This window comes from Enterobacter cloacae complex sp. P17RS, assembly GCF_014895885.1.
GTDB classification, from domain to species: domain Bacteria; phylum Pseudomonadota; class Gammaproteobacteria; order Enterobacterales; family Enterobacteriaceae; genus Enterobacter; species Enterobacter bugandensis.
Genome location: NZ_JADBQK010000015.1, coordinates 392 through 57,423 on the forward strand (window position 1 = coordinate 392; position 57,032 = coordinate 57,423).

Below are 57,032 nucleotides of genomic sequence, written 5' to 3' on the forward strand. Positions count from 1 at the left end.
GCCAAGCGGTAAGGCACCGGATTCTGATTCCGGCATTCCGAGGTTCGAATCCTCGTACCCCAGCCAATTTAAAAGTCGTTAAGCAGTCTGTTTAACGCAATTGGGGTGTCGCCAAGCGGTAAGGCTCTGGTTTCTGATACCAGCATTCCGGGGTTCGAATCCCTGCACCCCAGCCACTTAAAACAAACAAGCCCGCTCTGCGGGCTTTTTTGTTTTTGTTGCTCAGAATAGTGCGGCCTGATGCCCTCACCCTACCCCTCTCCCACGGGAGAGGGAATTAAGATTAGAGTCCGAGGGCGTATTTCAGCGCCTGACGCTTCAGCCCACCGGCACGCTCTGCCGCCATTAAGCCAATGTTACGCAGAATGCGCACCGGGGCCAGGTCATTGCTGAAACCGGCATAGAACAGATCCATCCCTGACTGCATGATGAAGTTATCCGCCATACGGCGCGTCTGGTAGCGCTTCAGTACCTGATGGCTGGCCCAGGCTTCCGCGTGAGCGCGTGCGTTGCCCAGCACGTCCAGTAACGCATCGACGTCACGGTATCCAAGATTGACTCCCTGCCCCGCCAGCGGGTGGATAGTGTGTGCCGCATCGCCCACCAGCGCCAGCCCTTCTCGGGCATACTGTAAAGCATGACGGCGCGTGAGCGGGAATGCACCTGCGGTGACTGGCGTCACGTTGCCAAGGCGGCTCGGGAAGTGAAGCAGGATCTCGCGCTGCAGCTGCTCCATCGACAGCCCCTGCAGCTGGCGAATGCGCGCCGGTTTGTCGTACCACACCAGCGAAGCCCAGTTATCAAACAGCGGCAAGAATGCATGCGGGCCGTTCGGCGTAAAGTGCTGCCAGGTGCTTTCGCCCGGCGCATTCTCACACTGAACGGTGATTAACATGCAGGATTGCTGATATTGCCAGGCATGAACCCCAATACCCGCCATCTCCCTGACCTGCGAGTTAGCGCCATCGGCCCCGACGACCAGCTTCACGGCCAGTTCATCGCCGCTGTCGAGCGTCAGCAAATAGCCGCTTTCATGAGGATGCAGTGCCTTAAGTGACGCAGGCATACGCAGCGTCACCTTCGGATGTGCCTCCAGCGCCTGCCAGAGCGCCAGCTGGAGCACGTTGTTTTCCACCATATAGCCCAGGCGCGGCAGCTTCAGCTCGGCGGCGTCAAACGACACATGGGCATTTTCCCACTCCCAGGTTTCAAGGCGGCTGTAAGGGTGCGCGCGCATCGCCTGCACCGCCTCCCAGACGCCCAGGCCGCGCAGCAGATCTACGGACGCCGCGCTGATGGCGGAAATGCGCACGTCCGGTTTGCTGGCGGGATCGAATGCCGGGGGAGCCGCCTGTTCAATAATGGTTACATCAAATCCCTGCTGCGCCAGCCCCAGCGCCAGCGCGCCGCCGACCATACCGCCGCCGACAACGGCAACTTCGGTGTGTTGGAGTGTCATGGTCAATTTTCCTTATTGGAGAATCCCTTAAGTTTACCGGATTTTTGCGGTCCTGAGACACACAACCTTCATACTGGTCACAACCCCACCAAAGCATTACAATACGCGGCTTGCAATCCTGAGCTGAGCAAGTCGATGACTAAAAAACTCCATATAAAAACCTGGGGCTGTCAGATGAACGAATACGATTCATCCAAGATGGCCGATCTGCTGGATACCACCCACGGATACCAGCTGACTGAAAATGCGAAAGAAGCCGATGTGCTGCTGCTGAACACCTGTTCAATTCGTGAAAAAGCACAGGAAAAAGTCTTTCATGTGTTAGGCCGCTGGAAGCTTCTTAAACGGAAAAATCCGGACCTGATCATTGGCGTCGGTGGCTGCGTCGCCTCGCAGGAAGGTAAGCTGATCCGCCAGAGAGCCCCGTATGTGGATATCGTCTTTGGTCCTCAGACCCTGCACCGCCTGCCGGAGATGATCAATCAGGTTCGCGGTAACCGTAGCCCGGTCGTTGACGTCAGCTTCCCGGAGATCGAGAAATTTGACCGTCTGCCAGAGCCGCGCGCCGATGGCCCGACCGCCTTCGTCTCGATCATGGAAGGCTGCAACAAATACTGTACCTACTGCGTGGTGCCTTACACCCGCGGTGAAGAGGTCAGCCGCCCGGCGGACGACATTCTGTTTGAAATTGCCCAGCTTGCCGCGCAGGGCGTTCGCGAAGTGAACCTGCTGGGCCAGAACGTTAACGCCTGGCGCGGCGAGAACTACGACGGCACCACCGGCAGCTTTGCCGAACTGCTGCGCCTGGTAGCCGCGATTGACGGCATTGACCGTATTCGCTTTACCACCAGCCATCCGATGGAGTTTACCGACGACATCATTGACGTGTATCGCGATACGCCAGAGCTGGTGAGCTTCCTGCACCTGCCGATTCAGTGCGGCTCTGACCGCGTGCTGAACCTGATGGGCCGCCCGCATACGGTGCTGGAGTACAAATCCACCATCCGCAAGCTGCGCGAAGCGCGCCCGGATATCCAGATTAGCTCTGACTTTATCGTCGGCTTCCCAGGCGAAACCGCTGATGACTTCGAGCGCACCATGAAGCTCATCGGTGAAGTGAACTTTGACGTCAGCTACAGCTTCATCTTCTCAGCGCGTCCTGGCACGCCTGCGGCCGACATGGTTGACGACGTGCCGGAAGAAGAGAAAAAGCAGCGTCTGTATATTCTTCAGGAACGCATCAACCAGCAGGCCAACGCCTGGAGCCGCCGTATGCTCGGCACCGTCCAGCGCATTCTGGTGGAAGGTACTTCCCGCAAGAGCATCATGGAGCTGTCCGGTCGTACCGAGAACAACCGCGTGGTGAACTTCGAAGGCACCCCGGACATGATCGGTAAGTTTGTGGACGTCGAAATTGTCGAAGTGCTGACCAACTCGCTGCGCGCGAAGGTGGTACGCACCGAGGACGAAATGGGCCTGCGTATTGCCGAGTCACCGGAATCCGTAATTTCTCGTACCCGCAAAGAAAACGATTCTGGCGTTGGGATTTACCAGCCTTGATCCTTCAGGCCTGCCTCTTCGGCAGGCCTTGTATTTCCTCTCATCACCCCCAATATCTACCGCAACGCTTGCGCCTTTATTCTGTGGCGTGAATAATTTCGGTAATGACCGTTCTATTGCGCCGTGTGGCAGCGGGTCAGTTAACCATTTAAAGAGGAACAGTTTGAACATAGATACGCGTGAAATTAGCCTTGAGCCCGCAGACAACGCTCGCCTGCTGAGCCTGTGCGGGCCGTTTGATGACAACATCAAACAACTGGAGCGACGTCTGGGTATCGAAATCAATCGTCGCGATAACCATTTCAAACTCACCGGACGCCCTATCTGCGTCAACGCGGCAGCAGATATTCTACGCAGCCTGTATGTCGATACCGCCCCGATGCGCGGCGAAATTCAGGATATCGAGCCGGAACAGATCCACCTCGCCATTAAAGAGGCGCGCGTGCTTGAGCAGAGCGCGGAAAGCGTGCCGGACTACGGCAAGGCGATCAATATCAAGACCAAGCGTGGCGTCATCAAGCCGCGTACGCCGAACCAGGCGCAGTACATCGCCAACATTCTTGACCATGACATCACCTTCGGCGTGGGTCCCGCGGGTACAGGTAAAACCTATCTGGCGGTTGCCGCTGCGGTGGATGCGCTGGAGCGTCAGGAGATCCGTCGTATCCTGCTGACCCGTCCTGCCGTTGAAGCGGGTGAAAAACTCGGCTTCCTGCCGGGCGATTTGAGTCAGAAAGTGGACCCCTATTTGCGCCCGCTGTACGACGCGCTGTTTGAAATGCTCGGCTTCGAGAAAGTGGAGAAGCTGATCGAACGTAACGTGATCGAAGTGGCCCCGCTCGCCTACATGCGCGGCCGCACGCTCAACGACGCGTTCATCATTCTCGATGAAAGCCAGAACACCACCATCGAACAGATGAAAATGTTCCTGACGCGTATCGGCTTCAACTCGAAAGCGGTGATCACCGGTGACGTCACCCAGATCGACCTGCCGCGCAGCACTAAATCAGGCCTGCGCCACGCCATTGAGGTGCTGTCAGAGGTAGACGAAATTAGCTTTAACTTCTTCCACAGTGAAGACGTCGTTCGCCACCCGGTGGTCGCGCGCATCGTTAACGCCTATGAAGCCTGGGAAGAGGCGGATCAAAAACGCAGGGCCGAACAGGCCGCGGAACGTAAGCGCGAAGCGCAGGAGCAAGAACAGAAATGAGTCAGGTGATCCTCGATTTACAGCTGGCATGTGAAGACAATTCCGGCATGCCAGAAGAGGCACAGTTTCAGAAATGGCTGGATGCGGTAATCCCCCAGTTTCAGGAAGAATCAGAAGTCACGATTCGCCTGGTGGATGAAGCGGAAAGCCATGAGCTTAACCTGACCTACCGCGGGAAAGATAAGCCAACCAACGTGCTCTCTTTCCCGTTCGAAGCGCCGCCGGGTATTGAGATGCCGCTGCTGGGCGATCTGATCATCTGCCGTCAGGTGGTTGAGCAGGAAGCCAAAGAGCAGCAGAAACCGCTGGAAGCCCACTGGGCGCATATGGTGGTACACGGCAGCCTGCACCTGCTGGGCTACGACCACATTGAAGATGACGAAGCGGAAGAGATGGAGTCCCTTGAGACAGAGATAATGCTTGCTCTGGGCTATGAGGATCCGTACATTGCCGAGAAAGAATAGTCAGTTACTGACTACCATGCCGCCGCGCAGGGACATAGCGCGGCGGTTAACATTGAACTAACAAGAGAACCCTTAACAAACGCCATGAGCGACGACAATTCACACAGTAGCGACACGACAACCAGTAAAAAGGGATTTTTCTCCCTCATTCTGAACCAGCTTTTCCACGGCGAGCCGAAAAACCGTGATGAACTGCTGGAGCTGATTCGTGATTCCGGGCAGAACGACCTTATCGACGAAGATACGCGCGAAATGCTCGAAGGGGTCATGGACATTGCCGACCAGCGCGTCCGCGACATCATGATCCCCCGCTCGCAGATGATCACCCTGAAACGTAACCAGACGCTGGACGAGTGCCTTGATGTGATCATCGAATCCGCCCACTCGCGTTTCCCGGTCATCAGCGAAGATAAAGATCACATCGAAGGGATTTTGATGGCCAAAGATCTGCTGCCGTTTATGCGCAGCGATGCCGAAGCCTTCAGCATGGAAAAAGTGTTACGCCAGGCCGTGGTCGTGCCGGAAAGTAAACGTGTGGATCGAATGCTGAAAGAGTTTCGCTCTCAGCGTTACCACATGGCGATTGTTATTGATGAATTCGGCGGTGTCTCAGGTCTTGTCACGATCGAAGATATTCTTGAGCTGATCGTGGGCGAAATCGAAGACGAGTACGACGAAGAAGAAGATATCGACTTCCGTCAGCTTAGCCGCCACACCTGGACCGTGCGCGCGCTGGCCTCGATTGAAGATTTCAACGACGCCTTCGGTACCCACTTCAGCGATGAAGAGGTCGATACCATTGGCGGGCTGGTGATGCAGGCCTTTGGCCATCTTCCGGCGCGCGGTGAGACCGTTGACATCGACGGTTACCAGTTCAAAGTGGCAATGGCCGACAGCCGACGTATTATACAGGTTCACGTCAGAACGCCGGACGATTCACCGGTGCCAAAACTGGAAGATTAATGTAAATGGCATTTGCCCCATTGCTTGAACGCCAGCGCGTCCGTTTGCTGCTGGCGCTGTTACTCGGAGCCAGCGGTACGCTGGCTTTTTCTCCTTACGATATCTGGCCCGCGGCCATTCTCTCCCTGATGGGGCTTCAGGGGTTAACCCTGAATCGTCGTCCGATACAGGCCGCTGCGATCGGCTACTTCTGGGGGCTGGGGCTATTTGGCTCCGGCATTAACTGGGTCTACGTCAGCATCGCACAGTTTGGCGGGATGCCGGGGCCGGTTAACGTCTTCCTGGTCGTCCTGCTCGCCGCCTATCTCTCGCTCTATACCGGTCTGTTCGCCGGAATTCTCTCTCGCCTGTGGCCTAAAACCACCTGGCTGCGTGTCGCCATTGCCGCGCCGGTGGTCTGGCAGATTACCGAGTTCCTCCGCGGCTGGGTGCTGACCGGCTTCCCGTGGCTGCAGTTCGGCTACAGCCAGATTGACGGCCCGCTGAAAGGTCTGGCACCGGTAATGGGCGTTGAAGCCATTAACTTCCTGCTGATGGTGGTAAGCGGCCTGCTGGTACTGGCGCTGGTCACGCGCGGCTGGAAGCCGCTGGCTGTAGCGCTGGTGCTGTTCGCCCTGCCCTTCCCGCTGCGCTATATCCAGTGGTTCACGCCCGAGCCCGAGCGCGCCATGCAGGTTTCCATGGTGCAGGGGAATATCCCGCAGTCCATGAAGTGGGACGAAAAAGAGTTGCTGAACACGCTGAAGATCTACGCCAACGCCACCGAAGAGGTGATGGGCAAATCGCAGCTGATTATCTGGCCAGAATCCGCTATTCCCGATCTGGAAATTAACCAGCAGCCGTTCCTCAACATGATGAACGATCTGCTGGTGGCGCGCGGCAGCACCCTGATTACCGGCATTGTTGATGCGCGTCTGAATCAGCAGAACCGCTACGACACCTACAACACCATTATTACGCTCGGCAAAGACAGCGAATACAGCTACCACTCCACCGACCGGTACAACAAGAACCACCTCGTGCCGTTCGGTGAATTTGTGCCGCTGGAGTCTATTTTGCGTCCGCTGGCACCGTTCTTTGACCTGCCGATGTCCTCCTTCAGCCGCGGTCCGTACGTTCAGCCCCAGCTCCACGCGCACGGTCTGGCCCTGACGGCCGCCATCTGCTACGAAATCATCCTCGGCGAGCAGGTGCGCGATAACTTCCGCCCGGACACCGACTATCTGCTGACCATCTCCAACGATGCGTGGTTCGGTAAATCAATCGGCCCGTGGCAGCACTTCCAGATGGCGCGCATGCGTTCTCTGGAGCTGGCGCGTCCACTGCTGCGTAGCACCAATAACGGCATCACCGCCGTGATTGGCCCGCAGGGCGAAATCCAGGCCATGATCCCGCAGTTCACCCGTGAAGTGCTGACAACCAAAGTCACGCCAACCACGGGCCTGACGCCGTACGCCCGCACCGGCAACTGGCCGCTGTGGATCCTGACCGCGCTGTTCGGCTTTGGCGCCGTGCTGATGAGCCTGCGTCAGCGTCATAAATAATCTTGCCTTCTGATGCCGGGTGGCGGCTGCGCCTTACCCGGCAATTTCCTCCCAATCTTCAATTCTGGCACGCCTGTTGCTTTATTTATTCACGTAAACGCTGTCTGGCTTAACGTGCAACCTTGTCGCACCAGTGTAGATCGTCGCTAGCACCGAAACGGTGCAACGGGAGATTATTGCCTCTGAATGGTGCGGCGCGCTTCGCAAAAATAAACAATAACGCAGCAAAATCTTTACATTAAGCCAGACTAAATGTTAACAAGCTTGCATAACACTGCCCTCGCATTGCGCGAGATATAACAACATCACAATGGGTATCTATGCGTCACTGGCGCTGATAAGAAAGGAGTTGGGTATGCAATTACGTAAACTGGCCACAGCAATGCTGGTTATGGGAATGTCCGCAGGCGTGGTTCACGCTGAAGACGCTCCGGCAGCAGGTAGCACTCTCGACAAGATTGCCAAAAACGGCGTCATCGTGGTCGGCCACCGTGAATCTTCCGTCCCGTTCTCTTACTACGACAACACGCAAAAAGTCGTGGGCTATTCACAGGATTACTCCAACGCTATCGTTGAAGCTGTGAAGAAAAAGCTGAACAAACCTGACCTGCAGGTGAAGCTGATCCCAATCACTTCACAGAACCGTATTCCACTGCTGCAAAACGGCACCTTTGACTTCGAGTGTGGTTCCACCACCAACAACCTCGAGCGTCAAAAACAGGCGGCCTTCTCTGACACCATCTTTGTCGTGGGCACCCGTCTGCTGACCAAGAAGGGCGGCGCGATCAAAGATTTTGCGGACCTGAAAGGCAAGGCGGTCGTTGTGACCTCCGGTACCACTTCTGAAGTCCTGCTGCACAAGCTGAACGACGAGAAGAAAATGGATATGCGCATCATCAGCGCGAAAGACCATGGCGACTCCTTCCGTACGCTGGAAAGCGGTCGTGCCGTCGCGTTTATGATGGATGACGCCCTGCTGGCGGGCGAACGTGCGAAGGCGAAGAAACCAGACAACTGGGATATCGTCGGTACCGCGCAGTCCAAAGAAGCCTACGGCTGCATGCTGCGTAAAGACGATCCGCAGTTCAAAAAGCTGATCGATGACACTATCGCCCAGGTGCAGACCTCCGGCGAAGCGGAAAAATGGTTCGACAAGTGGTTTAAGAACCCGATTCCACCAAAAAATCTCAATATGAACTTTGAACTGTCTGACGACATGAAAGCGCTGTTCAAATCTCCAAATGACAAGGCTCTTAACTAATTAGAACAACAGGGGCGGGATCTCCTGCCCTCTCGATTGTCGGGAAGCATGGACAGACATATACGCTGATTGGTCGTTCCCCACTCAGCGCGAAAAAAGAGCTTCTCACCAATCTTCGAGGGTAGCGCTGCTACCCTCTTTTTTCTGGAGTTTATTATGTCAATAGACTGGAACTGGGGCATCTTCCTGCAACAAGCCCCGTTCGGCAACACCACCTATCTTGGCTGGCTGTGGAGCGGCTTTCAGGTTACCGTGGCATTATCGATAACGGCGTGGATCATCGCGTTTCTTGTCGGTTCGCTGTTCGGTATTCTGCGCACCGTCCCTAACCGTTTTCTTTCAACAATTGGCACCCTGTATGTGGAACTGTTCCGTAACGTTCCGCTCATCGTGCAGTTCTTTACCTGGTATCTGGTCATCCCGGAACTGCTGCCGGAAAATATTGGCATGTGGTTCAAGTCGGAGCTGGATCCGAACGTGCAGTTCTTTGTCTCCTCCATGATGTGTCTGGGGCTGTTTACCGCTGCGCGCGTTTGCGAGCAGGTGCGTGCCGCCATTCAGTCATTGCCACGCGGACAAAAAAATGCGGGCCTGGCGATGGGCCTGACCCTGCCACAAACCTACCGCTACGTGCTGCTGCCTAACGCCTACCGCGTTATCGTTCCACCGATGACCTCTGAGATGATGAACCTGGTGAAAAACTCGGCCATCGCCTCAACCATCGGCCTGGTGGATATGGCTGCACAGGCGGGCAAGCTGCTGGATTACTCCGCTCACGCGTGGGAATCCTTCACCGCGATCACGCTCGCGTATGTTCTGATTAACGCTTTCATCATGCTGGTGATGAACCTGGTTGAACGCAAAGTACGCCTGCCGGGCAATCTGGGAGGCAAATAATGTACGAATTTGACTGGAGTTCTATCGTTCCATCCATGCCTTACCTGCTCGATGGCCTGGTGATTACCCTAAAGATCACCGCGATCGCTATCGTCGTGGGTATCGTCTGGGGCACCCTGCTGGCCGTCATGCGCCTGTCGAGCTTTAAGCCGCTCGCCTGGTTTGCGACTGCCTACGTTAACGTCTTCCGCTCCATCCCGCTGGTGATGGTGCTGCTGTGGTTTTACCTGATTGTTCCAGGCTTCTTACAGAATGTGCTGGGACTGTCGCCGAAAACCGACATCCGCCTGATCTCTGCGATGGTGGCGTTCTCGATGTTTGAGGCCGCTTACTATTCAGAGATTATCCGTGCGGGTATCCAGAGTATCTCCCGTGGGCAGTCCAGCGCCGCGCTGGCGCTGGGAATGACGCACTGGCAGTCCATGCAGCTCATCATTCTGCCTCAGGCGTTTCGCGCGATGGTTCCGCTCCTGCTGACCCAGGGTATCGTGCTGTTCCAGGATACCTCTCTGGTTTACGTTCTGAGTCTGGCGGACTTCTTCCGTACCGCGTCGACCATAGGTGAACGTGATGGTACGCAGGTCGAGATGGTGCTCTTCGCGGGTGCGGTCTATTTTGTGATTAGTTTAAGCGCGTCGCTGTTGGTCAGCTGGCTGAAGAAAAGGACGGTATAATGATTTCCCTGAAAAATGTTTCTAAATGGTATGGGCACTTTCAGGTGCTGACCGACTGCTCCACCGAAGTCAAAAAAGGCGATGTGGTGGTGGTGTGCGGGCCGTCCGGTTCCGGTAAGTCTACGCTGATCAAAACGGTTAATGGTCTGGAGCCTGTGCAGCAGGGAGAAATTGTTGTTAACGGCACGAAAGTGAACGACAAGAAAACCAACCTGGCCCAGCTTCGCTCTCACGTCGGCATGGTGTTCCAGCATTTTGAGCTGTTCCCTCATCTGTCCATTATTGAGAACCTGACGCTAGCTCAGGTCAAAGTGCTCAAGCGTGATAAAAAAGCGTCGCGCGAAAAGGGGCTCAAGCTTCTGGAGCGCGTGGGGCTTTCTGCACATGCCGATAAGTTTCCGGCACAGCTTTCCGGCGGCCAGCAGCAGCGTGTGGCGATTGCGCGCGCGCTGTGCATGGATCCGGTGGCGATGCTGTTCGATGAGCCCACGTCAGCACTCGATCCTGAAATGATCAACGAAGTGCTGGACGTGATGGTCGAGCTGGCGCACGAAGGGATGACCATGATGGTGGTGACGCACGAAATGGGCTTCGCCCGTAAAGTGGCCAACCGCGTGATCTTCATGGACGAAGGGAAAATTGTCGAAGACTCACCGAAAGAAGAGTTCTTCGCCAACCCGAAATCCGAACGCGCCAAAGATTTCCTCGCGAAAATCCTGCACTAATCTTCTCGGTGCGCAATCTGCGGATTGCGCACTGCTTCACGCTTTAGATCTCTTTTTCTATTCGGCGTCACATCGCAGCGTTAACCTTGTCACAAAATAATGCTAAGAATGGAGAACGCTATGGCACACCCTATAATTCTCGACTGCGATCCGGGTCATGATGACGCGATCGCGCTCGTCCTCGCGCTTGCCTCCCCTGAACTGGACGTGAAAGCGGTCACCTCGTCCGCCGGAAATCAGACGCCGGACAAAACCCTGCGCAACGTTTTACGAATGCTGACGCTGCTGAAACGCACCGATATTCCTGTCGCAGGCGGCGCCGTTAAGCCGCTGATGCGCGAGCTGATCATTGCCGACAACGTTCATGGTGAAAGCGGGCTGGATGGCCCGGCGCTGCCGGAGCCAGGTTTCACACCGCAAGACTGCACCGCCGTCGAGCTAATGGCGAAGGTGCTGCGTGAAAGCGCAGAGCCCGTGACGCTGGTGGCTACCGGCCCGCAGACCAACGTTGCGCTTCTGCTGAACAGCCATCCTGAACTGCACAGCAACATCGCCCGTATCGTCATCATGGGCGGATCAATGGGGCTGGGGAACTGGACGCCTGCGGCCGAATTCAACATCTTTGTTGATCCTGAAGCTGCGGAGATCGTCTTCCAGTCGGGCCTGCCGATTGTGATGGCGGGGCTGGACGTGACGCATCGGGCACAGATTATGGCGGACGATATTGAGCGCTTCCGCGCCGTGGGCAACCCGGTTGCGACAACCGTAGCCGAGCTGCTCGACTTCTTTATGGAGTATCACAAAGCCGAGAAATGGGGCTTTCACGGCGCGCCGCTGCATGACCCGTGCACCATCGCCTGGCTGCTGAAGCCTGAAATGTTTACTACGGTGGACAGATGGGTTGGCGTGGAGACGCAGGGGAAATATACCCAGGGGATGACGGTGGTGGATTACTATTCGCTGACGGGGAATAAACCGAATACGACGCTGATGGTGGATATCGACCGGGAGGCGTTTGTGGATTTGCTGGCGGAAAGACTTGCTTACTATTGTGCGGCCTGATGCCCTCACCCTGGCCCTCTCCCGGTGGGAGAGGGAACTAAACTGCGCTTTTACTTATGGCTCAAACGGGCGACGCTGGAACTGATCGTGCCCGCACTTCGGGCACAGCGGCAACACATCCGGCGTATATACCGCAATATGGTGATGGCACTTCTCGCACACCAGATTCCCCAGCCCCACCACTTCACCGCTCTGGTACACGCCGTGATGATTTAAATCCTGGAACACCTCGCGCCACTCCAGCTGGGTTTTATCGGTAATATCCGCCAGCTCCTGCCACAGGCTCTCTTTGATCACCCGCATAAAGACGCTGTCGGCGATCTCATCCTGGCTCTCTTCGTAGCTGCGCGCGAACTCTTCCAGATCGCGGCGTACGGCGCGCGTCACCTCTTCCACTTCGGTTCGCGTTAACTCACCCGTTTGCGTCACCCGTTCACGCGCCTGTTCGACCAGCGCATCAATATCGCGCTCGCCGTTACGAAGCCGTTCCGTCAGTGTCGCCACCAGTTCGCGGTAAAATTGAGCAACCTTGTTCATCATTTTGCCTCCCGGGTAAGTAACTATTTCTAATAATAGACCTTATTTCGCCGCCGCTTTGTCAGGTGAAGCACAGACCCGGTAAATTCCTGCAAAGTGCAATTGCGCGAAAGGCTGTTTTGACGCGGGCGTTTGGGCTATGCTATGCGGATCTGAATTACCACATCCATTGGCTACATTTTTGTAGCTGTATTGAACACAGGACCACTGGCTGCCATGCAAGAGCAATACCGCCCGGAAGAGATAGAATCAAAAGTCCAGCAACACTGGGACGAGAAGCGCACCTTTGAAGTAACCGAAGACGAGAGCAAAGAGAAGTATTACTGCCTGTCGATGCTTCCCTATCCTTCTGGTCGACTACACATGGGCCACGTGCGTAACTACACCATCGGTGATGTGATCGCCCGTTACCAGCGCATGCTGGGCAAAAACGTTCTGCAGCCAATCGGCTGGGATGCGTTCGGCCTGCCTGCAGAAGGCGCAGCGGTAAAAAACAATACCGCTCCGGCACCGTGGACGTACGACAACATCGCGTACATGAAAAACCAGCTCAAAATGCTGGGCTTCGGCTATGACTGGAGCCGCGAGCTGGCGACCTGTACCCCGGAATACTACCGCTGGGAGCAGAAGTTCTTCACCGAGCTGTACAAAAAAGGCCTGGTGTACAAGAAGACCTCTGCCGTTAACTGGTGCCCGAATGACCAGACCGTTCTGGCGAACGAGCAGGTTATCGACGGCTGCTGCTGGCGCTGCGACACCAAAGTTGAGCGTAAAGAGATCCCGCAGTGGTTTATCAAAATCACCGCTTACGCTGACGAACTGCTGAACGATCTGGATACGCTGGATCACTGGCCTGACACCGTTAAGACCATGCAGCGCAACTGGATCGGCCGTTCTGAAGGCGTGGAAATTACCTTCAACGTTGAGAACTACGACCAGACCCTGACCGTCTACACCACCCGTCCGGACACCTTCATGGGTGCGACCTATCTGGCCGTGGCCGCAGGTCACCCGCTGGCGCAGAAAGCGGCAGAGAACAACCCGGAACTGGCGACCTTCATCGACGAATGCCGCAACACGAAAGTGGCCGAAGCCGACATGGCGACGATGGAGAAAAAAGGCGTTGCGACGGGCTTCTATGCTAAGCACCCGCTGACGGGCGAAGCGATCCCGGTCTGGGCAGCAAACTTCGTTCTGATGGAGTACGGTACAGGTGCAGTCATGGCCGTTCCGGGTCACGATCAGCGTGACTACGAGTTTGCCACCAAATACAACCTGCCGATTAAAGCCGTTATTCTGGCCGCCGATGGTTCTGAACCTGACCTGTCCGAGCAGGCGTTGACTGAAAAAGGCACCCTGTTTAACTCCGGTGAGTTCAGCGGCCTCAGCTTCGAAGAGGGCTTCAACGCCATCGCCGATAAGCTGGCCTCACTGGGCGTGGGCGAGCGTAAAGTGAACTTCCGTCTGCGCGACTGGGGCGTGTCCCGTCAGCGTTACTGGGGTGCGCCAATTCCAATGGTGACCCTGGAAGACGGCACCGTCATGCCAACGCCTGAAGATCAGCTGCCCGTGATCCTGCCGGAAGACGTGGTTATGGACGGCATCACCAGCCCGATCAAAGCCGATCCTGAGTGGGCCAAAACCACCGTCAACGGCCAGCCTGCGCTGCGTGAAACCGACACCTTCGATACCTTTATGGAGTCCTCCTGGTACTACGCGCGCTACACCTGCCCGCAGTACAAAGAAGGCATGCTGGATTCTGACGCCGCCAACTACTGGCTGCCGGTAGATATCTATATTGGTGGTATCGAACACGCCATCATGCACCTGCTCTACTTCCGCTTTTTCCATAAGCTGATGCGCGATGCCGGCATGGTGAACTCTGACGAGCCCGCTAAACAGCTGCTGTGCCAGGGTATGGTGCTGGCAGACGCCTTCTACTACGTTGGCGCGAATGGAGAGCGTAACTGGGTTTCTCCGGTTGATGCGATCGTTGAGCGCGACGAGAAAGGCCGTATCGTGAAGGCGACAGACGCTGAAGGCCATGAACTGGTTTATACCGGCATGAGCAAGATGTCCAAGTCTAAAAACAACGGCATCGACCCGCAGGTGATGGTTGAGCGTTACGGCGCGGACACCGTACGTCTGTTCATGATGTTTGCTTCTCCGGCTGATATGACCCTTGAGTGGCAGGAATCGGGCGTAGAAGGCGCGAACCGCTTCCTGAAACGCGTCTGGAAGCTGGTGTACGAACATACCGCACAGGGTCATGCTCCGGCACTGAACGCCGCTGCGCTGAGCGAAGATCAGCAGGCGCTGCGTCGTGATGTTCATAAAACGATCGCGAAAGTGACCGATGATATTGGCCGTCGTCAGACCTTCAATACCGCAATTGCGGCTATTATGGAACTGATGAACAAGCTGGCGAAAGCCCCGCAGGACGGCGAGCAGGATCGTGCCATCATGCGTGAAGCGCTGCTGGCCGTGGTTCGCATGCTTAACCCGTTCACGCCACACGTCAGCTTCACCCTGTGGCAGGAGCTGAAAGGCGAAGGCGATATCGACAACGCGCCGTGGCCGGTGGCTGACGAAGCAGCGATGGTGGAAAACACCACGCTGGTGGTGGTCCAGGTCAACGGCAAAGTCCGTGGTAAAATTACCGTGGCGGTCGATGCAACTGAAGATCAGGTTCGCGAGCGCGCGGGCCAGGAACCTCTGGTTGCGAAATATCTTGAGGGCGTTACCTTACGTAAAGCGATCTACGTACCGGGTAAACTGCTCAATCTGGTCGTTGGCTAAGCGCGGGAGGAAACGTGCGACAACTGGCAACAATACTCTTATCTCTGGCGGTGCTTGTCACCGCTGGCTGTGGCTGGCACCTGCGCAATACCACGGCGGTGCCTGCTGAGATGAAAACAATGATCTTTGATTCCGGGGATCCAAACGGACCGCTCAGCCGGGCCATTCGTAATCAGCTGCGCCTGAACGGCGTTGAGCTTATTGAGAAAGGTACGCTGCGCCAGGATGTACCGTCTCTGCGCGTACTGGGAATGACGCTGGGCCAGGATACGGCGTCCATCTTCCAGGACGGCCGCACGGCTGAATATCAGATGGTGCTGTCGGTCAACGCGGCTGTACTGATCCCGGGTAAAGACATCTATCCGATCAGCGCAAAAGTGTATCGTTCGTTCTTTGATAACCCGCAAACCGCGCTGGCAAAAGATGCCGAACAGCAGATTATCATCAACGAAATGTACGACAAGGCGGCGGAACAGCTGATCCGCAAACTGCCGGGTATTGCAGCGTCTAACCGAGAAGGCTCTGACATTATTGAAAAACCGGATGCCAGTACGCCTCCTGTTTCTACCTCTCTGGGTAAATGATGATCAGGCTGTATCCTGAACAACTCCGCGCGCAGCTCAATGAAGGGCTGCGCGCGGCGTATCTGCTGCTCGGAAACGACCCGTTACTACTTCAGGAAAGCCTGGATGCCGTGCGGCATGCGGCCGCGGCTCAGGGCTTTGATGAACACCATACCGTTCAGGTGGATAACGCCACCGACTGGAACGCCCTCTTCTCACTCTGTCAGGCGATGAGCCTTTTTGCGTCGCGCCAGACAATCCAGATCCTGCTGCCGGAGAACGGCCCTAACGCGGCCATCAATGAGCAACTCGCCACGCTGGTCAGCCTGTTACACAGCGATCTGCTGTTGATTGTGCGCGGCAGCAAGCTCACCAAAGCGCAGGAAAACGCGGCATGGTTCACCCAGCTCGCGACCCACGCGGTGCTGGTCACCTGCCAGACGCCTGAGCAGGCGCACCTGCCTAAATGGGTCGCCGCGAGAGCGAAGCAGCACAACCTTCAACTGGACGATGCGGCGAACCAACTGCTCTGCTACTGCTATGAAGGCAACCTGCTGGCACTGGCACAGGCGCTGGACAGGCTCTCCCTGCTCTGGCCGGACGGCAAGCTGACTTTACCGCGCGTTGAGCAGGCGGTTAACGATGCCGCACACTTCACGCCGTTCCACTGGGTGGATGCTCTGTTGTCGGCGAAAAGCAAACGCGCCCTGCATATTCTCCAGCAGCTGCGCCTGGAGGGCAGTGAACCCGTCATTCTGCTGCGCACGCTGCAGCGCGAGCTGTTGCTGCTGATAACGCTCAAGCGCCAGTCGGCCCATACGCCGTTACGCTCCCTGTTTGATAAACACCGGGTGTGGCAAAACCGGCGGGCAATGACCACCGAGGCCATCAACCGCCTGAGCCATGAACAGCTGCGCCAGGCGGTGCAGCTTCTGATGCGCGCCGAGCTCACCCTAAAACAAGATTACGGCCAGTCGGTGTGGGCGGAGCTGGAAAGCCTTTCCTTGCTGCTCTGCCACAAGGCGCTGGCTGACGTATTTATTGATGGATAGTATGCACTCTTTACAGGCCCTGTATGGCGGCACCTTTGACCCGGTACACTACGGGCATCTGAAGCCGGTAGAAATTCTGGCAAATCTGATCGGCCTGCAGCGCGTTACCATCATGCCCAATAATGTTCCGCCGCACCGCCCCCAGCCTGAAGCAACCAGCGAGCAGCGCAAAGAGATGCTCGCTCTGGCTATCGCGGATAAGCCGCTCTTCAGGCTGGATGAACGGGAATTGCGTCGCGACACCCCCTCGTGGACGTCGCAAACGCTGCAGGAGTGGCGGGCCGAGCAAGGGCCTGACCAGCCGCTCGCCTTTATCATCGGTCAGGACTCCCTGCTCAACTTCCCCACGTGGCACAAGTATGAAACCATTCTGGGGAACAGCCACCTGCTCGTCTGCCGCCGTCCGGGCTACCCGCTGACCATGCGCGAAGCGCAATATCAGCAGTGGCTTGAAGACCATCTCACCGATAACGTTGAAGATCTTCACAACCAGCCCGCCGGGAAGATTTATCTGGCGGAGACGCCGTGGTTCGACATCTCTGCGACCGTTATTCGCGAACGTTTACAGCAGGGTTTAGCCTGTGACGATCTGCTGCCTGCCCCGGTGCTGGCGTATATTCATACGCACGGGTTGTATCAGAAAACCGCAGATAAATAGCCGGAGGGCATAAAAAGCAGCATATTGATTATCCTGCCTTGACAGGTTAAGCCATACTGTTATCCTCCGCTGCCAGACTTTCCCGCCGATCGTTGCTTTACAGAAATTGTTTTACAAAAATGGCGATGCAATCTCAGGCGGAGGGTGGGATGATACCCGCCTTCAAAAGCCCGGACGGTGACATTTGTCCCGACAGGGGCGTCAGTTCAGGTATACTGTCTGGCCACGAATTCATAGTTGTACAATCTCATTCACCCAGGGGGAAAACTTGCAGGGTAAAGCACTCCAGGATTTTGTTATCGACAAAATTGATGACCTGAAAGGTCAGGACATCATCGCTATCGACGTTAAGGGTAAATCCAGTATTACCGACTGCATGATTATCTGCACCGGTACCTCTACGCGTCATGTTGTTTCGATTGCCGACCATGTGGTTCAGGAATCGCGCGCAGCAGGACTCTTACCGCTTGGTGTTGAAGGTGAAGCGACCGCTGACTGGGTGGTTGTTGACCTCGGCGATGTGATTGTCCACGTCATGCAGGAAGAGAGCCGTCGCCTGTATGAGCTGGAAAAACTCTGGGGTTAATGCGTGAAGTTGCAGCTGGTCGCCGTCGGCACCAAAATGCCGGACTGGGTACAAACCGGTTTTACTGAATATCTGCGTCGTTTTCCCAAAGATATGCCGTTCGAACTGGTGGAGATCCCCGCCGGTAAGCGCGGTAAGAACGCGGATATCAAACGTATTCTCGACAAAGAGGGTGAACTGATGCTTGCTGCCGCAGGCAAGAACCGCATCGTCACCCTTGATATTCCAGGTAAACCCTGGGATACGCCGCAGCTGGCGCATGAACTGGAGCGCTGGAAGCAGGATGGCCGCGACGTCAGTCTGTTGATTGGCGGACCTGAAGGGTTATCCCCCGCCTGCAAAGCGGCAGCAGAACAAAGTTGGTCTCTCTCTGCGCTGACGCTGCCCCACCCGCTCGTGCGGGTCCTGGTGGCGGAAAGCTTGTATCGCGCGTGGAGCATTACTACCAACCACCCCTATCACCGCGAGTAATGACTGACCAGGGTAGATTAAGCAGCGGATGAAACTACAGAATTCTTTTCGCGACTATACGGCTGAGTCCGCGCTGTTTGTGCGCCGGGCGCTGGTCGCCTTTACGGGGATTTTGCTGCTTACCGGCGTGCTGATCGCCAACCTTTATAATCTGCAAATTGTCCGCTTTACCGATTACCAGACGCGTTCTAACGAAAACCGTATCAAGCTGGTGCCTATCGCCCCCAGCCGCGGCATTATCTACGACCGTAACGGCACCCCTCTGGCGTTAAACCGCACCATCTATCAAGTCGAGATGATGCCGGAGAAGGTCGATAACGTGCAGAATACGCTGGAAGCGCTAAGGAGCGTTGTCGATCTTAACGATGATGATATCGCGGCCTTCAAAAAAGAGCGCGCCCGCTCTCACCGTTTCACCTCCATTCCGGTTAAAACCAATCTGACGGAAGTCCAGGTCGCACGTTTTGCGGTGAACCAGTACCGCTTCCCCGGTGTGGAAGTGAAGGGTTACAAGCGTCGCTACTATCCTTACGGATCCGCGCTGACGCATGTGATTGGCTACGTTTCCAAGATTAACGATAAAGACGTCGAGCGCCTCGATAAAGACGGCAAGCTGGCGAACTACGCCGCGACGCACGATATCGGCAAGCTGGGGATTGAACGCTACTACGAAGATGTCCTGCACGGGCAGACCGGCTATGAAGAAGTTGAGGTCAACAACCGTGGTCGCGTCATTCGCCAGCTTAAGGAAGTGCCGCCTCAGGCGGGGCACGACGTCTATCTGACGCTCGATCTCAAACTGCAGCAGTATATTGAAACCCTGCTGGCGGGCAGCCGCGCCGCCGTGGTGGTCACCGACCCGCGCACCGGCGGCATTCTGGCGATGGTTTCTATGCCAAGCTATGACCCGAACCTCTTTGTTGACGGCATCTCCAGCAAAGACTATTCCGGCCTGCTGAATGACCCTAACACCCCGCTGGTGAACCGCGCCACGCAAGGCGTTTACCCGCCGGCATCAACGGTTAAACCGTACGTGGCGGTCTCAGCGCTGAGCGCGGGCGTCATCAACCGCAATACCAGCCTGTTTGACCCGGGCTGGTGGCAGCTACCGGGCTCTGAAAAACGCTATCGCGACTGGAAGAAATGGGGCCACGGCCATCTGAACGTTACGAAATCTCTGGAAGAATCTGCGGATACCTTCTTCTATCAGGTGGCGTATGACATGGGCATTGACCGCCTGTCTGAGTGGATGAGCAAATTCGGCTACGGACATTACACCGGCGTGGATCTGGCTGAAGAGCGCTCCGGCAACATGCCAACCCGTGAGTGGAAGCTGAAGCGCTTTAAGAAGCCGTGGTATCAGGGTGATACCATACCGGTGGGTATCGGCCAGGGTTACTGGACGGCCACCCCGCTTCAGATGAACAAAGCGATGATGATACTCATTAACGACGGCGTGGTGAAAGTTCCGCATCTGCTGCAAAGCACCGTTGAAGATGGCAAAAAAGTGCCGTGGGTGCAGCCCCATGAAGCGCCGGTAGGCGACATCCATTCCGGCTTCTGGGAAATAGCGAAAGACGGTATGTACGGTGTGGCAAACCGTCCAAACGGAACCGCGCACAAGTATTTCGCCGGTACGCCATATAAAGTGGCCGCGAAATCCGGTACGGCGCAGGTCTTTGGTCTGAAAGCCAATGAAACCTATAACGCACACCGCATTGCCGAACGTCTGCGTGACCATAAGCTGATGACGGCGTTTGCCCCTTATGATAACCCGCAGGTGGCGGTGGCAATGATTCTGGAGAACGGCGGCGCTGGCCCGGCGGTAGGGACCATCATGCGCCAGATCCTGGACCACATTATGCTGGGTGATAACAACACCGAACTCCCGGCTGAAAATCCGGCCGCCGCTGCGGCGGAGGACCAATAATCATGACGGATAATCCAAATAAAAAATCGCTGTGGGATAAAATTCACATCGACCCAGCCATGCTGCTGATCCTGCTGGCCCTGCTGGTTTACAGCGCCCTGGTTATCTGGAGCGCCAGCGGCCAGGACATCGGCATGATGGAACGCAAGATCGGCCAGATCGCGATGGGTCTGGTCATTATGGTGGTAATGGCGCAGATCCCGCCGCGCGTCTATGAAGGCTGGGCGCCCTATCTCTACATCTTCTGTATTATTTTGCTGGTGGCGGTAGATGCGTTCGGTGCCATCTCAAAAGGGGCACAGCGCTGGCTGGATCTGGGCGTTGTTCGTTTCCAGCCCTCGGAGATTGCCAAAATCGCAGTCCCGCTGATGGTGGCGCGCTTTATCAACCGCGACGTCTGTCCGCCGTCGCTGAAAAATACCGCTATCGCCCTGGTGCTGATATTCCTGCCGACACTGCTGGTTGCGGCGCAGCCTGACCTCGGCACCTCGATCCTTATCGCCCTCTCCGGCCTGTTTGTCCTGTTCCTGTCGGGCTTAAGCTGGCGTCTGATTGGTATCGCGGTGGTGCTGGTTGCAGCGTTTATCCCTATCCTGTGGTTCTTCCTGATGCATGACTACCAGCGCCAGCGCGTCATGATGCTTCTCGATCCGGAAACCGATCCGCTCGGTGCGGGCTATCATATTATTCAGTCCAAGATTGCGATTGGCTCCGGCGGCCTGCGCGGTAAAGGCTGGCTGCACGGTACCCAGTCGCAGCTGGAGTTTTTACCGGAGCGCCACACCGACTTTATCTTTGCGGTACTGGCGGAAGAGCTGGGACTGGTTGGCATCCTGATCCTGCTGGCGCTCTATGTGCTGCTCATCATGCGAGGTTTGTGGATTGCGGCCCGCGCGCAGACCACCTTCGGCCGCGTCATGGCAGGCGGACTGATGTTGATTTTATTCGTTTATGTCTTCGTAAATATTGGTATGGTGAGTGGTATTCTGCCGGTGGTAGGCGTACCGCTGCCGCTGGTGAGTTACGGAGGCTCGGCACTGATCGTGTTGATGGCCGGGTTTGGTATCGTGATGTCGATCCACACCCACAGAAAAATGTTGTCAAAAAGCGTATAAAAATAAGGGGATCGGAATGCGTAAGCAGTGGCTGGGTATCTGCATTGCGGCAAGTTTACTTGCGGCCTGTACAAGTGATGATGGTCAGCAACAGGCAACCGTCGCGCCGCCGCAGCCTGCGGTGTGTAATGGCCCAATCGTTGAAATTAGCGGTGCCGATCCCGTTTATGAACCGCTGAATGCCAGCGCGAATCAGGATTACGAGCGCGACGGCAAAAGCTACAAAATTGTGCAGGATCCGTCCCGCTTTAGCCAGGCTGGCTTTGCCGCCATTTATGATGCTGAGCCGGGCAGTAACCTGACGGCATCGGGTGAAACATTTGACCCAATGCAGCTGACTGCGGCGCACCCGACGCTACCTATCCCTAGCTACGCCCGTATCACCAACCTGGCGAACGGCCGTATGATCGTCGTGCGTATTAACGACCGCGGCCCGTACGGTAATGACCGGGTGATTTCCCTGTCCCGCGCGTCTGCCGATCGCCTGAATACCTCGAACAACACCAAAGTTCGCATTGACCCAATTATCGTGGCGCAGGATGGTTCGCTCTCCGGGCCGGGAACCGCGTGTACCACGGTGGCGAAACAGACCTATGCCCTCCCCGACCGCCCAAATCTGGACGGCGGCATGGGAAGCGTCTCCTCGCCGGCAGAGCCTTCTCAGCCGGCGGGAGAAATACGCCCGATCAGCAATGACACCCTGCAAAGCGATGATGCCACTGGCGCACCGGTAAAAAGCAGCGGCTTCCTTGGCGCACCAACGAACTTAGCCTCGGGCGTGCTGGAGAGCAGTGAGCCGACGCCAGCCCCTGTTGCCGCTCCCGTCGTGCAGCAGCCTGCCCCGGTAACGGCTCCGGTCACGACCCAGAGCGCAGCCGTTGCCGCTCCCGCAGCAGCCAGCGGCGGCTTTGTCGTCCAGGTGGGCGCAGTGAGCGATCGGGCCCGTGCCCAGCAGTATCAGCAGCGTCTAAGCCAGCAGTTTGGCGTGCCTGGACGCGTTGAGCAAAACGGCGCGGTCTGGCGTATTCAGATGGGGCCGTTTGCCAGCAAGTCGCAGGCGGCATCCCTGCAGCAGCGTTTGCAGAGCGAGGCACAGCTGCAGTCCTTTATCGCTGTTACGAAGTAATTAATCGGCGGTATCCGAAATGTCAGTTTGTGTAAAACACATTCACAAACTCATGCTTAAAGTCGGATGCCTGCCTGAATAGCATTTGCTATAGTAAGGCACTTTTTTTAATTCCATCACGGATGTCGTAGTTCTGACCATGAAGACCACTTTTTCTGCTCGTTTTGTGCAGCGCATGGCGCTGACCACGGCCCTTTGCGCGGCTGCACTCTCTGCAGCTCATGCTGATGACCTGAATATCAAGACCATGATCCCTGGCGTTCCGCAAATCGACGCGGAATCCTACATCCTGATCGATTACAACTCTGGCAAAGTGCTGGCAGAACAGAATGCCGATGCCCGCCGTGACCCGGCCAGCCTGACTAAAATGATGACCAGCTACGTCATCGGCCAGGCAATGAAAGCCGGTAAGTTCAAAGAGACGGATCTGGTCACCATCGGCAACGATGCGTGGGCTACCGGGAACCCTGTTTTCAAAGGTTCCTCGCTGATGTTCCTGAAACCAGGAATGCAGGTTCCGGTTTCTCAGTTAATTCGTGGCATTAACCTGCAGTCCGGTAACGATGCCTGCGTGGCCATGGCCGATTTCGCCGCCGGTAGTCAGGATGCGTTCGTGGGCCTGATGAACAGCTACGTAAATGCCCTGGGTCTGAAGAACAGCCACTTCCAGACCGTACACGGTCTCGATGCAGACGGTCAGTACAGCTCCGCGCGTGATATGGCGCTGATTGGTCAGGCGCTGATCCGCGACGTACCTAACGAGTACTCTATCTACAAAGAGAAAGAGTTCACCTTCAACGGCATTCGTCAGACCAACCGTAACGGCCTGCTGTGGGATAACAGCCTGAACGTTGACGGCATCAAAACCGGCCACACCGACAAAGCCGGTTACAACCTGGTAGCCTCTGCCACTGAAGGCCAGATGCGCCTGATCTCTGCCGTGATGGGCGGTCGCACCTTTAAAGGTCGCGAAACCGAGAGTAAGAAGCTGCTGACCTGGGGCTTCCGTTTCTTCGAAACCGTGAACCCGCTGAAAGCAGGCAAAGAATTTGCTTCTGAACCCGTCTGGTTCGGCGATAACGATCGTGCTTCTCTGGGCGTGGATAAAGACCTCTACCTGACCATTCCACGCGGTCGTATGAAGGATCTGAAAGCAAGCTATGTGCTCAACACCACCGAACTGCATGCCCCGCTGCATAAAAACCAGGTGGTGGGTACCATCAACTTCCAGCTGGACGGTAAAACGATCGACCAGCGTCCACTCGTGGTATTGGAAGAAATTCCTGAAGGCAATTTCTTCGGCAAAATCATTGATTACATTAAACTGATGTTCCATCACTGGTTTGGCTAAAAATCGAACACTTGAAAGTGTGATTTTGATCCCCATATACTAAGTATCCTGATAACTCCCACCTGACGTGGGAGTTATTCTTTTTGACGTTACGCCGGAGCTGACATGAAAACCAAACTTAACGAACTGCTTGAATTCCCTACCCCGTTTACCTACAAAGTAATGGGTCTGGCGAAACCTGAGCTGGTTGATCAGGTGGTTGAAGTGGTACAGCGCCATGCGCCGGGTGACTACTCTCCGTCAGTAAAACCAAGCAGCAAGGGCAACTACCACTCGGTTTCTATTACCATCACTGCCACACATATCGAGCAGGTTGAGACGCTGTACGAAGAGCTCGGCAATATCGAAATCGTTCGTATGGTGCTGTAGTCCCTTTGCGGTTACCCGGTTTACCGGGTAACCCCTCTTCCCCGCTGTGATATACTCCCCCTCATCTTTTGTTTCTCGTCTTCGGAGACGCGTTTTGTATCAGGATAAAATTCTGGTCCGTCATCTCGGGCTGCAACCTTATGAGCCTGTCTCTCAGGCTATGCACGAGTTCACCGATTCACGCGATGACACAACCCCTGATGAGATTTGGCTGGTCGAACATCTGCCGGTATTTACGCAGGGCCAGGCGGGAAAAGCGGAACACTTATTAATGACGGGCGATATCCCGGTGATCCAGAGCGATCGTGGCGGACAGGTGACTTACCACGGTCCGGGTCAGCAGGTCATGTACGTCCTGCTTAATCTGAAGCGCAGAAAGCTTGGCGTACGTGAGCTGGTGACGTTACTGGAACAGACCGTCGTCAACACGCTGGCGGAGTATGGGATTGACGCGCATCCGCGTGCCGATGCGCCGGGCGTCTACGTTGGCGAAATGAAGATCTGCTCTCTGGGGCTACGTATTCGTAAAGGTTGTTCCTTCCACGGTCTGGCATTGAATATTAATATGGATCTTACGCCTTTCCAGCGCATAAACCCCTGCGGCTACGCCGGCATGGAAATGACGCAAATGCGCCAGTGGGTCGATACCGCTACGCCAGAAAATATACGTCCCGTGCTTCTGAAGAATGTGTTAGCACTACTTAACAATCCCCCGCACGAATATATCCCTGCTTAATATATCATCCAGAATGGCTCGATAATTTGACGGGCCACTGTTTATTTACCGCTTTTACGCTTTACAATAATCCGCAGATTCTATATTTTCGAAGCGCCCGAATATTGCCCTTACATATTATTTAGCCTCCGGACAGCACGGCATACACAGGCTAAGTAACTTGAGTGATAATCACACAACTGTTTGTTTTTGATAAACAAGTGGAACAAAAGCAACACTTTACGAATCTCTACAAGCATAATAAATAAATTGAACTATCATTCATGTTGTGAATGTATACGGAGTGAAAGCGTGGAGTATAATAATTTACCAGCCAAACGCCTGAATGACCCTGGTGGCGAAGATAAGCCGCAAATTTTTCGGACTTTACGTAATATTGATCTCAATTTACTGACTATTTTTGAGGCAGTATATGTCCATAAGGGTATCGTTAATGCTGCGAAAATTCTTAATCTCACGCCATCGGCAATAAGTCAGTCAATTCAAAAGCTACGGGCTATATTTCCCGACCCCTTATTTATCCGTAAGGGCCAGGGCGTCACGCCAACGGCCTATGCGACACATCTCCACGAATACATCAGCCAGGGGCTGGAGTCGATTCTGGGTGCGCTGGATTTAACCGGAAGCTATGACAAACAGAGAACCATCACCATCGGCTGCTCCCCTTCTGTCGGCGTGCTGGTGATGCCCGCGATCTTCCAGGCCGTGAAAGAGCATGCGCCTCAGCTTCTGCTTCGCAATGTGCCTCTTAACGAACCTGACGTTCAGCTTGCTCAGTTCCAGACGGACCTGGTCATCGATAGCGGCAGCTTTAGCGCCCGAGCGCTGGGGCAAAATGTGCTTTACGCCGATAACCTGGTGCTGGTTTGCCGCAGGCAGCACCCCGTCCTCAGCGAGCCGTTATCCATTGAAAACCTGCGCAACTACGACCACTCGTCTTTCATGACCGAAGGACAGTCTAACCACGCTCTGCGTCAGCGTATTGACGAAATTTTCCCGGAACGTCAGATCAGTTTCAGCAGTTACAATATGTTCACCACCGCATCCCTGATTGGCAGCAGCGATATGCTGTGCATCATGCCTTCACGCCTGTATAACCTGCTGCGGAAATGCTGGCCGCTGGAGAGTATTCCGCTTAGCCAGCTCAATGCAGAATCTATCGAGATTTCACTGCATTACAACAAGCTCAGCTTGCGCGATCCGGTACTGGAAAACGTCATCCACATTATCCGTCAGGCCTTCTGACAGAGCGTACCCGTACACGTCCCTGCCGCTCGCAGGGCAAAAGGCACAAAACAACAACTATTTTACAAATTGGCGACCTGGCAGGCTGCTTTAACGCCCCTATAAATGATATACTGCCTGTCGTTCGTTCAAAAATAGTTGATAAATACAACATTCCCTTGAATTGAAACGCTTTCCTTCGATATTCGCAACTGGAACACGCACGCTATGAGTAAACCCATTGTGATGGAACGCGGTGTTAAATACCGCGATGCCGATAAAATGGCCCTTATCCCGGTTAAAAACGTGGCTACAGAGCGCGAGGCGCTGTTAAGAAAACCGGAATGGATGAAAATCAAACTTCCGGCAGACTCTTCGCGTATCCAGGGGATCAAAGCGGCGATGCGTAAGAATGGCCTTCACTCTGTTTGTGAAGAAGCCTCTTGCCCGAACCTTGCTGAATGTTTCAATCACGGCACCGCGACGTTTATGATTCTGGGTGCCATCTGTACCCGCCGCTGCCCATTCTGCGACGTGGCGCATGGCCGCCCGGTGGCCCCCGATGCCAACGAGCCGCAAAAACTGGCGCAAACCATCGCCGACATGGCGCTGCGTTATGTGGTTATCACCTCCGTTGACCGCGACGATCTGCGTGATGGCGGGGCTCAGCACTTCGCTGACTGCATTACTGCCATTCGCGAAAAAAGCCCTAACATCAAAATCGAAACGCTGGTTCCTGACTTCCGCGGCCGTATGGACCGCGCGCTGGATATCCTGACCGCGACGCCGCCAGATGTGTTTAACCACAACCTGGAGAACGTTCCGCGTCTTTACCGTCAGGTGCGTCCGGGAGCCGACTATAACTGGTCTCTGAAGCTGCTGGAGCGCTTTAAAGAAGCACATCCGCATATCCCGACCAAGTCAGGTCTGATGGTTGGTCTGGGTGAAACCAATGACGAAATCATCGACGTCATGCGCGATCTGCGCCGCCACGGTGTGACCATGTTGACGCTCGGCCAGTATCTGCAGCCAAGCCGTCACCACCTGCCGGTACAGCGCTACGTGAGCCCGGATGAATTTGACGAGATGAAAGCCGAAGCGCTGGCGATGGGCTTTACCCACGCGGCTTGTGGTCCGTTTGTTCGTTCTTCTTACCATGCGGATATGCAGGCGAAAGGCGAAGAAGTCAAATAACACCGTAATATTCATTTACAGTAATGCAAAAAAACCGGCCTCATGAGCCGGTTTTTTTTCGCAAGCCCTCAGGCATTGCCGTTACTCTTTGTGGGAAAGCTTCTCTGCCGGGATGTCGTCAGCGCTTTTCTTCGCGGCTGCGTCATCGTCGTTCATCGCTTTCTTGAAGCCTTTAATGGCAGCCCCCAGGTCACCACCCAGCGTGCGTAACTTCTTGGTACCAAACAGCAGGACGACCAGTGCGGCAACCACCAGCAGTTTGGTAATACTAATCTCACCCATAGATACCTTCTTTACTTAAAACAGGCTGCATTCAGCGCCAAAACCCGATCGTATTAACGGTCATTTGGCGCGTGCACACAATAGCAATCTGTAACAAGGTGAATCAAGCATTGTTGAAAAAAACATCACAATAATTGCGGTGGCGCAAAGCGACGGTTGCGAAGAACAGGTAATTGCTGACGCGCAAGCGCAACTCTTTCTAAAATTATCTCCGCCATCAGCAGAACCGGCGCTTCCGCTGCGGCGGCAATCGTCACTCCCAGGGGATCAACCACCCTGCTCTGCCCGATGTTTTTATTGCCGCACTCCCCGGCGGCAACAACATAACAGGTCGTGTCCAGCGCGCGTGCCGCAAGCAGCGTAGCCCAGTGTTGCTCTTTTAGCGGCCCCTTAACCCATGCGGCAGGCAATACCAGCACCTCCGCCCCCTGCAGCGCCAGATGCACCGCCAGCTCCGGGAAACGCAGGTCATAGCAGGTCATCAACCCCACCTTAAACCCATCGATATCAATCAGCGGTGGGACGACATCTCCCGGATCAACGCGTCGCGACTCCTGGATGCTGAACGCATCATAGAGATGAAGCTTGGCGTAGCGCGCAACAATGGCACCGTCACGGATAGCCACCAGCGTATTCACTGCGCGACCCGGCGTTGAGGGAACGTGCACGGTTAATACGGTGGTCATCGTACTGCCTACGCTCTGGGCGAGCAGCTGTTGTAAAAATTCGCCGTCAAGGGCCTGTGCGGACTTCACGGACAAATCCGGGTCGTTATCATCCCTTGCCAGCAACGCCTCAGGAAGCACCAGCAGCGACGCGCCTTTCTGTCGGGCCTGTATCATCAGGTTAACGCACTGCACTGCGTTAACCCGCCAGTCAGGCGTGACCGCAAACTGCCCTACCGCAACATACATATTTGTCCCCTCATTATAAACAGCGTTAAACTCGCTACTCTTACACATCAAATAGCAGGTATTTAGCGTGTTACAACTCCTTTTAGCTGTTTTTATTGGTGGAGGCACGGGGAGCGTTGCGAGGTGGTTACTGAGTATGCGGTTTAATCCCCTGCACCAGGCGATTCCATTAGGAACGCTGGCCGCCAACCTGATTGGTGCTTTTATTATTGGTATGGGGCTGGCCTGGTTTAACCGGATGACGCACATCGATCCTATGTGGAAAGTCTTGATTACCACCGGCTTCTGCGGCGGTTTGACGACCTTTTCAACCTTTTCCGCGGAAACGGTTTTTCTCTTTCAGGAAGGTCGTATCGGCTGGGCGCTGGTGAATATCGCGATCAACATGATCGGATCTTTCGCGATGACGGGGATCGCATTTTGGCTTTTTTCCTCTGTAAGCACGCATTAACTGCCGGAGCGTTAATGTTGGCTTAATTTTTCTCTGTCACTCTGAAGGCAATACTGAACGAGGGTGACAAATGAAACAGAGTCTGATGAGCGCAGGCATGGTGTTGTTGAGCGTACTGATCGTGGCCAGCTTCCTGAAAATTTACCTGCTTGGCTGATTCATAACGAAAAAAACCCGCTCAATGAGCGGGTTTTGAAATTCTTGCTGACGCGTCTGAATTACAGAGCGATTACGTTAGCAGCAGAAGGGCCTTTGGCACCGTTAGTGATTTCGAACTCTACACGCTGACCTTCAGCCAGAGTTTTGAAACCATTAGACTGGATTGCAGAGAAGTGTACGAACACGTCTTTGCTGCCATCTTCAGGAGTAATGAAACCGAATCCTTTGGACTCATTAAACCACTTAACGTTACCTTTAATCTTAGACATCAAAATTACCTTTACATTAAAAAACGACACAAATGCTGTGTCGGTTACCAGTACATCAATTGTGGGACCTTTTGTCCAGCGGATCTTTGACAAAAAGTGACTAAAGTCGCGTTAATTTTCACTGACAGATTTTTATCGCTTACGAATCAACGGCTGCACGTTTTTTCACCACCAGGTAATGTTTTGTCAGTTAAAACTGAAAACGCATCCAGGCGAAGTAAACGTTACCGTTGTTATACGTTCCCGGAATGTAGGTCATCTGGAACGTTGCAGGGCCGTAACCAACAGAGGCCAGAGGCAGCAATACGGGGATCGGAATGTACTTCCAGTTGTCGCGCGCGGTCACCCCGGCGGTATAGCCCAGACCAACGTGGAAGTTCTCATCCGCCAGCGGGCGCCAGGTTTTTTCCCAGCCGTAGCCGCCAATCGGTTCCCACTTGTTAAAGGAGTCTTTGAAGGCCATCAGATAGATGCCATGCCAGTTTCCTTTTTCATCCCAGCGCGACTGACCAAAACCCGCTCCCCAGGGACGCTCGTTGTATTTATCCGTTTTCTCTTTGTCGTAAGCAAAGCGCGCATGCCACGTTATTGCCGGGACATAGAGATCATAATGTTCAGGCGCTGACCAGGTCTGCGAAACATTATCCGTAAAAGTAGAGAACCAACCTTTATCCGTCGCGTTGTTCTCTGCCTGTGCAACAGAAGAAAACGTTAACTGGCCAATAATAAACAATAAAATAGAGAAAAAAGTATTACGTACAATCACAATGCAATTACCATTCTTGATATTCGAGGCAAAGTTTAACATAGAATAATTGAACCAAGCCTTAACGGCATCACCCCTACTCTTAAATATCAGGGCGCTTTTCGGGAATATTCTTAAAGCGGCGTTCTGCTTAACCCGAATAAACCCACATCATGTACGCCTAATGTCTGTTAACCGTCTCCAGTACTAACAGGCCAGACCACACAAAATTTTAACATTTTGTTATCATTACATAGACATGTTACGCTGTCTTTGCCGGTCAAGATCCTTATGACATAAATGCCTTAGCCATGGCAAAAACGCTGTTAGGCTGTTCGTTAGTCGTCTGTTTATTGATTTTAATCAGCAAGGGCGGGCCATTAATTCGGCACATTTTCATCCTTCTTTTTTTATATTAATTTTTTATATCTCAGGGCAGAAAGACACAGGGGAAATCATGCTTACGTTTATCGAACTCCTAATTGGGGTCGTCGTCATTGTGGGTGTAGCTCGCTACATCATTAAAGGATACTCAGCCACGGGCGTTTTATTTGTCGGTGGTTTAACGCTGCTGATAATCAGCGCAGTAATGGGTCATCAGGTTTTACCTGCCAGCGCAGCCAGCACAGGCTACACCGCCACGGATATTGTTGAATATATTAAAATCCTGCTCATGAGCCGCGGTGGCGATCTGGGTATGATGATCATGATGCTGTGCGGTTTTGCAGCCTATATGACCCATATTGGCGCGAACGACATGGTTGTGAAGCTTGCCTCGAAACCCCTGCAGTACATTAACTCGCCGTATCTGTTGATGGTTGCCGCCTATTTCCTCGCCTGCCTGATGTCGCTGGCCGTTTCATCGGCAACCGGGCTTGGCGTACTGTTAATGGCCACGCTGTTCCCGGTGATGGTGAACGTGGGCATCAGCCGTGGGGCAGCGGCGGCAATTTGCGCCTCCCCGGCGGCCATTATTCTCTCCCCGACGTCAGGAGACGTTGTGCTGGCGGCGAAAGCAGCCGAAATGTCGCTTATCGACTTCGCCTTTAAAACCACGCTGCCGATCTCGATTGTCGCCATTGCGGGAATGGGTATCGCGCATTTCTTCTGGCAGCGCTATCTCGATAAGAAAGAGAACATCAGCCATGAAATGATGGATGTAAGCGAAATCACCACCACCGCGCCGGCGTTCTATGCCATTTTGCCGTTCACGCCGATTATCGGCGTGCTCATTTTTGACGGGAAATGGGGCCCGCAGCTGCACATTATTACTATTCTGGTTATCTGTATGCTGTTAGCCGCTGTGCTGGAGTTCGTGCGCGGTTTCAACACCCAAAAAGTCTTCTCCGGCCTTGAGGTCGCGTATCGCGGTATGGCAGATGCGTTTGCTGGCGTGGTGATGCTGTTGGTTGCAGCAGGTGTCTTTGCCCAGGGTCTGAGCACGATCGGCTTTATCCAGAGCCTGATCTCCATCGCCACCTCGTTTGGCTCGGCCAGTATTATCCTGATGCTGGTCCTGGTGGTACTGACCATGCTGGCGGCAATGACCACCGGTTCCGGGAATGCGCCATTTTACGCCTTCGTTGAGATGATCCCTAAGCTGGCTCACTCGTCCGGTATCAACCCGGCTTATCTTTCCATTCCCATGCTCCAGGCCTCAAACCTGGGTCGTACCATCTCGCCTGTCTCAGGCGTGGTGGTAGCGGTCGCCGGGATGGCCAAAATCTCGCCGTTTGAAGTGGTGAAACGCACGTCAGTGCCGGTGCTGGTTGGGCTAATCATCGTCATTATAGCTACCGAAGTGCTGGTTCCCGGCGCCGCCTAAGTGAAATTCCTGATTACCTAAAAGCGCCTGCGGGCGCTTTTTGTGCTTTAATAACCCACAAAAATGAATTGCGCACAACCAATCAGGAAATCACATGTTCAGGAAGGATATCGTTATCCCGTCTGGCGCAGTAGCGCTTGCACTCAGTCTCTTCTCAGCACAGGCCGAACCCCTCAAGGCCACGCAGTACGGCGATTTCGATCGCTACGTGCTGGCTTTATCCTGGCAAACGGGATTTTGTCAAAGCATGGTCGAGCGTAACCGCAATGAACCGGATGAATGTCGTCTGCAAAAAGAGCGCGACAATAAAACCGATTTTCTGACCGTTCACGGGCTATGGCCCGGCCTGCCGAAATCCATTGCCGCACGCGGCGTGGATGAACGTCGATGGATGCGATTTGGCTGCGCCACGCGCCCTATCCCGAACATGCCGGAAGTGAAGGCCAGCCGCAAATGCGCAGCAGCCGAAACCGGGCTGTCGCTTTCCGGCGCGGCTAAGCTGAACGAGGTCATGCCGGGTGCGGGTGGAAACTCCTGTCTGGAACGTTACGAATATGCCAAACATGGCGTCTGCTTTGGTTTTGATCCCGATGCCTATTTCGGCACCATGGTGAGAATGAATCAGGAAATGAAAAACAGCGCCGTCGGTCATTTCCTTGCGGAAAATTACGGTAAAACCGTCAGACGGAGTGATTTTGACAACGCCGTTGCCAAAAGCTGGGGCAAGGAAAATATCAAAGCCTTCAAGCTGACCTGCAACGGTAATCCGGCGTATCTGACCGAGATGCAAATTTCACTCAAAGCAGACACCATTAACGCCCCGCTTTCTGCGACATCCTTTGCTCCGCAGCCGCATCCAGGCAACTGCGGAAAACAATTTGTCATTGATAAGGCCGGTTACTGATCGCCCACCACCGGTCGCACCATGTCAAACCGGTGTTCGTCACTGATGCCATAGTAAGCCGTCGGCCCACCCGCACGCAGGATGGGCTGCGCTTTCGCCGTCTGGTATATCCCCTCTTCCAGCAGCGTTTCGGCAATATGGATCCCGACCACTTCTCCCAGCACCAGCCAGGTATCCACCGGCTTACCGTCGGCGCCGGTAAGCTGAATGCACTGAGACAGGCGGCACTCAAAGTTGACCGGGCTTTCCGCCACGCGGGGGGCGCTCACCAGCTTGCTTGCCGCAGGCGTTAATCCGGAAAAGGTAAATTCGTCCTGGTCGTGAGGCAGCATGGCAGAGGTCTGATTCATCGCTTCCGCAAGATCGCGCGTTGCCAGATTCCAGACAAACTCCTTTGTTTCAACAATATTACGCACGCTGTCCTTCCAGCCGTTGCTGGAAAAGCCAATGATCGGCGGGCGATAGTTAAAGCAGTTGAAGAAGCTATACGGCGCAAGGTTGAGCTGACCGGCCTGGTCGCAAGAGGAGATCCAGCCAATCGGACGGGGGCCGACAATGGCGTTCAGCGGGTCATGCGGCAGGCCATGCCCCTGAGACGGTTGGTAGAAGTACATAGCGCTCTCTCGTTGGTAAGGGCTGCGGCGAATGATGTTTCGCGCAGCGCCCGGGTTCAGAACATACAGCGTAACGCAATCCGCCAGGAATGAAGACTGAATAAATTTCAGTGAAAATTCATATGGCACATGAATGTGACCTTCATCACTTCAAACTTGCGCGTTCAGCCAGTATCATCGGGAGAGTTAAACCCTCGCTGCCAGACGGCGAGGGTTTTCTTTTGGATTGGTTTCTGCGTTAGACGCAGCATTAACGACATGGAGTAAAAAATGTCCAGACCTACAATCATCATCAACGAGCTCGACGCAGAACGTATCGACAGGCTGCTGGAAAAAGCAGAATTCGCCTCACTTCCGGTGGCCGATGCGCTGAATGAGGAACTCGACCGGGCGCAGATGTGCACGCCTGAGACGATGCCGCATAACGTGGTCACCATGAACAGCCAGGTGAAATTCCGCAACCTGACCACCGGTGAAGAGCTGACACGCACGCTGGTTTACCCGGCCCAGATGACCGACAGCAGCGCGCAACTTTCGGTTCTTGCGCCGGTGGGGGCCGCACTGCTGGGGCTGCGCACGGGCGATACCATCCACTGGGACTTGCCGGGCGGTGCCTCCACCCATCTGGAAGTGCTGGAGCTGCTCTACCAGCCAGAGGCCGCGGGCGATTACCTGCGTTAATGTCATTCTGAACAAACGCGACCCGCGTTGCACAGAGGATGCGCCTGCATCCTCTTTCCGAACATCTTCACCCGATTGCGCTACATCGCAGGACAGTAACTTGAGCGCCACCGACAAGTGACCTCATACCACGCCGCCCGGGAACGCATTTACCAGGCCCTTCACTTTTTGCTCAGCGGCCTCAGGCGTTTCCGCGCCGGGCACCAGAATCACCTTCCGGCACTCCTCCTCCCGTTTTTCGAAGATCTTATAGGCACGTTCCGCATCCGCCAGCGGGAGATAATGCGTCACAATCTCTTCCGGCGTCAGCAGCCCTTTTTCGATCAGCGGTAACAGTTCGCCCAGCCAGGCGTGGACGTGCGTCTGGCCCATCTTAAACGTCAGCCCTTTATCGAAGGCATCCCCAAACAGGAAGCCATGAATAAACCCGGCATACACGCCGGGTACGCTGACCACCCCGCCGCGCCGGACGGCAGCGATACACTGACGCAGCGCTTTGCCGCTGCTGCCCTCAATTTTAAGGTTGCTGAGGATCGTCTCCGTGGTGCTGCCCTTGGCTTCGAACCCGACGGCATCAATGACGGCATCGACACCCCGCTGCCCGGCGGTTTGCTCGATTATCTTTTCCGCCGCGTCGTTATCATCATCAAAATTGATGGGGATAGCACCGTAGCGCGCCTCGGCAAAACGCAGCCGATAGGGGTGATGGTCGATAACAAAAATCTGCTCAGCCCCTAACAGCCGTGCGCAGGCAATCGTCAACAACCCCACCGGACCGGCACCGAAAACGGCGACGCTGGAGCCTTTTTCAATCTGCGCATTTTTTGCCGCCTGCCAGGCGGTGGGTAAAATATCAGACAGAAACAGAGCCTTATCATCGGAGAGCAGCTGCGGCACCTTAAACGGTCCGACGTTGCCTTTCGGCACGCGCACATATTCCGCCTGCCCTCCCGGCACGCCGCCGTAGAGATGGCTATAGCCAAACAGCGCTGCCGGCGCGGGAATTTGCTTTTTGTTCAGCGTAGCGCCCTGCCCGGCATTGGTATTCTCACAGGCAGCGTACTGCTGCAGACGGCAAAAGAAGCAGTCACCGCAAGCGATGACAAAGGGGATCACCACGCGATCGCCTTTTTGCAGGTCCTTCACCTCTCGACCGCACTCGACGATCTCGCCCATAAATTCATGTCCAAAAATGTCGCCGTGCTGCACCTTTGGGATCTTTCCACGATAGAGATGCAGGTCGGAGCCGCAAATCGCCGTGGCCGTGACGCGCAGGATGATATCGTCGGGCTGTTCAATGATGGGATCGGGGACATTCTCAACGCGAACATGGTGCGGACCGTGGTACGTGAGTGCTTTCATGCGACCTCCGAAAGGTTTCAGGTAAGTTTATAAAGGGTAGCTACCCCTGAAAGTCTGCCGGGAAATACGCGCCTTTTGAGATTTATCCTGGCGAGAGAGGAAAAGTGCCGAAGCGCTTACAGAAACCATTCATATTTTGTGGTTGAATGTATCCAGCGTTTATAAACAAGGAGAAACGGTTATGTATAAGACAATCATTATGCCGGTTGATGTTTTCGAAATGGAACTGAGCGACAAAGCTGTTCGCCACGCGGAATTCCTCGCGCAGCAGGACGGAATTATTCATCTTTTACACGTATTACCGGGCTCTGCCAGCCTGAGCCTGCACCGCTTTGCCGCCGACGTGCGTCGCTTTGAGGAGCACTTACAGCACGAAGCCGAAACGCGGCTGCAGACCATGGTCGGGCATTTCAGCATCGACCCTTCCCGCATCAAAACCCACGTCCGGTTCGGTAGCGTGCGCGATGCCGTCAATGAACTGGCCGCGGAGCTGAATGCAGACGTGGTGGTGATCGGTTCACGTAATCCTTCCATTACCACACACCTGCTGGGGTCGAACGCCTCCAGCGTGATCCGCCACACCCATATTCCAGTGATGGTGGTCCGGTAAATACCAACAAAAAACCCCGCTTTCGCGGGGTTTTGTTTATCAGTACAGGTGACCAATATTGACGATGGTGCTGACGGTATCGCCGAAGAAGGTCAGGCGGCTGAGCACCACACCTACCAGCAGGAGCGCAAACACCGCTTTCTGCATCGGCTGGCGCTTCAGCGATAACGCGCCACCCACAACGCAGCACAGCAGGCTACCCAGATAGAGCGGCGAGCTTAACCAGGCGTGAGCGGTCATTTTCATGATGGTACCGCCGCTGAGCCACATCACCGGCGCGGCAATCAGCAGCGCCATCAGGGCGATAATCCCCTGGCGCAGCGCGGCGTTTGATCCTTTCAGCCCGAGCAGCGGCGTTGCGGCACAGCCCATCACCCAGACCGTCGCAAAGAACAGCATCATGGTGATGCCGTTGGCAATGGCCTGCATCGCCGGTGCTGCGTAGGTCATTCCCTGCACCACCACCAACAGGATCCCAAACAGGGACGCCAGCAGCGCTGCGCCTTTGTTTCCCTTACTCAGGAAGGCCAGTCCAATCATGGCGCCGTACAGGGTCGCGCCCAGAATTTCGCGGCTCAGCCAGGCATGTTTCAGGTTAATCAACGCGTTGTATGCGTGTTCCGGGTGCGCCAGATGCAGCACCGCGGCAATGGAGGCTACGCCCAGAATCAGCCCGGTAATCAGCCAGTGAAGGCGGGTGCCATGCACTTCACCACGGAGCGTGCGCCAGGTCAGGAGCAGCGTCATCCCGACGGACATCTGGCTCAGCACGGTAAAGATAACGAGCGGTAATTCATACTTTTCCATTATTTATCCCCCGGCTGTTTTGGCTGACGGGCCAGAATAAAGCGCGTACCCGGATTAAGCTGAGGCATCTTCGGGAAGCCCGGCGGATACTGCACGGCATTGTTCGGCAGCGGATCGGCATCCAGATCGATAATCGACAGGGCACCGACCGGACACGCGTTCACGCAGGCCGGGGCCATACCGATATCGAGACGTTCATAGCACATGCTGCACTTCTCCGCCTTTTGCGTCTCTTCATTGAAGCGCGGCGCGCCGTACGGGCAGTTACGGATGCAGTTTTTACAGCCGATACAGCGTTCAGGGTTATGGACCACCACGCCGTCATCACGTTTGGTATAGGCTTCCACCGGGCACGCCGCCAGACAGGCCGGGTTTTCACAGTGGTTACAGGCCAGCGAGAAAAACGCACGCTCCTCATGCGGATAAATTTCTTTATCCAGCGGATAGACATAGCGCCAGAAGCGATCCGGCTCAAGCTGGTTAAAGCTCTTGCAGGCCATGGCGCATCCGCGGCAGCCAATACATTTATCACTGTTCACTAAAAATGCGCGTCTCATGCGTCTGCTCCTTCATTCGCGATAAGGGCAATGTCGACAAACTGGCTGTGGATCGCCGCGCCAGGCGCGCCGGTTGCCATCTTGCCCATATCGGCTGGCGTATCTTTCACGACGTTCTGCACGTTGTACTTAAGCTTGTTAAACCAGGACTCATACATCACCAGGAAATCTTCCGGCACGTTGGTGGTGATCTTCGCCCGCAGCTCCACTTCGCCCACGTCGTTAAACACGCGGACTTTCGCCAGCTCGCGAATCCCCTTCTTGTGCGCGGCGGCTGGGTGGATATAGACAAACGGCTCCGGCCAGAAGACCTGCATCCAGTCGAGGTTGACGAACTGAGAGTGAAGGCCGTACTGCAAATGCGGAGTAAACAGATGGAACGGCAGCTTGCCCTCCGCGGCAGGCAGATACTCCGGCAGCGCTTTATGGCCGTTCTTTTCACACAGCTCGGAGAGGAACTCATACTTGCCCGATGGCGTTTTAAACTTGCGGTCGTGCCAGGCCGCCGAGCTGACCATTTTGGCTTTCACCGGCCCATCCAGCAGATCGTCCCAGGAGCGGATGCCGAACTGCTTCGCCATGCCCTCATTGAACTCAAGGTCGAGCCATTTTTTCTGGTCAATGTCCTGCGGGAAAGTACAGGAGCCCGGCTCCATTTTGTTAATGGTACGCGAGAGCAGCACGGCAATATCCAGATCGCTCTTGCACTCGTACATCGGTTTAATGGCCGGTTCATTCACCGAAAGCCAGTAATGCCAGTAAGACGACGACAGGTTCCAGTGCTCAAAGGTGGTGGTCACTGGCAACACAATATCGGCATGCTGCACCGTCTCGTTGAAGAACTGATCGACGCAGACCACCATCTCCAGCTTGCTGAAGGCTTTTTCCATTTTGTTGCGGTCAAAGTCCTGCGCGAACGGGTTCTTGCACGCCACCCACAGCATACGAATGGGCGGATCGTTGGCATCTAGAATGCTCTGCGCGGTCTGGTTCAGATTCAGCGCGCGGTCGGAATAGTGGCTCTTTTCGCCGCTGTCGCTGACGAACTCCCCTACCGGGCCGCTTTCTCCCACCACGCCAACAGATCCGACCGGTGGCTTCTGCGTCATCGCATGATAGTTGTAGCCCCAGGTCTGCAGATGGCCGTAGCGGGCACCGCCGCCTTCTACACCGATGTTGCCTGTCATGGCAACAAAAGCGTCAATGGCGCGCACGTTCGCCCCACCGTTGACGTGGCGCTGCATCCCGTAGCCGATCCAGACAGTGGCAGGTTTTACCGCGGTGAACTCTTCCGCCAGCTGGCGAATCACCTCTGCCGACAGGCCACAGATTTCAGATGCCCACTCCACGGTGATATTGCTGCGCAGATACTGTTCAAATTCCGGGAAGCCGTGCGCGAAGTTGTTCACAAACTCCTGGTCGACGCGGCCAATATCCAGCAGGTGCCGCGCCATTCCCAGCGCCAATGCGCCGTCCGATCCCGGGCGCACGCGCAGATACAAATCGGCTTTCGCGGCGGTTTGCGAGAACAGCGGATCAATGACCACCACTTTCGCCCCTTTCTCACGCGCCTGATAGATGTACTTCATGGTATGCATGGAGCACCAGGCCGGGTTTGCGCCCCAGATAATGATGTATTTGGCTTTCACCAGATCTTCCGGGTCGTTACACCACATGTCGCCCATGTCGTAGTGCTGGGCATCGATCCCTGCTGGCCAGCATGGCGTACCAGCGAACCGCGTGGTGTAACCGAGAGAAGACATCATCCCCTCCACGGCATAACTCATCACGCCCAGGTTGCCGGAGTATTTCGACAGCGCCAGGCCGAGCATAGACCCGTCTTTCTTTTTAATCTCCAGCATCTTGCTGGCAATGCGCTGCATGGCCTCATCCCAGGAGATGCGACGCCATTTACCGCTGCCGCGCCCATCCTGGATCATCGGGTATTTAATACGGTCCGGGGAGTAGACCCGGCGCGGGTAGGTCAGCCCTTTCACACACGGGGCACCGTGTGTAAACGTGGACTCGCTTGCCCCGTCAACGAAGGTGATGACGTCATCTTTGACCCAGGTTTTTAAGCTGCAGGTGTCGTAGCAGTTACGCGGGCAAGCGTTACGGAAAATTTTGTAGGTTTTTGGGTTAAACGGAATGGGGGGCTGTGCCATGGCACATCGGGATGATAATAGTCCGCCGGGTAATGCGGCAACGGTACCCAGCGCAATCAGCCCTTTTAAAAAGGAGCGCCGGTTTAGCTGCCCTTTATCAATACTCATAATATTACTCTCGTCTTTAATTCATCAAACCAATTAGTCATCTGCAACGCGAGACATTTAATTGCGGTTGTTTTCGCGCAATCCTTTATTTTTGCAATAAATGCGGGGAGCCATAATTCAAGATGCCCCTGCACAAAGCGGGCGAGTGCGTCATGATATTGCGGCGAATGTCTGGCATGCGCGGAGAGCATCACCACCAGCTCCATTTCATAGCTGACGTGATCGTCGGGAACGCTATTTTCCCCGGTCAAAAAAAGCCCGATGCTGCGCAGGAATTCGCGTACGCTCAGCGTTGTAGCGCCCATCAGCAGAGGCTCTTCGTCCAGATACACCGAGGCATAAGGCGGCGCCAATAGCGTTGCAGGGCCGACAAACAGGGCGTTGAAATCATACTCAACCTCTAACGCCTCATCCTGCTGCCAGGTTTCACTTTCCGGGAATAAAGGATGTAACGAAGCGCATCGCGATGCCATGTCCGCCGCGTTAAAGAAATCACGAAACATCAATCCCTTTATTTCAAATGGGGTTAACGTCTCATATATTGAAGAAGTGGATGTATCTTTATCATTCATATTAAATATAAATATTTATCGCTATAAAAAACGACAAGATATTATCAGCAGGCTTATTATTTTCTTTGATCGAAGCAGGTAATTAACGCATGAAGGGGTTAATAACGAGGATAATTGAGGATAAAAAAATCTAAAAAAAAGCCACCTCATAAAGAGGTGGCTACTGCAGGTATGTCTTACTTTCTTTTATTATGCGGTTTTGGTGCGGATCAGGTAGTCAAACGCGCTCAGGGACGCTTTTGCACCTTCGCCAGTCGCGATGATGATCTGCTTGTACGGCACGGTGGTGCAGTCGCCCGCGGCAAATACGCCCTTCACGTTGGTTTCACATTTCGCATCGATGATAATCTCGCCCATGCGGTTGCGCTCAATCGCGCCTTCAAGCCAGGTGGTGTTCGGCAGCAGACCAATCTGTACGAAGATCCCCGAAAGCTGAACGCTATGAACGTCGCCGCTTACACGGTCACGGTACTCCAGACCGGTCACTTTGCTACCGTCGCCCTTCACTTCCGTGGTCTGCGCGTTCAGCACGATGTCGACGTTTTTCAGGCTGCGAACTTTATCCTGCAGCACCTGGTCGGCCTTCATCTCAGGCGCGAACTCCAGCAGCGTCACGTGTTCAACAATCCCCGCCAGGTCGATAGCCGCTTCCACGCCGGAGTTACCGCCGCCGATCACCGCCACCCGTTTGCCTTTAAACAGCGGGCCGTCACAGTGCGGGCAATAGGTCACACCTTTGGTACGGTATTGATCTTCGCCCGGCACGTTCATGTTGCGCCATTTTGCCCCGGTGGCAACGATCACGCTGCGAGCTTTCAGCACCGCGCCAGAGGCGGTTTCAATCTGGTGTAAGCCCCCTTCCACCGCCGCCGGAATCAGCTTGCTGGCGCTCTGGCTGTCGATCACATCTACCTCGTAATCGCTGACATGAGCCTTCAGCGCACCGGCCAGCTTCTGACCTTCGGTTTTTGGTACGGAAATGTAGTTTTCAATGTCCACGGTATCCAGCACCTGTCCGCCAAAGCGTTCGCCCATAAGACCGGTACGAATACCTTTACGTGCAGAGTAAACCGCTGCCGCCGCGCCCGCAGGGCCGGAACCGACAATCAGCACATCGTACGCATCGCGTTTGTTCAGCTCTTCCGCCGCGCGTTTTTCCGCGCCGGTATCCACTTTCGCGACGATTTCCGTCAGCGTCATGCGGCCCTGGCCGAACTCCTGACCATTCAGATACACCGCCGGAACACCCATCACGTTGCGATCGGTGATTTCATTCTGGAAAGTACCGCCGTCAATCGCCGTATGCTTGATGCGCGGGTTCAGAACCGACATCAGGTTCAGCGCCTGCACCACGTCCGGGCAGTTGTGGCAGGAGAGCGAATAATAGGTTTCAAACTCAAAATCACCGTCGATATCGCGGATCTGCTCCAGCAGCGCCTGCGCTTCTTTTGACGGATGACCGCCGGTCCACAGCAGCGCCAGCACCAGTGAGGTAAATTCATGCCCCAGCGGAGAGCCGGCAAAACGCGGTCCCTTGTCCGAGCCCGGGTTAGTAATCAGGAAAGAGGGTTTACGAACCGCAAGCGAATTGTCTTCTTTGAAGGTCACTTTCGGAGACAGTTCAGCGATCTCTGCCAGCAGCTCTTTGATTTCTGCCGATTTCGCGCTGTCGTCCAGCGTGGCAATCAGCTCAACGGGTTTAGTCAGTTTCTCAAGGTAGGCCTTGAGCTGGGTTTTCATATTGGTGTCGAGCATAGTTCTTCCCTCTCTTAAGACGTCATCATGCAAGCTGCCTTTGCGGGCGGCCTGAATGCAACTTGCATCATGGTGCTGGAATGAAATGGGCGCGGGGGCGCCCATTGATTGCCGGATGGTGAAAACTTAGATTTTACCGACCAGGTCCAGGGATGGAGCCAGGGTCGCTTCGCCTTCTTTCCATTTAGCCGGGCACACTTCACCTGGGTGAGAAGCCACGTACTGAGCCGCTTTCACTTTACGCAGCAGGTCAGAAGCATCACGGCCGATACCTTCAGCGGTAACTTCGATAGCCTGGATAATGCCCTGCGGGTCAACCACGAAGGTTGCACGGTCGGCCAGGCCTTCATCTTCACGCATGTTGTCGAAGTTACGGGTCAGGGCGCCAGTCGGGTCGCCGATCATCGCGTATTTGATTTTCGCGATGGTTTCAGAGCTGCTGTGCCACGCTTTGTGGGTGAAGTGGGTATCGGTAGACACAGAGTAAACGTCTACGCCCAGCTTCTGCAGTTCGTCGTAATGGTCAGCTACGTCACCCAGTTCGGTCGGGCAAACGAAGGTGAAGTCAGCCGGATAGAAGAAGAAGACGCTCCAGCGACCTTCGGTATCTTTCTCGGTTACTTCAATGAACTCACCGTTTTTGAACGCCTGGTTTTTGAAAGGTTTAATTTTAGTGTTAATCAAAGACATCTGTACTTCCTCCGTGTTTTCGTTGAGAGCTAAGGTAACCAACTTTGCTCATCGGGGCTAATGCGTATGCTTTATCAAATCAATCAGCCAAACCTTACAACTTCAACAAGACAGCAAGGTGAACCTGCTGCGGTACTCCAGAAAGTATAAAGGCCGCCTCAACGGGCGGCCCTGATACCTGAATTCCCCGCAGGTACATTCAGTGCCAGCCGAGGCTGGCGTTGCGTTGCGCTCTACATACCTTGTATCAAGGTCGTAACAGCAGGTTGATTACACCACCAGCCCCCATCGAGAGCAATCCATCAAAAGCGCGTTCCTGCCTATGGCTGTGATAGGTTTTAACTGAGAGAAATACATTACGCTCGTAAATTAACTTTACGTAATCAATTTACGGCAATATATAAATGTCAACATTTATTAAATTGAACCCAGCCCATTCAAAGATAAAATTATCTTAATCTCACATGTAATTCTATTTCAATAATCCGATGGCGTGATATATTAAGATAACTTAAATAACACTTTAAGTTAGTTAACCACAAGGATTGTAAATGGTTAGCTTTAATCTATAGTTATCATCAATATGTTAACAACAGACTCACGGCAAACAGGATGACACATGGCAAATCTTTATGACCTTAAAAAATTCGACCTTAATTTATTGGTCATTTTTGAGTGTATCTATCAACATCTTAGCATCAGCAAGGCCGCTGAAACGCTTTACATCACCCCTTCAGCCGTCAGTCAGTCTTTGCAACGCCTGCGTGGCCAGCTTAACGATCCGCTGTTTATCCGTTCCGGCAAAGGGATCACCCCCACGACCGTCGGAACTAACCTGCACCTGCATCTTGAGCAAAACCTCAATCAGATTGAGCAGACCATCAACCTGATGCACCACACCGACATCAAGAAAAATTTTGTCATTTATTGTTCTCAGATGGTGACGCCAGGCTATCTTCTCGACCCCATTCAACTGTTAATGTCTCAGGAAAATTGTGAGGTAGAACAACGCGATATGCTTGTCTCTGCGGAGTCAGCAGAGGATTTACTGGCCTACCGTAAAGCCGATCTCATTTTTACCGTGGCGCCCGTGAATAACCGGTCCGTTGTCTGCTCGCATTTCACCACCATTCCCACCGTGATGATCTGCCGCGAAGACCATCCGAGAATAGGTACAGAAGTCTCCGTCGAGCAGTTATACAATGAGAAATTCACGATGTATCAAAGCACGAATACGGGCGTGAAGGAGTATCAGGTTCGAGCCAACGAAGCGTTCCCGGAGAGAAACATCGCGTTCCGTTCGGACTCTCTCAGTTCGCTCCTCTCTATGATCAGCATGTCTGATTTAGTCGGCTATATTCCTCTTTCCATTTTTGAAACCTATAAACACGCTTTAAAATTAAAGTCCGTAGCCGCGCCCTTCAAATTGCCCGAAGCGCAAATCTATATGGTCTACAACCGCGCGTCGTTAAACAGCAGTGTATTCGCCAGCTTTATTGAAAAATTGCATAAGTTGGCTCAATAGAATGGACGCGTCATCGCGAAGGTATTTCCAGCAAGAATAGAGTGAAGGCGTAAAATAATTAGTTGAGAATGAAAACATATAATAACATGATGGCAGTTTAATAGCATTAACGGTATTCCATACGCAGGATGCGACTCATCATGTCTATCTATAAATACCCTCTTCAGGAAAACGTTCTGGAGGCTGCTTCAGAACGCATAAACTGGACGCTGCAAAATTTTACCCGCGTGTGCGTCTCATTTTCTGGCGGAAAAGATTCAACGGTGATGCTTCATCTTGCTGCGCAACGGGCGCGGCAGCTGAACAGAAAAATAGATGTCCTTTTTCTGGACTGGGAAGCACAGTTCTCCTGCACCATTGAGCATATTGAGAACATGAGGACCCAATATCGTGACGTCATCAATCAGTTCTGGTGGGTGGCGCTGCCGATCACCACGCAAAATGCCCTCTCTCAGTACCAGCCGGAATGGCAGTGCTGGGAACCCGGCATAAGCTGGGTCAGACAGCCTCCGCCTGATGCCATCACCAGTACGTGTTATTTTGATTTTTATCAGCAGGGGATGACCTTCGAGGCCTTCGTCAGGGACTTTGCCGAATGGTATGCGCGAAGGCGCCCCGCCGCAGTGATGGTGGGCATCCGCGCCGACGAATCCTATAACCGCTTCCTGGCAATCGCCTGCGCACGCAAGCAGCGCTTTTCCGACGACAAACCCTGGACGACCGTCGCGCCCGGCGGTCATGCCTGGTATATCTATCCTCTCTACGACTGGAAAACCGCCGACATCTGGACCTGGTTTGCCAAAACGGGCTGCGCCTATAACCCCCTCTACAATCTGATGTACCAGGCCGGCGTGCCGCCGCGCTACATGCGCATCTGTGAACCCTTTGGCCCGGAGCAGCGACAGGGCTTATGGCTCTATCATGTCGTTGAACCTGAACGCTGGGCCGCCATGTGCGCACGCGTCAGCGGTGTGCGCAGCGGCGGAATTTACGCGGGGCACGACAACCACTTCTACGGTCACAGAAAGATCCTCAAGCCCGACCACCTCAGCTGGCAAGAGTACGCCATGCTGCTCCTCGACAGCATGCCGCAACAGACGGCTGAACATTATCGCAATAAAGTCGCGGTGTACCTGCACTGGTATCAGAAGCGCGGGATGTCCGATCTTCCCGATACGCAGGAGGGTGATATCGGCTCAAAGGATATCCCGTCCTGGCGGCGAATATGCAAGGTTCTGCTCAACAACGATTACTGGTGTCGGGCCCTCTCCTTTAGCCCGAACAAACCAAAGCACTATCAGCGCTATAGCGAACGGATGAAATCAAAACGCAATGAGTGGGGGATCTTATGCAGCAACGACTGATTACCGAACTGGAAACCTATTTGCAGACGCTCACCGATGAGCAACGTATAGATGCCATCAATGCTTTTCGCCAGGCCATGCATCATCTCAGCCCGTTCAGCGACCAGCCCGTCGACTGCGTGCTGTGGATAAAGCAGGACGCTATCGTTGCCAACGACTACAACCCGAATAACGTGGCGCCGCCGGAAAAGCGTCTGCTGAGTCAATCGCTCGAGCTCGACGGGTTTACGCAGCCCATCGTGGTGACGGAAAGCGAGCCAGCGCATTACGAAATTGTCGACGGCTTCCATCGTCACGAAATCGGTAAAAGCAGGGCCGCGCTGAAGCGCCAGCTTCGGGGCTATTTGCCCGTCACCTGCCTGCGCAAAGATCGCCAGCAAAAGCTTGACCGGATGGCCGCCACCATCCGCCACAACCGTGCGAGGGGACGCCACCAGATCAACGCCATGTCCGACATCGTCCGGGAGCTGACCCAGCTTGGCTGGAACGATGAGAAAATTGGTAAGGAACTGGGGATGGACAGCGACGAGGTGCTGCGCCTGAAGCAGATCAACGGCCTGCTGGAACTGTTTGCAGACCGTCGCTATTCCGAAGCCTGGACGGTGAAATAGTCAGAGCGTCGCCAGACGCTCCGCCGCCGCCAGCAGCGTCGATTCCTGCTTCGCAAAGCACAGGCGAATCAGCTTATGCGGGAAGGGATCGGCGCAGAACACCGACAGCGGAATAGCCGCCACGCCCACCTCCGTCGTCAGCCATCGGCAAAAGCTGACGTCGTCCAGATCGGAAATCGCGCTGTAGTCCGCCAGCAGGAAGTAGGTCCCTTCACACGGCAGAATTTCCAGACGGCTTTTGCTCAGCGCATTTACAAACAGATCCCGACGCGCGCGGTAAAAATCCGGCAGCTCGCGATAGTGTTGCGGTTCGCTGCGCAGCATGTCCGCCAGCGCCAGCTGGGCAGGCGTGTTGACCGCAAAGGTCAGGTACTGGTGCACCTTGCGCAGCTCCGCGCTGATGGCCGCCGGGGCCACGCAGTACCCTACCTTCCAGCCGGTCATATGGTAGGTCTTGCCAAATGACGACACCGCTACCGCGCGCTCGCGAAGCTGCGGATGGGCCAGCACGCTGGCGTGCCCTTCCTCCGCAAAGCAGATGTGCTCGTAGACTTCATCGCTCAGGACGTAAATTTCCCGCTCGGCGATAGCCTGCCACAGCGCGGCAAAATCGGCCTTTTGCCACACCGTCGCCGACGGGTTGTGCGGGGTATTCAGGATCACCAGACGGGTTTTATCACTCAGCAGCGCGGCGAACGCCTGCCAGTCCGGGCGGAAATGCGGCGGCTGGAGCGCCACGCGCTTCACCACGCCACCGGAGAGTTCAACCGCAGGCGCATAGCTGTCGTAGCTTGGGTCAAAGCAGATGACTTCATCCCCCGCGCGCACCAGCGCGGTGATGGCCGCGTACAGCGCTTCGGTCGCTCCTGCCGTCACCGTGATATCGCTGTTCGCATCAGGGTGATAGCCATACAGCGCCGCCGTTTTGTCGGCAATGGCCTCCCGCAGCGCCTGCACGCCGGTCATCGGCGCATACTGATTCGCCCCCTGCGCCACGTGGTGCGCCAGACGTTCCTGCAAATATTTCGGACCGTCAAAATCCGGGAACCCCTGCGAGAGGTTAATGGCATTGTGCTGCTGCGCCAGGGCGCTCATCTGCGTAAAGATGGTGGTACCGAGATCAGGAAGTTTACTCTGCGGGATCAATACGTTATTGCTCATGTTGTCGTGCCTGCTTGTAATACTTATGTTGCTGCCACTATAACACGATGTTAGTCTTTGGCAATCAAGACGCTTAGACGTCTAAACCATATCAATATTCCTGGCCGAGAGGGTAAAAGGAAATGACAGACAACCTGCTGCTCACACACCTGGTCGACGCCTGCCGCTGGATAGGCGCCAAAGGCTGGGCACCCGCCACCGGCGGTAATATGTCGGTGCGTCAGGACGAGCACCTCTGCTGGCTCAGCGAATCCGGCAAGGACAAAGGCAACCTGACCACCGACGATTTTCTACAGGTGGAGATCGCCACCAACCGGGCGCCGTCCGGTCGAAAACCGTCGGCGGAGACCGGGCTACACACCCTTATCTATCGCCTGTTCCCGGAGGCTAACGCCGTCCTGCACGTTCATACCGTTAACGCCACGGTGCTGTCGCGTCTGGTCAAAGAAGCCGAACTGAATATCAGCGGTTTCGAGATGCAGAAATCGCTTACCGGGCAGACTACCCATCTGGATACCGTCGCCATCCCGGTGTTTGATAACGACCAGGACATCGACGCCCTCGCCTCGCGCATCGCCCATTACGCCCAGGAGCGTCCGCTTAATTATGGTTTTCTTCTGCGCGGCCATGGCTTAACCTGCTGGGGACGCGACGTGGCCGAAGCCCGCCGTCATCTGGAAGGTTTAGAATTCTTATTTGAATGCGAAATGCGTTTACGACAACTGGAGAGAGTATGATTCGCGCGATTGTGACGGATATTGAAGGAACCACCAGCGATATTCGTTTTGTCCATGATGTTTTGTTCCCCTACGCGCGTGAGCGGCTGGCGGCCTTCGTGACCGCCCAGCAGTACGCCGAGCCGGTCAAATCGATTCTGGACAACCTGCGCGATGAAATCAGCGATCCGCATGCCGGCGTCGGCGATCTCATCAACGTGCTGTTTAGCTTTATGGATGAAGACCGCAAATCGACGGCGCTCAAAGCCCTGCAAGGCATCATCTGGCAGGAGGGCTACATCAACGGTGACTTTACCGGCCATCTGTACCCTGACGTTCTGCCCGCGCTGGAAAAATGGAAGGCGCAAGGGATTGATCTGTATGTTTATTCCTCTGGCTCCGTTGCTGCGCAGAAACTGTTATTTGGCTACAGCGACGAAGGTGATATTACTCATCTGTTCAGCGGCTATTTTGATACCCACATCGGCGCCAAGCGCGAGGTGCAGTCTTACAAGAACATAGCGGCGCAAACGGGCATCGCCCCATCGCAGATCCTGTTCCTGTCGGATATTCACCAGGAGCTGGACGCGGCTGAACAGGCGGGTTTTCGCACCCTGCAACTGATTCGCGGTGAAGATGACGGTGCGAGCCATCACCATCAAATCCACCAGTTTGACGAGATTAATCCGGAGCAGATCCCTTCATGAGCGCATTGACCATTTATTCCGATAAAGACGCCAGCCAGCACCAGTGGCACAGCACCGACGCCGCCGAAATCGCTCAACAGCTGAACGCTAAGGGCGTGCGCTTTGAGCGCTGGGCGGCAGACCGTGATTTAGGGCAGGATCCTGCGCCCGAAGCCGTGATCGAAGCGTATCAACATGCGATCGACAAGCTGGTGGCAGAGAAAGGCTATCAGAGCTGGGATGTCATCAGCCTGCGCGCCGACAATCCGCAGAAAGAGGCGCTGCGCGCGAAGTTCCTGAACGAACACACCCACGGCGAGGACGAAGTACGCTTTTTCGTGGAAGGTGCCGGGCTGTTCTGCCTGCACATTGGCGATGAGGTGTACCAGGTACTGTGCGAGAAAAACGACCTGATTTCCGTGCCGGCGGGCACGCCGCACTGGTTTGATATGGGCTCAGAGCCGAACTTTACGGCCATTCGTATTTTCGACAATCCGGAAGGCTGGGTTGCCCAGTTTACGGGCGATGCGATCGCGGATGCGTATCCACGCCTGGCCTGATCTTTTCTCCCTCTCCCACAGGGAGAGGGTCGGGGTGAGGGCACCAGCGCGCACTAAGCGTTAAGCCCTTTCACATACTCCACCAGCTGATCCAGCACTATCCCCCACCCTTCGTGGAAGCCCATCTGTTCATGCTGCTCGCGGATTTCCTTTGTCGGATGGCGCGCAATCGCCGTATAGCGGGTTTTCCCCTCCCCGACGTCTTCCAGCAACAAAATTGCCGTCATAAACGGCTTCTCGGCCGGTTTCCAGCCTTCGGTATAGCCGTCGGTAAACACCAGCTTTTTCCCCGGGTCGATTTCCAGGAAGACACCCCGGTTATCCATCCGCTGCCCGTCCACCTCAAACACGGTGTTGAACCGCCCGCCCACGCGCAGGTCGAGGTCGCATTCGGTCACCTTGTGCGGAGCAGGAATGAAGAAGTTTTTGATGTGGTCCGGCGTGGTCCAGCAGAGCCAGAGCAGGTCGCGCGGTGCGTCCACCACGCGCTCCAGTTTTAAGTCTGTTTCAGGATCGAGCGTCACAATGTTGTCCTCTCAGGGAACCCCCTTAAAGGATAGCCGGACTCAGGCAAATTTCCCTTCCGCCACCTCATCCGGCGTGACCACCCCCGTATCCAGCACCCAGCCGCTAATCAGCGAGGCAGGCGTGACGTCGAATGCCGGATTATAGACCTGCGCGTCTTCCGGCGCCCACTGCACTGCGCCAAAGCTTCCGGCAACGCCCGTCACTTCGCTGGCGGCGCGCTGCTCGATGGGGATCGCATCCCCGTTCGGGCAGGCCGGGTCGAGGGTCGTTTGTGGGGCGGCGACGTAGAACGGAATGCCGTGGAATTTCGCCAGCACCGCCAGCGAATAAGTGCCGATCTTGTTCGCCACGTCACCGTTAGCGGCGATGCGATCGGCCCCCACCCACACGGCGTCCACCTGCCCTTTCGCCATCAGGCTGGCGGCCATGGAGTCGGTAATCAGTTGATACGGCACCCCCAGCTCGCCCAGCTCCCATGCGGTCAGCCTGCCGCCCTGCAACAGCGGACGGGTTTCATCCACCCAGACGCTGCTGACGTTGCCTTCCTGATGCGCGCGGGCAATCACGCCCAGCGCCGTACCGACGCCCGCGGTTGCCAGCCCGCCGGTGTTGCAGTGGGTCAGCAGACGGCTGCCGGGCTTCACCAGCGCGCTGCCCGCTTTTGCAATCGCGTCGCAAAGCCGTTTGTCTTCGTCAATCAGGCGCAGCGCCTCAGCCACCAGCGCCGGAACGAAATCCTCTTCCCACAGCGCAAGCTTCATGCGGTCGAGGTTGTTCATCAGGTTTACCGCCGTCGGGCGGGATGCGCGAAGCGTTTCCAGCGCCACCGCCAGCTCATCGCGGCTTTTGCCGTTTTCCGCCAGCAGCGCCAGCAGCAGGCTTGCAGAGAGACCAATCAACGGCGCGCCACGCACGCGCAGAGCGTGGATATGCCCAACCAGCGCCTCCACCGTTGAGGCATCCAGCCAGCGTTTCTCCTGCGGAAGCGCCTGCTGGTCGAGAATAAAGAGCTGATTATCCGCCACCCGCAGGCTGGTCGTCTGTAATGTCTGCATGTCGTTAATTCCCTGTTGCGTTGTTGTAGCACATTGTGTCAGGATGAAATCCAGATGTATAGACGTCTACATGTCTTAATTAGTTAACTCGTGAGGAGCAGGCCATGTCGCAATACCGTACCTTTACCGCTCAGGACGCCGTGGAGTATGCCAGGCAGTTTGGTGGGCTTGACGATCCGTCATCGCTGGTAGAGGCGCAGGAAGTGGGCGACGGCAACCTCAATCTGGTTTTTAAAATTTACGACAGCGCGGGCGTGAGCCGCATCATCGTCAAACAGGCGCTGCCCTACGTGCGTTGCGTCGGCGAGTCCTGGCCGCTGACGCTGGATCGCGCCCGCCTCGAGGCGCAAACCCTGGTCGAGCATTACCAGCACAGCCCGCAGCACACCGTGAAAATCCACCACTTTGACCCGGAACTGGCGGTGATGGTGATGGAAGATCTCTCCAGCCATCGCATCTGGCGCGGCGAGCTGATCAACAACATTTACTACCCGCAGGCGGCGCGCCAGCTGGGCGAATACCTCGCGCACGCGCTGTTTCACACCAGCGATTTCTACCTGCACCCGCACGAGAAAAAAGCGCAGGTGGCGAAATTCATCAACCCGGAGATGTGTGAGATCACCGAAGATCTGTTCTTCAACGATCCGTACCAGGTTCATGAGCGCAATAACTACCCTGCCGAGCTGGAAAATGACGTCGCCGGCCTGCGCGACGACGCCCCGCTAAAAATTGCCGTGGCCTCCCTGAAGCACCGCTTCTTCTCGCATGCCGAAGCGCTGCTGCACGGGGATATTCACAGCGGCTCGATTTTTGTGGCCGACGGCAGCCTGAAGGCCATCGACGCCGAGTTCGGCTATTTCGGGCCGATTGGCTTTGACGTCGGCACCGCCATCGGCAACCTGCTGCTCAACTTCTGCGGCCTGCCGGGGCATCTGGGCATTCGCGATGCCGCCGCCGCGCGCGAGCAGCGCCTGACCGATATTCAGGAGCTGTGGAACACCTTCGCGGAACGCTTCCAGGCGCTGGCAAACGAGAAAGCACGCGACGCCGCGCTCAGCGCGCCAGGCTATGCCTCCGCGTTCCTGAAAAAGGTCTGGCATGATGCCATCGGGTTCTGCGGCACCGAACTCATTCGCCGCAGCGTCGGGCTTTCCCACGTCGCGGATATCGACAGCATCCAGGACGAGGCCATGCGCCACGAATGCCTGCGCCACGCGATAACGCTCGGCAAGGCGCTCATTGTGATTGCCGACCGTATCGACAACGCGGAAGATCTGGTGGCGCGGGTGCGGCAATACAGTTGATTTTCTCCCTCTCCCTGTCGGAGAGGGCATCAAACCGCACTTACCCCAGATACTCAATCACCGACAGCCCGGCGTTATAGTCCGTGCTGTAGATAATTCCCTGCGCATCCACAAACACGTCACAGGACTGGATCACCTGCGGGCGATTCGGCCGCGTGTCCATCATCCTCTCCGGTGCCGCGGACACCAGCGCACCGGTTTCCACTGGGCGATACGGATTGGAGATGTCATACGCGCGCACGCCCGCATTCTGATAGGTAGCAAAAATCAGCGTTGAGCTGACAAAGCTCCCCGGCCGGTTCTCGTGCAGGTTGTGCGGGCCGAAATGCGCCCCTTTTGCCACGTAGTCGGTTTCATTCGGCTGCGGGAAGGTCGAGATGCTCACCGGGTTCGACGGCTCGCGAATATCAAACAGCCAGATCAGCTTCTCGCCGTCTTCCTGGTTATCGAGCACCGCTTCGTCCAGCACCACCAGCAGATCCCGGTCCGGCAGCGGCAGCGCGGTGTGCGTCCCGCCGCCAAACGGCGGGCTCCAGTTGCGGTGGCTGATCAGCGTCGGCTGACTGCGGTCCTTCACGTCCAGCAGCGTTAAGCCGCCGTCGCGCCAGCTACCGTACGCCGTATCGCCGGCGATAATCGCGTGGTGGAGCGCGTAGCGCTTGCCCTCAGGCCATGTGGGCGTTTCCCCTGCGGCCTGGTTCATCCCCGGCAGCCACCAGCGCCCCGCCACCTCGGGCTTACGCGGGTCGGCCAGGTCAATGGTCAGGAAAATGTAGTCGGTAAAACCGTCGATCAGCGCCGACACGTACGCCCAGCGGCCACCCACGTACCAGATGCGGTGTATGCCGATGCCGCTCAGCGAGAGAAAGCCAATTTCGCGCGGCGCGTCCGGCGTGGAGATATCAAAAACGCGAAGCCCGGCGCTCCAGCCCCTGTCCTGAACGTCGCTGACGGTCTCTCCTACCTGACGGGTGTAGTAGACCTTCTCGTCGGCGAAGCGGGCATCGGCAAACAGATCCCGGGCGTTGATCACCAGCAGCAGGTCGTCATGCGCCTGGAGGTGCACGTTCCAGGTACCCGGCGGCGCAGGAAAATAGCCCGCGGGTTTCGGTTTTTTCGGGTCGCGCACGTCTACTATCGAAAAGCCCTGCGACACCATATGGCCGATATAGGCGAAACCGCGGTGCACCATCAGCTGCACGCCGTCCGGGCGACCGCCCTGATCGCTATGGCCGATCAGCCGCATATTGCGGCTGTATTCTGGCGTGGGGAGGATGCTCATTTATTTTTCGCTTCCAGCGTCGCAAACCACGGCGCGATAAAATCTTCCGTCTGGCCCCAGCCCGGAATGATTTTGCCCAGCGACGCTACGTTCACCGCCCCCGGCTGCGCGGTCAGCAGCGCCTGCGGGATCGCGGCGGCTTTGAAGTCGTAAGTGGCAGGCGTGGCTTCCCCGGCAATCTTGTTGGCGATCAGGCGCACGTTAGTCGCACCAATCAGCTTCGGATCCACCGCCACGCTCACCTTCCACGGGCTGCCCGGCTCGCGCATCAGCTGCAGATCCTGGTTGGAGATGTCGATGCTGTAGAGTTTAATCTCGGTACGGCCGTTCTCCTTCAGCGCCTTATACGCGCCTTGGCTGAAGGCATCCCAGGTGCCCCAGATGGCGTCGATTTTGCCTTTCGGGTATTTCGCCAGGATCGCGCCCACCTTGTTGGCGGTGTCGCCCTGCACGTCAGAAGAGACCGCGCCGATGGACTCCAGCTCTTTAATCTCCGGGTACTGCTTTTGCAATTCTTTATAGGCTGCCTGACGGCGCTCCATCGGCGGGAAGCCCGCTACCCACAGCTTGACGATGTTGGCCTTGCCGTTGAAATCTTTCGCCAGCTGGCCGAAGGAGAGATTCGTCAGGGAGGCGTCGTCCTGCTGGGTGACGGTCACGCCCGGGATCTCGCCGTTTACGGCGGTATCAAATACGGCGACCTTGATCCCGGCATCCACCGCCTTATTCACCAGCGCGGTAGAGTACGGATCGCGTCCCTGCGACAGGATGATCCCGTCATATTTCTGACTGATGGCCTGGTTAACGAAGTCCTGGAATTTGGCGTCATCCCCGTTGCTCAAAAAGGTGCTGACCTTAAAGCCGAGCTTTTTCCCTTCCTGAATGGCCCCGGCAACAAACTGCGTGGTGTTGTCGTCCGAGCCGAGGTTACGGATCACCGCGATGCGGATCGGTCCGTCGTGGTTCGCAATGGCGGCCGGAACCGGCGCGGGCGTGGCCGCGAATCCCGGCAGAGAAGTGAGTAACCCCAGTGCCACCAAAGAGAGCGCAATCTTTTTCATTTTTTATCCCGTTGTGTTGTCAGCGTTTTTGTATGTAGGTAATCGCCAGTGCCACCGCGAGCACCAGCCCTTTTATTATGTCCATGGCGTAATACGGCACGGAGAGCATCACCAGCCCGTTCGACAGCACGCCGAGGATCACCGCCCCCACCAGCGTGCCCAGCGCGTTCGGCTTGCCGGACCCGGCCAGCGAGAAGCCAATCCACGCCGCGGCCACCGCATCCATCAGATAACCGCCGCCCGCATTGACCTGCGACGACCCGATGCGGGAGGCCAGCAGAATGCCGCCCAGCCCCGCCAGCAGAGAGGCAATCACGTAGGCCGCCACCTTGTAGCGCGTGGTGCGAATGCCCGAGAGGCGCGCCGCTTCCGGGTTGCCGCCAATGGCGTACATCCGGCGTCCGTGTGTGGTCAGCGACAGCCCCAGCTGCGCCAGAAGGGTCACCGCCAGCATGATGATGACGATGGTCGGCACCTGCCCCAGCAGGCTGAACGTCGCCGGAATGGTCCCCTCCGCCATGTCGCCGCTCGGCAGCACCATGTTCTCGGTAATCGACCCGCCATAGCTGTAGGTCATTGCCACGCCCTGGATGACAAACAGGCTGGCAAGGGTGGCGAGCATGTCCGGAATACGCAGGATGACGATCAGGAAAGCGTTAAACAGGCCGACCAGCGTGCAGAGCGCGAGAGTGATTACAATCGACTCGGTGGTGCCGAAGCCGTGCCAGACGAAAAGCGAAATCACCAGCGCGTTCGCCAGCGACGCCGTGGAGCCCACGGAGAGATCGAACCCGCCGACGGTCAATGAAATCGACACGCCAACGGCAATCACCGTCACGATGGCAATCGAGCGCAGAATGTTGATGATGTTGTTCGGATCGAGGAAGCTGTCCGACGCCATGCCAAAGACGGCCACCAGCGCGACGACGGTGAGCAGCATGCCCCATTTATAGAGAAAATCAAAAAGTTGCTGACGGCCAGACGCCGTCGCGTTTACTGAAAGGGCCTTGCTCACGACGCCGTTCCTCCGGTTGAATAATAAAGTAGTGTCTCTTCACGGGCCTCGGCCCCGGCGATTTCTGCCACGATGCGCCCGTCCCACAGCACGCAGATGCGGTCGCACAGTCCCACCAGCTCGGCGAACTCGCCGGAGGCGTAAATCACCCCTTTGCCCTCGCGCGCCAGGCCGTCAATCAGCTGGAACAGATCGGTTTTGGCCTTCACGTCCACGCCTTTGGTCGGCTCGTCGAAAATCAGCACGCTGGCGTCATTACGCAGCCACTTGCCGATGGCTACCTTCTGCTGGTTGCCGCCGGAGAGACGGCGCAGCACCTGCCCAGGTCCGCGAGCGCGCACGCCGACGCGGGCAATGACTTCTTCCGCCCAGCGCCACGCCTGACGATGACCAAACAGGCTCCAGCGCGAGAAGCTGTTATCGGCGCACACGGCAAGGTTCATGCTCACCGGCTCGTCGATAAAAATGCCCTCCTTGCGCCGCTCCTCCGGCACCAGCGCCAGGCCGCGCAGCACCGAGTCTGCCGGATCGCGCGGCTGCCAGGATTGATGATTCAGCTCACCGCGCGCCACGCGGCTTTTGCTGGCGCCAAACAGCGCCTTGCAGAGTTCGGTTTTCCCCGCCCCCGCCAGCCCGGCAATGCCGAGGATTTCGCCTTTACGCAGGTGCAGGGAGATATCCTTCAGCAGCGCGTCGTCGTGCAGTCCTTCCACTCGCAACAGCGTTTCGTCGCCGTGCGGCGGTCGCGCGGGCGGGTAGATATCGCTCAGCACGTGGCCGAGCATCTTCTCAACAATTTCTTCACCGCTGAGATCGGCCATCGGGCCGGACTCAATCAGCTTGCCGTCGCGCAGCACCGTCAGGGTGTCGCAGATAGCTTTTAGCTCGTGAATGCGGTGGGAGATAAACACCACGCCGATGCCCTGCTGTTGCAGACGTCTTACCACCGCAAACAGACGCTCGCTCTCGTGCGCGTCCAGCGGCGCGGTGGGCTCGTCAAGAATCAAAAAGCGGCAGTGGTGGGACAAAGCGCGTGCCAGCAAAATCTGCTGCTTTTCGGCCAGCGAACAGCCGTCGATGGAGCGGCGAACGTCCAGCGTAACGTCGAGCTGCGCCAGCGCCTGCCGCGCCTGCTGACGAACGGTGCGCCAGCGGTAGCGGTGC

Annotated in this window: 57 protein-coding genes and 1 tRNA gene (1 of these 58 cut by a window edge); 37 read left to right on the top strand and 21 right to left on the bottom strand. The window is 55.7% G+C overall.

Annotation, left to right across the window (positions count from 1 at the left end; all coding sequences use genetic code 11):
• Positions 1–101 precede the first annotated feature (101 nt).
• A tRNA-Gln gene (locus IM265_RS12620) sits at positions 102–176 on the top strand.
• Positions 177–283: 107 nt separating this feature from the next.
• Here IM265_RS12620 and ubiF read toward each other — a convergent pair.
• Entirely contained in the window at positions 284–1,459 is a 1,176-nt protein-coding gene (ubiF, locus tag IM265_RS12625) for a 3-demethoxyubiquinol 3-hydroxylase (RefSeq protein ID WP_069733581.1), read from the bottom strand.
• Positions 1,460–1,594: 135 nt separating this feature from the next.
• Between ubiF and miaB the strand changes: the two genes are divergently transcribed.
• The 10 genes from miaB (at position 1,595) to rihA (ending at position 11,819) form a co-directional block, all read left to right on the top strand.
• Positions 1,595–3,019: a tRNA (N6-isopentenyl adenosine(37)-C2)-methylthiotransferase MiaB gene (gene miaB / locus IM265_RS12630; protein ID WP_028012350.1), complete on the top strand. Its 1,425-nt coding sequence runs from the start codon at positions 1,595–1,597 to the stop codon at positions 3,017–3,019.
• 163 nt (positions 3,020–3,182) lie between these two features.
• The gene (locus IM265_RS12635; RefSeq protein WP_028012349.1) at positions 3,183–4,229 is read left to right on the top strand and encodes a PhoH family protein; all 1,047 of its coding nucleotides are present in this window, start codon (positions 3,183–3,185) and stop codon (positions 4,227–4,229) included.
• The gene (gene ybeY, locus IM265_RS12640; RefSeq protein ID WP_003858677.1) at positions 4,226–4,693 is read left to right on the top strand and encodes an rRNA maturation RNase YbeY; all 468 of its coding nucleotides are present in this window, start codon (positions 4,226–4,228) and stop codon (positions 4,691–4,693) included. Before IM265_RS12635 ends, ybeY begins: the two co-directional genes overlap by 4 nt.
• An 84-nt stretch (positions 4,694–4,777) precedes the next feature.
• Positions 4,778–5,656, top strand: coding sequence for a CNNM family magnesium/cobalt transport protein CorC (gene corC / locus IM265_RS12645; RefSeq protein WP_021242574.1), 879 nt, complete (start codon positions 4,778–4,780; stop codon positions 5,654–5,656).
• A 5-nt stretch (positions 5,657–5,661) separates the two neighbouring features.
• Positions 5,662–7,200, top strand: coding sequence for an apolipoprotein N-acyltransferase (gene lnt, locus IM265_RS12650; RefSeq protein ID WP_193031748.1), 1,539 nt, complete (start codon positions 5,662–5,664; stop codon positions 7,198–7,200).
• A 355-nt stretch (positions 7,201–7,555) separates the two neighbouring features.
• Positions 7,556–8,461 (top strand): amino acid ABC transporter substrate-binding protein, encoded by a 906-nt coding sequence (locus tag IM265_RS12655; protein ID WP_014831086.1) that lies wholly within the window; start codon positions 7,556–7,558, stop codon positions 8,459–8,461.
• Between the two features lie 156 nt (positions 8,462–8,617).
• Positions 8,618–9,358 carry an amino acid ABC transporter permease gene (locus tag IM265_RS12660; RefSeq protein ID WP_028012347.1) on the top strand — a complete coding sequence of 247 codons (741 nt, stop codon included), beginning with the start codon at positions 8,618–8,620 and terminating at the stop codon, positions 9,356–9,358.
• Positions 9,358–10,032 carry a glutamate/aspartate ABC transporter permease GltK gene (gltK, locus tag IM265_RS12665; protein WP_028012346.1) on the top strand — a complete coding sequence of 225 codons (675 nt, stop codon included), beginning with the start codon at positions 9,358–9,360 and terminating at the stop codon, positions 10,030–10,032. Before IM265_RS12660 ends, gltK begins: the two co-directional genes overlap by 1 nt.
• On the top strand, positions 10,032–10,757 hold the full coding sequence (locus tag IM265_RS12670) for an amino acid ABC transporter ATP-binding protein (protein ID WP_014883001.1): 726 nt from the start codon (positions 10,032–10,034) through the stop codon (positions 10,755–10,757). Before gltK ends, IM265_RS12670 begins: the two co-directional genes overlap by 1 nt.
• Before the next feature lie 120 nt (positions 10,758–10,877).
• Positions 10,878–11,819 carry a pyrimidine-specific ribonucleoside hydrolase RihA gene (gene rihA, locus IM265_RS12675; RefSeq protein ID WP_048956854.1) on the top strand — a complete coding sequence of 314 codons (942 nt, stop codon included), beginning with the start codon at positions 10,878–10,880 and terminating at the stop codon, positions 11,817–11,819.
• Positions 11,820–11,873: 54 nt separating this feature from the next.
• On the opposite strand, the gene IM265_RS12680 is transcribed toward rihA, so the two are convergent.
• Entirely contained in the window at positions 11,874–12,356 is a 483-nt protein-coding gene (locus IM265_RS12680) for a zinc ribbon-containing protein (RefSeq protein ID WP_028012343.1), read from the bottom strand.
• Between the two features lie 216 nt (positions 12,357–12,572).
• Between IM265_RS12680 and leuS the strand changes: the two genes are divergently transcribed.
• The 14 genes from leuS (at position 12,573) to lipA (ending at position 27,530) form a co-directional block, all read left to right on the top strand.
• Entirely contained in the window at positions 12,573–15,155 is a 2,583-nt protein-coding gene (leuS, locus tag IM265_RS12685; protein ID WP_193031750.1) for a leucine--tRNA ligase, read from the top strand.
• A gap of 14 nt (positions 15,156–15,169) precedes the next feature.
• Positions 15,170–15,739 carry an LPS assembly lipoprotein LptE gene (gene lptE, locus IM265_RS12690; RefSeq protein ID WP_045630867.1) on the top strand — a complete coding sequence of 190 codons (570 nt, stop codon included), beginning with the start codon at positions 15,170–15,172 and terminating at the stop codon, positions 15,737–15,739.
• Positions 15,739–16,770, top strand: a complete 1,032-nt coding sequence (gene holA / locus IM265_RS12695; RefSeq protein ID WP_028012340.1) for a DNA polymerase III subunit delta — start codon at positions 15,739–15,741, stop codon at positions 16,768–16,770. Before lptE ends, holA begins: the two co-directional genes overlap by 1 nt.
• Complete coding sequence (nadD, locus tag IM265_RS12700) at positions 16,763–17,428, top strand: nicotinate-nucleotide adenylyltransferase (protein ID WP_028012339.1); 666 nt, start codon at positions 16,763–16,765, stop codon at positions 17,426–17,428. The genes holA and nadD overlap by 8 nt, the downstream gene beginning before the upstream one ends.
• A gap of 268 nt (positions 17,429–17,696) precedes the next feature.
• Positions 17,697–18,014 carry a ribosome silencing factor gene (gene rsfS, locus IM265_RS12705; protein ID WP_003858696.1) on the top strand — a complete coding sequence of 106 codons (318 nt, stop codon included), beginning with the start codon at positions 17,697–17,699 and terminating at the stop codon, positions 18,012–18,014.
• A gap of 3 nt (positions 18,015–18,017) precedes the next feature.
• Entirely contained in the window at positions 18,018–18,485 is a 468-nt protein-coding gene (gene rlmH, locus IM265_RS12710) for a 23S rRNA (pseudouridine(1915)-N(3))-methyltransferase RlmH (RefSeq protein WP_003858701.1), read from the top strand.
• Positions 18,486–18,513: 28 nt separating this feature from the next.
• A complete protein-coding gene (mrdA, locus tag IM265_RS12715; RefSeq protein ID WP_028012338.1) occupies positions 18,514–20,415 on the top strand; it encodes a peptidoglycan DD-transpeptidase MrdA in 1,902 nt (633 codons plus the stop codon).
• A 2-nt stretch (positions 20,416–20,417) separates the two neighbouring features.
• Positions 20,418–21,530: a peptidoglycan glycosyltransferase MrdB gene (gene mrdB / locus IM265_RS12720; protein ID WP_013097590.1), complete on the top strand. Its 1,113-nt coding sequence runs from the start codon at positions 20,418–20,420 to the stop codon at positions 21,528–21,530.
• Positions 21,531–21,546: 16 nt separating this feature from the next.
• Positions 21,547–22,656 (top strand): endolytic peptidoglycan transglycosylase RlpA, encoded by a 1,110-nt coding sequence (rlpA, locus tag IM265_RS12725; protein ID WP_028012337.1) that lies wholly within the window; start codon positions 21,547–21,549, stop codon positions 22,654–22,656.
• A gap of 139 nt (positions 22,657–22,795) precedes the next feature.
• A complete protein-coding gene (dacA, locus tag IM265_RS12730; protein ID WP_028012336.1) occupies positions 22,796–24,007 on the top strand; it encodes a D-alanyl-D-alanine carboxypeptidase DacA in 1,212 nt (403 codons plus the stop codon).
• A gap of 105 nt (positions 24,008–24,112) precedes the next feature.
• Positions 24,113–24,376 carry a DUF493 family protein YbeD gene (ybeD, locus tag IM265_RS12735; protein ID WP_003858718.1) on the top strand — a complete coding sequence of 88 codons (264 nt, stop codon included), beginning with the start codon at positions 24,113–24,115 and terminating at the stop codon, positions 24,374–24,376.
• Positions 24,377–24,470: 94 nt separating this feature from the next.
• Positions 24,471–25,112, top strand: a complete 642-nt coding sequence (gene lipB / locus IM265_RS12740) for a lipoyl(octanoyl) transferase LipB (RefSeq protein ID WP_028012335.1) — start codon at positions 24,471–24,473, stop codon at positions 25,110–25,112.
• 291 nt (positions 25,113–25,403) lie between these two features.
• Positions 25,404–26,357 (top strand): YbeF family transcriptional regulator, encoded by a 954-nt coding sequence (locus IM265_RS12745; protein ID WP_193031752.1) that lies wholly within the window; start codon positions 25,404–25,406, stop codon positions 26,355–26,357.
• A gap of 207 nt (positions 26,358–26,564) precedes the next feature.
• Positions 26,565–27,530 (top strand): lipoyl synthase, encoded by a 966-nt coding sequence (lipA, locus tag IM265_RS12750; protein WP_028012333.1) that lies wholly within the window; start codon positions 26,565–26,567, stop codon positions 27,528–27,530.
• Positions 27,531–27,611: 81 nt separating this feature from the next.
• Here the strand turns inward: lipA and tatE are convergent, their stop codons facing one another.
• Together tatE and IM265_RS12760 are read right to left on the bottom strand one after the other, a co-directional pair.
• Positions 27,612–27,812 (bottom strand): twin-arginine translocase subunit TatE, encoded by a 201-nt coding sequence (gene tatE / locus IM265_RS12755; RefSeq protein WP_028012332.1) that lies wholly within the window; start codon positions 27,810–27,812, stop codon positions 27,612–27,614.
• A 125-nt stretch (positions 27,813–27,937) separates the two neighbouring features.
• Positions 27,938–28,726 carry a deaminated glutathione amidase gene (locus tag IM265_RS12760; RefSeq protein WP_063154712.1) on the bottom strand — a complete coding sequence of 263 codons (789 nt, stop codon included), beginning with the start codon at positions 28,724–28,726 and terminating at the stop codon, positions 27,938–27,940.
• A 67-nt stretch (positions 28,727–28,793) separates the two neighbouring features.
• Here IM265_RS12760 and crcB point away from each other — a divergent pair, with 67 nt between their 5' ends.
• Entirely contained in the window at positions 28,794–29,177 is a 384-nt protein-coding gene (crcB, locus tag IM265_RS12765; protein WP_041910922.1) for a fluoride efflux transporter CrcB, read from the top strand.
• Between the two features lie 218 nt (positions 29,178–29,395).
• Here the strand turns inward: crcB and cspE are convergent, their stop codons facing one another.
• Both cspE and pagP read right to left on the bottom strand, forming a co-directional pair.
• The gene (gene cspE / locus IM265_RS12770; protein ID WP_002439184.1) at positions 29,396–29,605 is read right to left on the bottom strand and encodes a transcription antiterminator/RNA stability regulator CspE; all 210 of its coding nucleotides are present in this window, start codon (positions 29,603–29,605) and stop codon (positions 29,396–29,398) included.
• 190 nt (positions 29,606–29,795) lie between these two features.
• Positions 29,796–30,413: a lipid IV(A) palmitoyltransferase PagP gene (pagP, locus tag IM265_RS12775; RefSeq protein WP_047363730.1), complete on the bottom strand. Its 618-nt coding sequence runs from the start codon at positions 30,411–30,413 to the stop codon at positions 29,796–29,798.
• Between the two features lie 394 nt (positions 30,414–30,807).
• Between pagP and dcuC the strand changes: the two genes are divergently transcribed.
• Positions 30,808–32,175 carry an anaerobic C4-dicarboxylate transporter DcuC gene (gene dcuC / locus IM265_RS12780; RefSeq protein WP_193031754.1) on the top strand — a complete coding sequence of 456 codons (1,368 nt, stop codon included), beginning with the start codon at positions 30,808–30,810 and terminating at the stop codon, positions 32,173–32,175.
• A gap of 94 nt (positions 32,176–32,269) precedes the next feature.
• Positions 32,270–33,079 carry a ribonuclease I gene (gene rna / locus IM265_RS12785; RefSeq protein ID WP_193031756.1) on the top strand — a complete coding sequence of 270 codons (810 nt, stop codon included), beginning with the start codon at positions 32,270–32,272 and terminating at the stop codon, positions 33,077–33,079.
• On the opposite strand, the gene IM265_RS12790 is transcribed toward rna, so the two are convergent.
• Positions 33,073–33,693, bottom strand: a complete 621-nt coding sequence (locus IM265_RS12790; RefSeq protein ID WP_193031758.1) for a flavin reductase family protein — start codon at positions 33,691–33,693, stop codon at positions 33,073–33,075. The two genes, rna and IM265_RS12790, sit on opposite strands and share 7 nt — an antisense overlap.
• A 270-nt stretch (positions 33,694–33,963) precedes the next feature.
• On the opposite strand from IM265_RS12790, the gene rnk reads away from it, so the two are divergent.
• Positions 33,964–34,374 (top strand): nucleoside diphosphate kinase regulator, encoded by a 411-nt coding sequence (gene rnk / locus IM265_RS12795; protein ID WP_028012325.1) that lies wholly within the window; start codon positions 33,964–33,966, stop codon positions 34,372–34,374.
• Positions 34,375–34,497: 123 nt separating this feature from the next.
• On the opposite strand, the gene IM265_RS12800 is transcribed toward rnk, so the two are convergent.
• Positions 34,498–35,736, bottom strand: a complete 1,239-nt coding sequence (locus tag IM265_RS12800) for a zinc-dependent alcohol dehydrogenase (protein WP_193031761.1) — start codon at positions 35,734–35,736, stop codon at positions 34,498–34,500.
• A gap of 181 nt (positions 35,737–35,917) precedes the next feature.
• Here IM265_RS12800 and uspG point away from each other — a divergent pair, with 181 nt between their 5' ends.
• A complete protein-coding gene (gene uspG, locus IM265_RS12805; protein ID WP_028012323.1) occupies positions 35,918–36,346 on the top strand; it encodes a universal stress protein UspG in 429 nt (142 codons plus the stop codon).
• Positions 36,347–36,385: 39 nt separating this feature from the next.
• Here the strand turns inward: uspG and IM265_RS12810 are convergent, their stop codons facing one another.
• The 6 genes from IM265_RS12810 to ahpC form a co-directional block, all read right to left on the bottom strand.
• Complete coding sequence (locus IM265_RS12810) at positions 36,386–37,153, bottom strand: DmsC/YnfH family molybdoenzyme membrane anchor subunit (RefSeq protein WP_041910926.1); 768 nt, start codon at positions 37,151–37,153, stop codon at positions 36,386–36,388.
• A complete protein-coding gene (locus IM265_RS12815) occupies positions 37,153–37,710 on the bottom strand; it encodes a 4Fe-4S dicluster domain-containing protein (RefSeq protein WP_028012321.1) in 558 nt (185 codons plus the stop codon). Before IM265_RS12815 ends, IM265_RS12810 begins: the two co-directional genes overlap by 1 nt.
• The gene (locus IM265_RS12820; protein ID WP_193031763.1) at positions 37,707–39,983 is read right to left on the bottom strand and encodes a molybdopterin-dependent oxidoreductase; all 2,277 of its coding nucleotides are present in this window, start codon (positions 39,981–39,983) and stop codon (positions 37,707–37,709) included. The genes IM265_RS12815 and IM265_RS12820 overlap by 4 nt, the downstream gene beginning before the upstream one ends.
• A complete protein-coding gene (locus tag IM265_RS12825; RefSeq protein ID WP_193031765.1) occupies positions 39,980–40,486 on the bottom strand; it encodes a molecular chaperone in 507 nt (168 codons plus the stop codon). The genes IM265_RS12820 and IM265_RS12825 overlap by 4 nt, the downstream gene beginning before the upstream one ends.
• A 258-nt stretch (positions 40,487–40,744) precedes the next feature.
• Positions 40,745–42,310, bottom strand: coding sequence for an alkyl hydroperoxide reductase subunit F (gene ahpF / locus IM265_RS12830; protein WP_193031768.1), 1,566 nt, complete (start codon positions 42,308–42,310; stop codon positions 40,745–40,747).
• A gap of 126 nt (positions 42,311–42,436) precedes the next feature.
• A complete protein-coding gene (gene ahpC / locus IM265_RS12835; protein WP_008501015.1) occupies positions 42,437–43,000 on the bottom strand; it encodes an alkyl hydroperoxide reductase subunit C in 564 nt (187 codons plus the stop codon).
• Positions 43,001–43,619: 619 nt separating this feature from the next.
• Between ahpC and IM265_RS12840 the strand changes: the two genes are divergently transcribed.
• From IM265_RS12840 to IM265_RS12850, 3 genes are all read left to right on the top strand, one after another.
• Positions 43,620–44,525, top strand: a complete 906-nt coding sequence (locus tag IM265_RS12840; RefSeq protein WP_048961264.1) for a LysR substrate-binding domain-containing protein — start codon at positions 43,620–43,622, stop codon at positions 44,523–44,525.
• Positions 44,526–44,665: 140 nt separating this feature from the next.
• Complete coding sequence (locus tag IM265_RS12845; RefSeq protein ID WP_047367717.1) at positions 44,666–45,889, top strand: phosphoadenosine phosphosulfate reductase; 1,224 nt, start codon at positions 44,666–44,668, stop codon at positions 45,887–45,889.
• The gene (locus IM265_RS12850) at positions 45,874–46,500 is read left to right on the top strand and encodes a ParB/RepB/Spo0J family partition protein (RefSeq protein ID WP_193031770.1); all 627 of its coding nucleotides are present in this window, start codon (positions 45,874–45,876) and stop codon (positions 46,498–46,500) included. Before IM265_RS12845 ends, IM265_RS12850 begins: the two co-directional genes overlap by 16 nt.
• Here the strand turns inward: IM265_RS12850 and IM265_RS12855 are convergent, their stop codons facing one another.
• Entirely contained in the window at positions 46,501–47,661 is a 1,161-nt protein-coding gene (locus tag IM265_RS12855; protein ID WP_049138710.1) for a pyridoxal phosphate-dependent aminotransferase, read from the bottom strand.
• Positions 47,662–47,783: 122 nt separating this feature from the next.
• On the opposite strand from IM265_RS12855, the gene IM265_RS12860 reads away from it, so the two are divergent.
• The 3 genes from IM265_RS12860 to IM265_RS12870 are packed head-to-tail and all read left to right on the top strand — an operon-like array spanning position 47,784 to position 49,623.
• The gene (locus IM265_RS12860; protein ID WP_193031772.1) at positions 47,784–48,398 is read left to right on the top strand and encodes a methylthioribulose 1-phosphate dehydratase; all 615 of its coding nucleotides are present in this window, start codon (positions 47,784–47,786) and stop codon (positions 48,396–48,398) included.
• Positions 48,395–49,084, top strand: coding sequence for an acireductone synthase (gene mtnC / locus IM265_RS12865; protein ID WP_045261029.1), 690 nt, complete (start codon positions 48,395–48,397; stop codon positions 49,082–49,084). The genes IM265_RS12860 and mtnC overlap by 4 nt, the downstream gene beginning before the upstream one ends.
• Positions 49,081–49,623, top strand: coding sequence for an acireductone dioxygenase (locus tag IM265_RS12870; protein WP_010428475.1), 543 nt, complete (start codon positions 49,081–49,083; stop codon positions 49,621–49,623). The genes mtnC and IM265_RS12870 overlap by 4 nt, the downstream gene beginning before the upstream one ends.
• A gap of 53 nt (positions 49,624–49,676) precedes the next feature.
• Here IM265_RS12870 and IM265_RS12875 read toward each other — a convergent pair whose 3' ends face one another.
• Both IM265_RS12875 and mtnA read right to left on the bottom strand, forming a co-directional pair.
• Positions 49,677–50,147 carry an SRPBCC family protein gene (locus IM265_RS12875; RefSeq protein ID WP_048961267.1) on the bottom strand — a complete coding sequence of 157 codons (471 nt, stop codon included), beginning with the start codon at positions 50,145–50,147 and terminating at the stop codon, positions 49,677–49,679.
• A 42-nt stretch (positions 50,148–50,189) separates the two neighbouring features.
• Positions 50,190–51,206, bottom strand: coding sequence for an S-methyl-5-thioribose-1-phosphate isomerase (mtnA, locus tag IM265_RS12880; RefSeq protein ID WP_048961268.1), 1,017 nt, complete (start codon positions 51,204–51,206; stop codon positions 50,190–50,192).
• 104 nt (positions 51,207–51,310) lie between these two features.
• On the opposite strand from mtnA, the gene mtnK reads away from it, so the two are divergent.
• On the top strand, positions 51,311–52,510 hold the full coding sequence (gene mtnK / locus IM265_RS12885; RefSeq protein WP_193031774.1) for an S-methyl-5-thioribose kinase: 1,200 nt from the start codon (positions 51,311–51,313) through the stop codon (positions 52,508–52,510).
• A gap of 40 nt (positions 52,511–52,550) precedes the next feature.
• Here mtnK and IM265_RS12890 read toward each other — a convergent pair whose 3' ends face one another.
• The 4 genes in view from IM265_RS12890 to IM265_RS12905 are tightly spaced (at most 19 nt apart) and all read right to left on the bottom strand, a layout consistent with a single transcriptional unit that may run on beyond the window.
• Positions 52,551–53,792: an LVIVD repeat-containing protein gene (locus IM265_RS12890; protein ID WP_193031776.1), complete on the bottom strand. Its 1,242-nt coding sequence runs from the start codon at positions 53,790–53,792 to the stop codon at positions 52,551–52,553.
• On the bottom strand, positions 53,789–54,853 hold the full coding sequence (locus tag IM265_RS12895; protein ID WP_193031778.1) for a sugar ABC transporter substrate-binding protein: 1,065 nt from the start codon (positions 54,851–54,853) through the stop codon (positions 53,789–53,791). The genes IM265_RS12890 and IM265_RS12895 overlap by 4 nt, the downstream gene beginning before the upstream one ends.
• Before the next feature lie 19 nt (positions 54,854–54,872).
• The gene (locus tag IM265_RS12900; protein WP_193031780.1) at positions 54,873–55,868 is read right to left on the bottom strand and encodes an ABC transporter permease; all 996 of its coding nucleotides are present in this window, start codon (positions 55,866–55,868) and stop codon (positions 54,873–54,875) included.
• Positions 55,865–57,032: the 3' portion of a sugar ABC transporter ATP-binding protein gene (locus IM265_RS12905; protein ID WP_069733598.1), read on the bottom strand. 335 nt of this gene lie beyond the right edge of the window; the window shows 1,168 of its 1,503 coding nt (coding positions 336–1,503); its start codon lies off the right edge, out of view; the stop codon is at positions 55,865–55,867. The genes IM265_RS12900 and IM265_RS12905 overlap by 4 nt, the downstream gene beginning before the upstream one ends.

Coding starts and splice junctions, on each gene's coding strand:
- ubiF (WP_069733581.1), bottom strand. CDS start 1,459: ATGACACTCCAACACACCGAAGTTGCCGTTGTCGGCGGCGGTATGGTC.
- miaB (WP_028012350.1), top strand. CDS start 1,595: ATGACTAAAAAACTCCATATAAAAACCTGGGGCTGTCAGATGAACGAA.
- ybeY (WP_003858677.1), top strand. CDS start 4,226: ATGAGTCAGGTGATCCTCGATTTACAGCTGGCATGTGAAGACAATTCC.
- corC (WP_021242574.1), top strand. CDS start 4,778: ATGAGCGACGACAATTCACACAGTAGCGACACGACAACCAGTAAAAAG.
- lnt (WP_193031748.1), top strand. CDS start 5,662: ATGGCATTTGCCCCATTGCTTGAACGCCAGCGCGTCCGTTTGCTGCTG.
- IM265_RS12655 (WP_014831086.1), top strand. CDS start 7,556: ATGCAATTACGTAAACTGGCCACAGCAATGCTGGTTATGGGAATGTCC.
- IM265_RS12660 (WP_028012347.1), top strand. CDS start 8,618: ATGTCAATAGACTGGAACTGGGGCATCTTCCTGCAACAAGCCCCGTTC.
- gltK (WP_028012346.1), top strand. CDS start 9,358: ATGTACGAATTTGACTGGAGTTCTATCGTTCCATCCATGCCTTACCTG.
- IM265_RS12670 (WP_014883001.1), top strand. CDS start 10,032: ATGATTTCCCTGAAAAATGTTTCTAAATGGTATGGGCACTTTCAGGTG.
- rihA (WP_048956854.1), top strand. CDS start 10,878: ATGGCACACCCTATAATTCTCGACTGCGATCCGGGTCATGATGACGCG.
- IM265_RS12680 (WP_028012343.1), bottom strand. CDS start 12,356: ATGAACAAGGTTGCTCAATTTTACCGCGAACTGGTGGCGACACTGACG.
- leuS (WP_193031750.1), top strand. CDS start 12,573: ATGCAAGAGCAATACCGCCCGGAAGAGATAGAATCAAAAGTCCAGCAA.
- holA (WP_028012340.1), top strand. CDS start 15,739: ATGATCAGGCTGTATCCTGAACAACTCCGCGCGCAGCTCAATGAAGGG.
- nadD (WP_028012339.1), top strand. CDS start 16,763: ATGGATAGTATGCACTCTTTACAGGCCCTGTATGGCGGCACCTTTGAC.
- mrdA (WP_028012338.1), top strand. CDS start 18,514: ATGAAACTACAGAATTCTTTTCGCGACTATACGGCTGAGTCCGCGCTG.
- mrdB (WP_013097590.1), top strand. CDS start 20,418: ATGACGGATAATCCAAATAAAAAATCGCTGTGGGATAAAATTCACATC.
- rlpA (WP_028012337.1), top strand. CDS start 21,547: ATGCGTAAGCAGTGGCTGGGTATCTGCATTGCGGCAAGTTTACTTGCG.
- dacA (WP_028012336.1), top strand. CDS start 22,796: ATGAAGACCACTTTTTCTGCTCGTTTTGTGCAGCGCATGGCGCTGACC.
- ybeD (WP_003858718.1), top strand. CDS start 24,113: ATGAAAACCAAACTTAACGAACTGCTTGAATTCCCTACCCCGTTTACC.
- lipA (WP_028012333.1), top strand. CDS start 26,565: ATGAGTAAACCCATTGTGATGGAACGCGGTGTTAAATACCGCGATGCC.
- tatE (WP_028012332.1), bottom strand. CDS start 27,812: ATGGGTGAGATTAGTATTACCAAACTGCTGGTGGTTGCCGCACTGGTC.
- IM265_RS12760 (WP_063154712.1), bottom strand. CDS start 28,726: ATGTATGTTGCGGTAGGGCAGTTTGCGGTCACGCCTGACTGGCGGGTT.
- cspE (WP_002439184.1), bottom strand. CDS start 29,605: ATGTCTAAGATTAAAGGTAACGTTAAGTGGTTTAATGAGTCCAAAGGA.
- pagP (WP_047363730.1), bottom strand. CDS start 30,413: ATGTTAAACTTTGCCTCGAATATCAAGAATGGTAATTGCATTGTGATT.
- dcuC (WP_193031754.1), top strand. CDS start 30,808: ATGCTTACGTTTATCGAACTCCTAATTGGGGTCGTCGTCATTGTGGGT.
- rna (WP_193031756.1), top strand. CDS start 32,270: ATGTTCAGGAAGGATATCGTTATCCCGTCTGGCGCAGTAGCGCTTGCA.
- IM265_RS12790 (WP_193031758.1), bottom strand. CDS start 33,693: ATGTACTTCTACCAACCGTCTCAGGGGCATGGCCTGCCGCATGACCCG.
- rnk (WP_028012325.1), top strand. CDS start 33,964: ATGTCCAGACCTACAATCATCATCAACGAGCTCGACGCAGAACGTATC.
- IM265_RS12800 (WP_193031761.1), bottom strand. CDS start 35,736: ATGAAAGCACTCACGTACCACGGTCCGCACCATGTTCGCGTTGAGAAT.
- uspG (WP_028012323.1), top strand. CDS start 35,918: ATGTATAAGACAATCATTATGCCGGTTGATGTTTTCGAAATGGAACTG.
- IM265_RS12810 (WP_041910926.1), bottom strand. CDS start 37,153: ATGGAAAAGTATGAATTACCGCTCGTTATCTTTACCGTGCTGAGCCAG.
- IM265_RS12815 (WP_028012321.1), bottom strand. CDS start 37,710: ATGAGACGCGCATTTTTAGTGAACAGTGATAAATGTATTGGCTGCCGC.
- IM265_RS12820 (WP_193031763.1), bottom strand. CDS start 39,983: ATGAGTATTGATAAAGGGCAGCTAAACCGGCGCTCCTTTTTAAAAGGG.
- IM265_RS12825 (WP_193031765.1), bottom strand. CDS start 40,486: ATGTTTCGTGATTTCTTTAACGCGGCGGACATGGCATCGCGATGCGCT.
- ahpF (WP_193031768.1), bottom strand. CDS start 42,310: ATGCTCGACACCAATATGAAAACCCAGCTCAAGGCCTACCTTGAGAAA.
- ahpC (WP_008501015.1), bottom strand. CDS start 43,000: ATGTCTTTGATTAACACTAAAATTAAACCTTTCAAAAACCAGGCGTTC.
- IM265_RS12840 (WP_048961264.1), top strand. CDS start 43,620: ATGGCAAATCTTTATGACCTTAAAAAATTCGACCTTAATTTATTGGTC.
- IM265_RS12845 (WP_047367717.1), top strand. CDS start 44,666: ATGTCTATCTATAAATACCCTCTTCAGGAAAACGTTCTGGAGGCTGCT.
- IM265_RS12850 (WP_193031770.1), top strand. CDS start 45,874: ATGCAGCAACGACTGATTACCGAACTGGAAACCTATTTGCAGACGCTC.
- IM265_RS12855 (WP_049138710.1), bottom strand. CDS start 47,661: ATGAGCAATAACGTATTGATCCCGCAGAGTAAACTTCCTGATCTCGGT.
- IM265_RS12860 (WP_193031772.1), top strand. CDS start 47,784: ATGACAGACAACCTGCTGCTCACACACCTGGTCGACGCCTGCCGCTGG.
- mtnC (WP_045261029.1), top strand. CDS start 48,395: ATGATTCGCGCGATTGTGACGGATATTGAAGGAACCACCAGCGATATT.
- IM265_RS12870 (WP_010428475.1), top strand. CDS start 49,081: ATGAGCGCATTGACCATTTATTCCGATAAAGACGCCAGCCAGCACCAG.
- mtnA (WP_048961268.1), bottom strand. CDS start 51,206: ATGCAGACATTACAGACGACCAGCCTGCGGGTGGCGGATAATCAGCTC.
- mtnK (WP_193031774.1), top strand. CDS start 51,311: ATGTCGCAATACCGTACCTTTACCGCTCAGGACGCCGTGGAGTATGCC.
- IM265_RS12890 (WP_193031776.1), bottom strand. CDS start 53,792: ATGAGCATCCTCCCCACGCCAGAATACAGCCGCAATATGCGGCTGATC.
- IM265_RS12895 (WP_193031778.1), bottom strand. CDS start 54,853: ATGAAAAAGATTGCGCTCTCTTTGGTGGCACTGGGGTTACTCACTTCT.